At 69.0% G+C, this 54,224-nt stretch carries 57 protein-coding genes, 1 tRNA gene and 1 pseudogene (1 of these 59 running past the window's edge); 19 read left to right on the top strand and 40 right to left on the bottom strand.

Annotated features, from left to right (window positions below; genetic code table 11):
- Nucleotides 1-243 precede the first annotated feature (243 nt).
- From urtD to urtA, 4 genes are all read right to left on the bottom strand, one after another.
- Nucleotides 244-1,122, bottom strand: coding sequence for an urea ABC transporter ATP-binding protein UrtD (gene urtD, locus BM144_RS17935; protein WP_092955415.1), 879 nt, complete (start codon nt 1,120-1,122; stop codon nt 244-246).
- Complete coding sequence (gene urtC / locus BM144_RS17940; protein WP_092955418.1) at nt 1,119-2,276, bottom strand: urea ABC transporter permease subunit UrtC; 1,158 nt, start codon at nt 2,274-2,276, stop codon at nt 1,119-1,121. The genes urtD and urtC overlap by 4 nt, the downstream gene beginning before the upstream one ends.
- A gap of 153 nt (nt 2,277-2,429) precedes the next feature.
- Nucleotides 2,430-4,013 (bottom strand): urea ABC transporter permease subunit UrtB, encoded by a 1,584-nt coding sequence (gene urtB, locus BM144_RS17945; protein ID WP_092955422.1) that lies wholly within the window; start codon nt 4,011-4,013, stop codon nt 2,430-2,432.
- A 189-nt stretch (nt 4,014-4,202) separates the two neighbouring features.
- The gene (gene urtA / locus BM144_RS17950) at nt 4,203-5,465 is read right to left on the bottom strand and encodes an urea ABC transporter substrate-binding protein (RefSeq protein WP_092955425.1); all 1,263 of its coding nucleotides are present in this window, start codon (nt 5,463-5,465) and stop codon (nt 4,203-4,205) included.
- Nucleotides 5,466-5,823: 358 nt separating this feature from the next.
- Between urtA and BM144_RS17955 the strand changes: the two genes are divergently transcribed.
- Entirely contained in the window at nt 5,824-7,176 is a 1,353-nt protein-coding gene (locus BM144_RS17955; protein WP_092955428.1) for a dicarboxylate/amino acid:cation symporter, read from the top strand.
- 187 nt (nt 7,177-7,363) lie between these two features.
- Complete coding sequence (locus tag BM144_RS17960) at nt 7,364-8,497, top strand: phosphatase domain-containing putative toxin (protein WP_245783715.1); 1,134 nt, start codon at nt 7,364-7,366, stop codon at nt 8,495-8,497.
- A gap of 137 nt (nt 8,498-8,634) precedes the next feature.
- On the opposite strand, the gene BM144_RS17965 is transcribed toward BM144_RS17960, so the two are convergent.
- From BM144_RS17965 to BM144_RS18015, 11 genes are all read right to left on the bottom strand, one after another.
- Nucleotides 8,635-9,210 carry a YceI family protein gene (locus BM144_RS17965; protein WP_092955431.1) on the bottom strand — a complete coding sequence of 192 codons (576 nt, stop codon included), beginning with the start codon at nt 9,208-9,210 and terminating at the stop codon, nt 8,635-8,637.
- A gap of 85 nt (nt 9,211-9,295) precedes the next feature.
- Complete coding sequence (locus tag BM144_RS17970; protein ID WP_092955434.1) at nt 9,296-9,874, bottom strand: YceI family protein; 579 nt, start codon at nt 9,872-9,874, stop codon at nt 9,296-9,298.
- Between the two features lie 87 nt (nt 9,875-9,961).
- Entirely contained in the window at nt 9,962-10,519 is a 558-nt protein-coding gene (locus tag BM144_RS17975) for a cytochrome b (RefSeq protein WP_092955437.1), read from the bottom strand.
- A 240-nt stretch (nt 10,520-10,759) separates the two neighbouring features.
- Nucleotides 10,760-10,972 carry a hypothetical protein gene (locus tag BM144_RS17980; RefSeq protein WP_092955440.1) on the bottom strand — a complete coding sequence of 71 codons (213 nt, stop codon included), beginning with the start codon at nt 10,970-10,972 and terminating at the stop codon, nt 10,760-10,762.
- 33 nt (nt 10,973-11,005) lie between these two features.
- Nucleotides 11,006-11,455, bottom strand: coding sequence for a YajG family lipoprotein (locus BM144_RS17985; RefSeq protein WP_139225768.1), 450 nt, complete (start codon nt 11,453-11,455; stop codon nt 11,006-11,008).
- A 107-nt stretch (nt 11,456-11,562) separates the two neighbouring features.
- Complete coding sequence (locus tag BM144_RS17990) at nt 11,563-12,027, bottom strand: DUF2846 domain-containing protein (protein ID WP_092955444.1); 465 nt, start codon at nt 12,025-12,027, stop codon at nt 11,563-11,565.
- 194 nt (nt 12,028-12,221) lie between these two features.
- Complete coding sequence (locus BM144_RS17995) at nt 12,222-13,970, bottom strand: acetyl/propionyl/methylcrotonyl-CoA carboxylase subunit alpha (RefSeq protein ID WP_092955446.1); 1,749 nt, start codon at nt 13,968-13,970, stop codon at nt 12,222-12,224.
- A 172-nt stretch (nt 13,971-14,142) separates the two neighbouring features.
- Complete coding sequence (locus BM144_RS18000; protein WP_092955798.1) at nt 14,143-15,765, bottom strand: 5-oxoprolinase subunit B/C family protein; 1,623 nt, start codon at nt 15,763-15,765, stop codon at nt 14,143-14,145.
- A 48-nt stretch (nt 15,766-15,813) separates the two neighbouring features.
- Nucleotides 15,814-16,578, bottom strand: a complete 765-nt coding sequence (locus BM144_RS18005) for a LamB/YcsF family protein (RefSeq protein ID WP_092955449.1) — start codon at nt 16,576-16,578, stop codon at nt 15,814-15,816.
- 65 nt (nt 16,579-16,643) lie between these two features.
- Nucleotides 16,644-17,600: a DUF979 domain-containing protein gene (locus tag BM144_RS18010; protein WP_092955453.1), complete on the bottom strand. Its 957-nt coding sequence runs from the start codon at nt 17,598-17,600 to the stop codon at nt 16,644-16,646.
- 2 nt (nt 17,601-17,602) lie between these two features.
- The gene (locus BM144_RS18015; protein ID WP_092955456.1) at nt 17,603-18,355 is read right to left on the bottom strand and encodes a DUF969 domain-containing protein; all 753 of its coding nucleotides are present in this window, start codon (nt 18,353-18,355) and stop codon (nt 17,603-17,605) included.
- Between the two features lie 561 nt (nt 18,356-18,916).
- On the opposite strand from BM144_RS18015, the gene BM144_RS18020 reads away from it, so the two are divergent.
- The 5 genes from BM144_RS18020 (at nt 18,917) to BM144_RS18040 (ending at nt 22,623) form a co-directional block, all read left to right on the top strand.
- Nucleotides 18,917-19,606: a GntR family transcriptional regulator gene (locus tag BM144_RS18020; RefSeq protein WP_092955459.1), complete on the top strand. Its 690-nt coding sequence runs from the start codon at nt 18,917-18,919 to the stop codon at nt 19,604-19,606.
- Between the two features lie 169 nt (nt 19,607-19,775).
- Nucleotides 19,776-20,468 (top strand): DUF3334 family protein, encoded by a 693-nt coding sequence (locus BM144_RS18025; RefSeq protein WP_092955462.1) that lies wholly within the window; start codon nt 19,776-19,778, stop codon nt 20,466-20,468.
- Nucleotides 20,469-20,866: 398 nt separating this feature from the next.
- Nucleotides 20,867-21,748, top strand: a complete 882-nt coding sequence (locus BM144_RS18030) for a DUF6402 family protein (RefSeq protein WP_092955466.1) — start codon at nt 20,867-20,869, stop codon at nt 21,746-21,748.
- A complete protein-coding gene (locus BM144_RS18035; protein WP_092955469.1) occupies nt 21,748-22,161 on the top strand; it encodes a hypothetical protein in 414 nt (137 codons plus the stop codon). The genes BM144_RS18030 and BM144_RS18035 overlap by 1 nt, the downstream gene beginning before the upstream one ends.
- 54 nt (nt 22,162-22,215) lie before the next feature.
- Nucleotides 22,216-22,623 (top strand): hypothetical protein, encoded by a 408-nt coding sequence (locus BM144_RS18040; RefSeq protein ID WP_092955472.1) that lies wholly within the window; start codon nt 22,216-22,218, stop codon nt 22,621-22,623.
- Between the two features lie 249 nt (nt 22,624-22,872).
- Here the strand turns inward: BM144_RS18040 and dld are convergent, their stop codons facing one another.
- From dld to BM144_RS18065, 5 genes are all read right to left on the bottom strand, one after another.
- Nucleotides 22,873-24,654 carry a D-lactate dehydrogenase gene (gene dld / locus BM144_RS18045; RefSeq protein ID WP_092955475.1) on the bottom strand — a complete coding sequence of 594 codons (1,782 nt, stop codon included), beginning with the start codon at nt 24,652-24,654 and terminating at the stop codon, nt 22,873-22,875.
- A 92-nt stretch (nt 24,655-24,746) separates the two neighbouring features.
- Nucleotides 24,747-25,883, bottom strand: a complete 1,137-nt coding sequence (gene lldD / locus BM144_RS18050) for an FMN-dependent L-lactate dehydrogenase LldD (protein WP_092955478.1) — start codon at nt 25,881-25,883, stop codon at nt 24,747-24,749.
- Between the two features lie 14 nt (nt 25,884-25,897).
- A complete protein-coding gene (gene lldR / locus BM144_RS18055) occupies nt 25,898-26,686 on the bottom strand; it encodes a transcriptional regulator LldR (RefSeq protein WP_092955481.1) in 789 nt (262 codons plus the stop codon).
- 226 nt (nt 26,687-26,912) lie between these two features.
- Nucleotides 26,913-28,622 carry an L-lactate permease gene (gene lldP, locus BM144_RS18060; RefSeq protein WP_092955484.1) on the bottom strand — a complete coding sequence of 570 codons (1,710 nt, stop codon included), beginning with the start codon at nt 28,620-28,622 and terminating at the stop codon, nt 26,913-26,915.
- 289 nt (nt 28,623-28,911) lie between these two features.
- Nucleotides 28,912-29,382 carry a DUF2269 family protein gene (locus BM144_RS18065; RefSeq protein WP_092955487.1) on the bottom strand — a complete coding sequence of 157 codons (471 nt, stop codon included), beginning with the start codon at nt 29,380-29,382 and terminating at the stop codon, nt 28,912-28,914.
- A 150-nt stretch (nt 29,383-29,532) separates the two neighbouring features.
- Here BM144_RS18065 and BM144_RS18070 point away from each other — a divergent pair, with 150 nt between their 5' ends.
- A complete protein-coding gene (locus BM144_RS18070; RefSeq protein ID WP_092955490.1) occupies nt 29,533-30,021 on the top strand; it encodes a hypothetical protein in 489 nt (162 codons plus the stop codon).
- Nucleotides 30,022-30,209: 188 nt separating this feature from the next.
- Nucleotides 30,210-30,536 (top strand): plasmid stabilization protein, encoded by a 327-nt coding sequence (locus BM144_RS18075; RefSeq protein WP_092955493.1) that lies wholly within the window; start codon nt 30,210-30,212, stop codon nt 30,534-30,536.
- A gap of 49 nt (nt 30,537-30,585) precedes the next feature.
- On the opposite strand, the gene BM144_RS23640 is transcribed toward BM144_RS18075, so the two are convergent.
- Together BM144_RS23640 and BM144_RS18085 are read right to left on the bottom strand one after the other, a co-directional pair.
- Entirely contained in the window at nt 30,586-32,175 is a 1,590-nt protein-coding gene (locus BM144_RS23640; RefSeq protein ID WP_092955496.1) for a methyl-accepting chemotaxis protein, read from the bottom strand.
- A 305-nt stretch (nt 32,176-32,480) separates the two neighbouring features.
- Nucleotides 32,481-33,464, bottom strand: a complete 984-nt coding sequence (locus BM144_RS18085; RefSeq protein WP_092955499.1) for an NAD-dependent epimerase/dehydratase family protein — start codon at nt 33,462-33,464, stop codon at nt 32,481-32,483.
- Between the two features lie 103 nt (nt 33,465-33,567).
- On the opposite strand from BM144_RS18085, the gene BM144_RS18090 reads away from it, so the two are divergent.
- The gene (locus BM144_RS18090) at nt 33,568-34,473 is read left to right on the top strand and encodes a LysR family transcriptional regulator (protein WP_092955502.1); all 906 of its coding nucleotides are present in this window, start codon (nt 33,568-33,570) and stop codon (nt 34,471-34,473) included.
- 24 nt (nt 34,474-34,497) lie between these two features.
- Here the strand turns inward: BM144_RS18090 and BM144_RS18095 are convergent, their stop codons facing one another.
- The gene (locus BM144_RS18095; RefSeq protein WP_092955505.1) at nt 34,498-35,568 is read right to left on the bottom strand and encodes a response regulator; all 1,071 of its coding nucleotides are present in this window, start codon (nt 35,566-35,568) and stop codon (nt 34,498-34,500) included.
- The gene (locus BM144_RS18100) at nt 35,565-39,179 is read right to left on the bottom strand and encodes a hybrid sensor histidine kinase/response regulator (protein ID WP_092955508.1); all 3,615 of its coding nucleotides are present in this window, start codon (nt 39,177-39,179) and stop codon (nt 35,565-35,567) included. The genes BM144_RS18095 and BM144_RS18100 overlap by 4 nt, the downstream gene beginning before the upstream one ends.
- Nucleotides 39,180-39,344: 165 nt before the next feature.
- Here BM144_RS18100 and BM144_RS18105 point away from each other — a divergent pair, with 165 nt between their 5' ends.
- From BM144_RS18105 to BM144_RS18145, 9 genes are all read left to right on the top strand, one after another.
- Entirely contained in the window at nt 39,345-39,647 is a 303-nt protein-coding gene (locus tag BM144_RS18105; protein WP_092955511.1) for an urease subunit gamma, read from the top strand.
- 61 nt (nt 39,648-39,708) lie between these two features.
- Entirely contained in the window at nt 39,709-40,326 is a 618-nt protein-coding gene (locus BM144_RS18110; protein ID WP_092955515.1) for a HupE/UreJ family protein, read from the top strand.
- Nucleotides 40,327-40,380: 54 nt separating this feature from the next.
- Nucleotides 40,381-40,740 carry an urease subunit beta gene (locus tag BM144_RS18115; protein ID WP_092955518.1) on the top strand — a complete coding sequence of 120 codons (360 nt, stop codon included), beginning with the start codon at nt 40,381-40,383 and terminating at the stop codon, nt 40,738-40,740.
- Between the two features lie 2 nt (nt 40,741-40,742).
- A complete protein-coding gene (ureC, locus tag BM144_RS18120) occupies nt 40,743-42,461 on the top strand; it encodes an urease subunit alpha (RefSeq protein ID WP_092955521.1) in 1,719 nt (572 codons plus the stop codon).
- Between the two features lie 23 nt (nt 42,462-42,484).
- Nucleotides 42,485-43,075 (top strand): urease accessory protein UreE, encoded by a 591-nt coding sequence (ureE, locus tag BM144_RS18125; RefSeq protein ID WP_092955524.1) that lies wholly within the window; start codon nt 42,485-42,487, stop codon nt 43,073-43,075.
- Nucleotides 43,076-43,081: 6 nt separating this feature from the next.
- Nucleotides 43,082-43,807, top strand: coding sequence for an urease accessory protein UreF (locus tag BM144_RS18130; RefSeq protein WP_092955527.1), 726 nt, complete (start codon nt 43,082-43,084; stop codon nt 43,805-43,807).
- Nucleotides 43,804-44,490, top strand: coding sequence for an urease accessory protein UreG (gene ureG / locus BM144_RS18135; protein WP_092955530.1), 687 nt, complete (start codon nt 43,804-43,806; stop codon nt 44,488-44,490). Before BM144_RS18130 ends, ureG begins: the two co-directional genes overlap by 4 nt.
- Before the next feature lie 47 nt (nt 44,491-44,537).
- Nucleotides 44,538-44,625: transfer RNA gene (locus tag BM144_RS18140), tRNA-Ser, on the top strand.
- Between the two features lie 185 nt (nt 44,626-44,810).
- Nucleotides 44,811-46,016, top strand: a complete 1,206-nt coding sequence (locus BM144_RS18145) for a tyrosine-type recombinase/integrase (protein ID WP_092955533.1) — start codon at nt 44,811-44,813, stop codon at nt 46,014-46,016.
- On the opposite strand, the gene BM144_RS18150 is transcribed toward BM144_RS18145, so the two are convergent.
- The 16 genes and pseudogenes from BM144_RS18150 to BM144_RS18210 all read right to left on the bottom strand — a co-directional run.
- The gene (locus tag BM144_RS18150) at nt 45,983-46,219 is read right to left on the bottom strand and encodes a helix-turn-helix transcriptional regulator (protein ID WP_092955536.1); all 237 of its coding nucleotides are present in this window, start codon (nt 46,217-46,219) and stop codon (nt 45,983-45,985) included. The two genes, BM144_RS18145 and BM144_RS18150, sit on opposite strands and share 34 nt — an antisense overlap.
- Nucleotides 46,216-47,334, bottom strand: coding sequence for a phosphoadenosine phosphosulfate reductase domain-containing protein (locus BM144_RS18155; RefSeq protein WP_245783716.1), 1,119 nt, complete (start codon nt 47,332-47,334; stop codon nt 46,216-46,218). Before BM144_RS18155 ends, BM144_RS18150 begins: the two co-directional genes overlap by 4 nt.
- The gene (locus BM144_RS23520; RefSeq protein ID WP_245783727.1) at nt 47,331-48,008 is read right to left on the bottom strand and encodes a hypothetical protein; all 678 of its coding nucleotides are present in this window, start codon (nt 48,006-48,008) and stop codon (nt 47,331-47,333) included. The genes BM144_RS18155 and BM144_RS23520 overlap by 4 nt, the downstream gene beginning before the upstream one ends.
- 28 nt (nt 48,009-48,036) lie before the next feature.
- Nucleotides 48,037-48,642: pseudogene (locus BM144_RS23525) on the bottom strand (DNA cytosine methyltransferase); the annotation flags it as partial.
- Nucleotides 48,593-49,246: a hypothetical protein gene (locus BM144_RS18165; protein WP_092955542.1), complete on the bottom strand. Its 654-nt coding sequence runs from the start codon at nt 49,244-49,246 to the stop codon at nt 48,593-48,595. The pseudogene BM144_RS23525 and the gene BM144_RS18165, both read right to left, overlap by 50 nt.
- The gene (locus BM144_RS18170; RefSeq protein WP_092955545.1) at nt 49,243-49,959 is read right to left on the bottom strand and encodes a DUF4406 domain-containing protein; all 717 of its coding nucleotides are present in this window, start codon (nt 49,957-49,959) and stop codon (nt 49,243-49,245) included. Before BM144_RS18170 ends, BM144_RS18165 begins: the two co-directional genes overlap by 4 nt.
- A gap of 19 nt (nt 49,960-49,978) precedes the next feature.
- Nucleotides 49,979-50,206 (bottom strand): hypothetical protein, encoded by a 228-nt coding sequence (locus BM144_RS18175; RefSeq protein WP_092955548.1) that lies wholly within the window; start codon nt 50,204-50,206, stop codon nt 49,979-49,981.
- 2 nt (nt 50,207-50,208) lie between these two features.
- Nucleotides 50,209-50,487, bottom strand: coding sequence for a hypothetical protein (locus BM144_RS18180; RefSeq protein ID WP_245783717.1), 279 nt, complete (start codon nt 50,485-50,487; stop codon nt 50,209-50,211).
- Nucleotides 50,488-50,520: 33 nt separating this feature from the next.
- Nucleotides 50,521-50,742 carry a hypothetical protein gene (locus BM144_RS18185; protein ID WP_092955552.1) on the bottom strand — a complete coding sequence of 74 codons (222 nt, stop codon included), beginning with the start codon at nt 50,740-50,742 and terminating at the stop codon, nt 50,521-50,523.
- Nucleotides 50,739-51,023: a hypothetical protein gene (locus tag BM144_RS18190; protein ID WP_092955555.1), complete on the bottom strand. Its 285-nt coding sequence runs from the start codon at nt 51,021-51,023 to the stop codon at nt 50,739-50,741. Before BM144_RS18190 ends, BM144_RS18185 begins: the two co-directional genes overlap by 4 nt.
- Complete coding sequence (locus tag BM144_RS18195; protein ID WP_092955558.1) at nt 51,023-52,975, bottom strand: replication endonuclease; 1,953 nt, start codon at nt 52,973-52,975, stop codon at nt 51,023-51,025. Before BM144_RS18195 ends, BM144_RS18190 begins: the two co-directional genes overlap by 1 nt.
- Nucleotides 52,976-52,978: 3 nt before the next feature.
- Nucleotides 52,979-53,308 (bottom strand): hypothetical protein, encoded by a 330-nt coding sequence (locus tag BM144_RS18200; RefSeq protein ID WP_092955561.1) that lies wholly within the window; start codon nt 53,306-53,308, stop codon nt 52,979-52,981.
- The gene (locus BM144_RS23205; RefSeq protein ID WP_175526063.1) at nt 53,305-53,460 is read right to left on the bottom strand and encodes a hypothetical protein; all 156 of its coding nucleotides are present in this window, start codon (nt 53,458-53,460) and stop codon (nt 53,305-53,307) included. The genes BM144_RS18200 and BM144_RS23205 overlap by 4 nt, the downstream gene beginning before the upstream one ends.
- Nucleotides 53,457-53,729, bottom strand: coding sequence for a hypothetical protein (locus BM144_RS18205; protein ID WP_092955564.1), 273 nt, complete (start codon nt 53,727-53,729; stop codon nt 53,457-53,459). Before BM144_RS18205 ends, BM144_RS23205 begins: the two co-directional genes overlap by 4 nt.
- Nucleotides 53,726-53,878, bottom strand: a complete 153-nt coding sequence (locus BM144_RS23210; protein ID WP_175526064.1) for a hypothetical protein — start codon at nt 53,876-53,878, stop codon at nt 53,726-53,728. The genes BM144_RS18205 and BM144_RS23210 overlap by 4 nt, the downstream gene beginning before the upstream one ends.
- Nucleotides 53,869-54,224: the 3' portion of a DUF7673 family protein gene (locus BM144_RS18210; RefSeq protein ID WP_092955568.1), read on the bottom strand. It continues 61 nt past the right edge of the window; only the last 356 of its 417 coding nucleotides appear in the window; its start codon lies beyond the right edge, outside the window — the gene reads right to left on this strand; its stop codon occupies nt 53,869-53,871. Before BM144_RS18210 ends, BM144_RS23210 begins: the two co-directional genes overlap by 10 nt.

Consider the following 54,224-nt stretch of genomic DNA (forward strand, 5'->3'; position numbering starts at 1 on the left):
CTTCGTGAACTGACTGGCTGCGATGTCCGAGCGCAGCGCGCCAGCGCGTAGCGAGTTTCGCAGCCGCGCCCCGTGACCGAGCACCGCAGGTTGCCCCCTTCGCCCTCCGGGCGAAGGGGGACGCAGCCAGCAGGGTCGCCTTTCTTTTGGGGCCTTTTCTTTGGCGAAGCAAAGAAAAGTGCCTCGGCCGCCGGGCCGAGACCCGGCCCCGGGAAACAAACCCAGAACAAAGCCAAAAAAACATCACCGCCCCAAATAAACCTCGATCACCCGCTCATCCCCCTGCACCTCATCCAGCGTCCCCTCCGCCAGCACCGCCCCATCGCACAGCACCGTCACCTTCTCCGAAATCGTGCGGATGAACGACATGTCGTGCTCCACCACCATCAGCGAATGCTTGCCTTTCAGCGAGAGGAACAGCTCCGCCGTCCGCGCCGTCTCCTCGTCGGTCATGCCCGCCACGGGCTCGTCGAGCAGCAGCAGCCTGGGGTCCTGCATGAGCAGCATGCCGATCTCCAGCCACTGTTTCTGGCCGTGGCTCAGTTCGCCGGCGCGGCGCGCGGGCTGGTGGGCGAGGTGGATGGTGTGCAGCACCTCCGCCAGGCGGTCCTTCTGCGCCGAATCGAGGCGGAAGAACAGGGAGGAGCCCACGCCCTTGTGGGTCTTGAGCGCGAGTTCGAGGTTCTCGAACACGCTGAGCTGCTCGAACACGGTGGGCTTCTGGAACTTGCGGCCGATGCCCAGTTGCGCGATGCCCGGCTCGTTGTGGCGCAGCAGGTCGATGGTGGAGCCGAAGAACACCGTGCCGCGGTCGGGTCGGGTCTTGCCGGTGATGATGTCCATCATCGTGGTCTTGCCGGCGCCGTTGGGGCCGATGACGCAGCGCAGCTCGCCCGGGGCGATGTCGAGGTTCAGGCCGTTGATGGCCTTGAAGCCGTCGAAGGCGACGTGCACGTCCTCCAGGTAGAGGATGCGGCCGTGGGCCACGTCCACTTCGCCCGGCACGGCCACGCGCGAGAAGCCCGCGGCACGGCCGCCGGATTCGGTCAGGCCGGCGCCCGGCGGCGTGGCCTCCGTGCGCCCGATGCGGCGCGCGCCTTCTTCCATGAGATCGGGGGTCATCGCGCAGCGCCTCCTTCTTCCTTGCGCAGGGCCTTCGCGATGCGCCCGCGCCAGCCGCCCGGCGAGCGCAGCAGCCCCACCACGCCCTGCGGCAGGAACAGCGTGACGGCGATGAACAGCGCCCCGAGGAAATACAGCCAGAACTCGGGCGCCGTGACGGTGAGCCAGCTCTTGGCGCCGTTGACGAGGAAGGCGCCCACGATGGGCCCGATGAGCGTGGCGCGCCCGCCCACGGCCGCCCAGACGGCGATCTCGATGGAGTTGGCGGCGCTCATCTCGCCGGGGTTGATGATGCCCACCTGCGGCACGTAGAGCGCGCCGGCCACGCCGCACATCATGGCGCTCACGGTCCAGATGGCGAGCTTGTAGGGCAGCGGCGAGTAGCCCGAGAACATCACGCGGCTCTCGGCGTCGCGGATGGCCTGCAGCACGCGGCCGAACTTGGAGCGCACCAGCCAGCGCCCCAGGAGGAAGAAGCCGAGCAGCGCGAGCCCCGTGAGCACGAACAGCAGCATGCGCATGGTCGGAGTCGCCAGCGGCTGGCCCAGGATGCGCTTGAAATCGGTGAAGCCGTTGTTGCCGCCGAAGCCGGTCTCGTTGCGGAAGAAGAGCAGCATGGCCGCGAAGGTCATGGCCTGCGTGATGATCGAGAAATACACGCCCTTGATGCGCGAGCGGAAGGCGAAGTAGCCGAACACGAAGGCCACCAGCCCGGGCACGGCCACGACCAGCACCAGCGTGGCGATGAAGCTGTCCGAGAGCGCCCAGTGCCAGGGCAGCTCCTTCCAGTCGAGGAACACCATGAAGTCGGGCAGGTCGCTCTTGTAATTGCCGTCGCGGCCGATCTGGCGCATGAGGTACATGCCCATCACGTAGCCGCCCAGCGCGAAGAACAGGCCGTGGCCCAGGCTCAGGATGCCCGTGTAGCCCCAGATGAGGTCCATGGCCAGCGCGCAGATCGCGTAGCACATGATCTTGCCCAGCAGCGCCACGGCGTAGTCGGAGAGGTGGAAGGCGCTGCCGGCCGGCACGAGCAGGTTCAGCGCCGGCGCCACCGCGCAGACCGCGATCAGCGCGACGATGAAGGCCGACCAGCCGCCGCGCGTGAGCAGGGGTGCCGGGGCGGGCAGTTGGATAGGGGTCGGAGTGGTCATATTTTTCAACGTTTCGCATCGCCGGCGGCCGCAGCAACCGCCGCGGCCCGCACCAACGGCCGCCGCGCGAGGTCCGCACCGCCGCGCTGGCGGCGCCCTCCCTGCCGCAGAAGAAGGGGGGAGGAGCGAAGCGACGCAGGGAGGTGTTCCATATCAGTCGGCCGTCCGCCCCTTGATGGCGAAGATGCCCTGCGGCCGCTTCTGGATGAAGACGATGATGAGCACCAGCACGGCGATCTTGGCCAGCACGGCACCCGCCCAGCCTTCGAGGAACTTGTTCAGCACGCCCAGGCCCAGCGCGGCGTACACGGTGCCCGCGAGCTGGCCCACGCCGCCCAGCACCACCACCATGAACGAATCCACGATGTAGCCCTGCCCCAGGTCGGGGCCCACGTTGCCCACCTGGCTCAACGCACAGCCGGCCAGCCCGGCGATGCCCGAGCCCAGCGCGAAGGCATAGGTGTCGATGCGCGCGGTGTTCACGCCCATGCACGAGGCGATGGGCCGGTTCTGCGTCACGCCGCGCACGAACAGGCCCAGGCGCGTGCGGCCGATGAGGAAGGCCACGCCGCCCAGCACCGCGAAAGCGAAGCCCACGATCACCAGCCGGTTCCACGGCAGTTGCAGGTTCTGCAGCACCTGCACGCCGCCGCTCATCCAGGCGGGGTTCTCCACGCCCACGTTCTGCGCGCCGAACACCGTGCGCACGAGCTGCTGCAGCATCAGGCTGATGCCCCAGGTGGCCAGCAGCGTCTCCAGCGGACGGCCGTAGAGGAAGCGGATCACGCCGCGCTCCAGCAGCGCGCCCATGAGCGCCGAGGCCAGGAAGGCCACCGGCACCGCCGCGATCAGGTAGGCGTCGAACGCGCCCGGCAGGTAGCGCTGGAACAGGCCCTGCACCACGTAGGTGGCATAGGCGCCGATCATCATCAGCTCGCCGTGCGCCATGTTGATCACGCCCATGAGGCCGTAGGTGATCGCCAGGCCCAGCGCCACCAGCAGCAGGATGGATCCCAGGCTGATGCCCGAGAACAGCGCGCCCAGGCGCTCGCCCCACTGCAGCCGATCCTCCACCGACTTCAGCGCCGCCGCGATGGCGGCCTTCGCCTTCGGGTCCTGCTCTTCGCGCAGTTGCTGCAGCAGCACCGTGCGCGTGGCGGGGTCGCCGCTCGATGCCAGGGCCTGCGCGGCGAGCTGGCGCTGCGCCGCGTCGCTGCCCGAGAGCAGGATGCGCGCGCGGATGGCTTCGAGCCGTGCCTTCAGGCCCGGCTCGCGCTCGGCCGCCAGCGCCTTGTCGATCAGCGGCAGGCGCGCCTCGTCCGCCTCGTCCTTCAGCGCATCGATGGCCGCGCGGCGCTGCGCCGCATCGGCCGACAGCAACTGCAGCGACGCGAGCGCGGTATCGAACTCGCCGCGCATGCGGTTGTTGTTGACGATGTCCTCCGCATCCGATGGCACGGCCACCTCCGCGCCCGTGACCGGGTCCGTGCCCCGGCCGTCCTTCACCACGATGGCGCGGCTGCCGGCGATCTTCACCGCATCGCCGGCCATGGCCCGGATGAAAGCCACCGTGGCCTCGTCCGGCGTGGCGATGGCCTGCTGCAGCGCGGCGATGCGCTCGTCGGTCTCGCCCGCAGCCATGGCCCGCGCCGCCTCGGCCGTGAGCGCATGCGCCTGCACCGCCGCACACAGCAGCAGCAGGCAGGCGATCAGGCGGTGGAAAAAGGTGATGGACATGTGAAGAGAGAAATCAACGGACGGAATGGCGTAGCCCGGCCACCTTTGCGAAAGCGCGTGGCGCAAGCCATCGCGCGGCCCAGGCCAGCAGACGCCGCGGAACCGGCTCCGCCGGGCCGCTGGCGTCGTCCCCCCTCCTACGCGCAGCGTGAGAGAGGGGGGAAGGCCCGAAGGGCCTCAGGGGGGTGTTCACTTCTTCTCGGGTTCGTCCTTCTTCTTGTCGTTGCCTTCGATGTACGGGCTCCAGGGCTTGGCCTTCACCGGGCCCGGCGTCTTCCACACCACGTTGAACTGGCCGTCGGCGCGGATCTCGCCGATGAACACGCTCTTGTGCAGGTGGTGGTTTTTCTCGTCCATCTTGCTGACGATGCCGCTGGGCGCCTTGAAGGTCTGGCCGGCCATGGCGGCGGTCACCTTGTCCACATCCGTGCTCTTGGCCTTCTCCACGGCCTGCTTCCACATGTGGATGCCGATGTAGGTGGCCTCCATCGGGTCGTTCGTGAGCGGCTTGTCCTTGTGGCCGGGGATGTTCTTGGCCTTCGCGTAGTCGCTCCACTTCTTGATGAATGCCGTGTTCTCGGGGTTCTTGATCGACATGAAGTAGTTCCAGGCGGCCAGGTGGCCCACGAGCGGCTTGGTGTCCACGCCGCGCAGTTCCTCTTCGCCCACGCTGAAGGCCACGACCGGCACGTCCTTGGCCTTCAGGCCCGCGTTGCCCAGTTCCTTGTAGAAGGGCACGTTGGAGTCGCCGTTGATGGTGGAGACCACGGCGGTCTTGCCGCCCTGGCTGAACTTCTTGATGTCGGCCACGATGGTCTGGTAGTCGCTGTGGCCGAAGGGGGTGTACTTCTCGTCGATGTCGGAATCCTTCACGCCCTTGGACTTCAGGTAGGCGCGCAGGATCTTGTTGGTGGTGCGCGGGTACACGTAGTCGGTGCCCAGCAGCACCCAGCGCTTGGCGGCGCCGCCGTCCTTGCCCATGAGGTAGTCCACCGCGGGGATGGCCTGCTGGTTGGGCGCGGCGCCCGTGTAGAACACGTTCTTGGAAAGCTCCTCGCCCTCGTACTGCACGGGGTAGAAGAGCAGGCCGTTCATCTCCTCGACCACCGGCAGCACCGACTTTCGGCTCACCGAGGTCCAGCAGCCGAAGATCACCGAGACCTTGTCCTGGCCCAGCAGCTGCTTGGTCTTCTCGGCGAACAGCGGCCAATTGGAGGCCGGGTCCACCACCACGGGTTCGAGTTTCTTGCCGAGCACGCCGCCCGAGGCGTTGATCTCGTCGATCGCCATCAGCACCGTGTCTTTCAGCACGGTCTCGGAGATGGCCATGGTGCCCGAGAGGCTGTGCAGCACACCGACCTTGATGGTGTCGGCCGCCTGCGCGGGCAGTGCGGAGAGGCCGGCCAGGGCGGCTGCGGCGCACAGCGCCTGGAGAGTGAAGCGACGTTGCATGGTGGGCTCCGGGAAAGTGGGTAAGGGAAACGCGGGAGGAGGGGGAAATCAAGCCAGCGCAGTGGATCGATGGGCCCGATTCTGGAGAGCCGGCCCGGCGCGGGAAATACGCCAACGGGCGTATGCCGGCCGGTGCCGCCCCCGCCGCACCCGCCGCATCGCCTGCCCGTCCCTTTCTGCGCCCGGCCCGCACCCGCTCCGTTCCAGTGGCCCCGGACTCCCACGGAGTGGGATCAACGATGTGGTTTCCCACAATGGCCGGGAGAAAACCCTGCTTTACAGTGCCTCACCTTTTCGCTGCGGCGGCGCCGGGACAAGCGCGCCCTGCCCTGTTTTCCTTCTGACCCAAGAGGCCTGCATGACCGCAACCGTACGGATCCCCGCCAAACTCCCGATCTACCGATCGCTCTACGTCCAGGTGCTCTTCGCCGTGGTCGTGGGCGTGCTGCTCGGGCACTTCTACCCCGAGCTGGGCGAGAAGATGAAGCCCCTGGGCGACGGCTTCATCAAGCTGATCAAGATGATCATCGCGCCCATCATCTTCTGCACCGTGGTGGTCGGCATCGCCGGCATGGAGGACATGAAGAAGGTGGGCCGCACGGGCGGGCTGGCGCTGCTGTACTTCGAGATCGTGAGCACCATCGCCCTCATCATCGGGCTCATCGTGGTGAACGTGCTCAAGCCCGGCGCGGGCATGAACGTCGATGCCGCGGCCATCGACACCAAGTCCATCGCGGCCTACACGGCGCCCGGCAAGATGGGCACCACCACCGACTTCTTCATGAACATCATCCCCACCACCGTGGTGGATGCCTTCGCCAAGGGCGAGATCCTGCAGGTGCTGCTGATCGCCGTGATGTTCGGCTTCGCGCTGCACCGCTTCGGCGGCCGCGGCACGCTGGTGTTCGATTTCATCGAGAAGACCTCGCACGTGCTGTTCACCATCGTGGGCTACATCATGAAGGTGGCCCCGATCGGCGCGTTCGGCGCCATGGCCTTCACCATCGGCAAGTACGGCGTGGGCTCGCTGCTCTCGCTGGGCAAGCTCATGGGTTCGTTCTACCTCACCTGCCTGCTGTTCGTGTTCATCGTGCTGGGCCTGATCGCGCGCTTCCACGGCTTCTCGATCTGGAAGTTCGTGAAGTACATCAAGGAAGAACTGCTCATCGTGCTGGGCACCTCGTCCAGCGAATCGGTGCTGCCGCGCATGATGGAAAAGATGGAGAACCTGGGCGCCAAGAAGACCACCGTGGGCCTCGTGATCCCCACCGGCTATTCGTTCAACCTGGACGGCACCTCCATCTACCTCACCATGGCCGCGGTGTTCATCGCCCAGGCCACCAACACCCCGCTGGACATCACGCACCAGATCACGCTGCTGCTGGTGCTGCTGCTCACCTCCAAGGGCGCGGCCGGCATCACGGGCAGCGGCTTCATCGTGCTGGCGGCAACGCTCTCGGCCGTGGGCCACGTGCCGGTGGCGGGCCTGGCGCTGATCCTGGGCATCGACCGCTTCATGTCGGAGGCGCGCGCGCTCACCAACCTCGTGGGCAACGGCGTGGCCACCATCGTCGTGGCCAAGTGGACGGGCGACCTCGACACCGAGCAGCTCCGCAACCGCCTGGACAACCCCGACTGGGTCGCCGCGCAGGAGCCCGAGGCGATCCTGGACGGCAAGACCGAACGCATGGACACGTCGGGCAGGCACTGAGCCCCAACGCTGCAAGCGACGAGGCCGGCATCCGCCGGCCTTTTTCATGCGTGTCGCATACACGCGACCATCGCCCCCCGCACTTGCTTCGCCGCCATGCCAACCCCTTCGCTCTCTGCCTGTTTTGCTGCGGTTCATGGCCCGAGATTTCCTGCTTCGACGCCATAGAGGAAGAGGGAGAAAACCCATGCCACACATCGTGTTTCACCGCGGATTGCTCAAATCCTGCCTTCCACCGAAGGAAAAGGACATATCTCCACCCGCCGAAGAACAGCCGCGGACCAGCAGCAAATGCCTGGATGCCTCGCGCTTCATCGGCATACCGACACTTCGCCGCGGCGCCGCACCCGCAAAGCAGAGCGTCCCCGATGCGTCGCCACCGGACGCGCCGCCCGATGCATCCAACCACTCAGGTCCCATCGGCAGGCACCGGACGGTGCTGCGTTTTCGCGAACCCGAACGCGAATCCGATGCCGTGCTCGTCTACGACACCCCGCCCCTGCAGCCTCCTGAAGCGATGGCATTCTTCCGGCACACGGGGCAGACCCAGCACCTGCCGCCATCCATCAATACACAGGGACTGGACACGCTGCTGCTGGCTGGCAGCGAACGCATCTCTTCGGTCGACCAGGTGAAGGAGATCCGCAGGCACTTCGGCGATGTGCCCCTGGTGGTGGTGGATCTGCGGCAGGAGTCCCATGCGGTGGCACAGAAGCACCCCCTGACTTGGCGGGGGGCCATGGACTGGGCCAACGTGGGATTGAAGACGGACGCCGTCCTGGAACTGGAAGCGCAACAGATTGAGGCGCTACGCCTGCAGCGAAGCGCCACCGCACTGCACGCCGACCAAGTCAAAGGGAAAACCGCCGATCCCGCCGCGAAGCGACTGGACACTGCCGAAGTGCGCTCGGAACAGGAGATCGTGGAGGCGGCCGGTGCCGCCTACAGCCGCATCGCGGTGAGCGACCATGTGCGGCCTGCCCGCGAAGACGTGGACCGGTTCATCGCGCTCGTGCGATCGCTTCCCGAGGGCACGGCTTTGCATGTGCACTGCAACGGGGGCCGCGGCCGGACCACGACCTTCATGGCGCTCTACGACATGCTGCAGAACGCGCGCGTGGTAGATGCGGCGTCCATCATCGCGCGCCAATCGTCACTGGGATACGACTACAACCTGGCGGACACCGGCGCGGTCAAGGAAAGCAAACGGGCCTTCCATGCGGACCGGCTGGACTTTCTCCAAGAATTCCATGCCTATGCCCGGGAGAATCCGCGCGGCCAGCCGTTGAGCTGGTCCGAATGGCGCGGCAGCGACGCCTGAGCCTGATCATCACCTGCGGCCCGTCCATTCCGCCGGGCCGGCGGAATGGAAAAAAGCGGCCTGCACGATCGCCGTGCAAAGCCGCTTGCAAGAAAGCCCCCGCGCCGCTGCACGGCGGGTGGGAACCGGAAGCGCAGTTACTGCTTCACGGCTTCGATCTGCGCCACGATGCGCACGTTCTTGGGGAAGCCGTACTGCACGCCGTAGTCCAGGCCGAACTGGGTGCGGTCGATGGTGGTCTCGAAGTCGCCGCCGCACACTTCGCGCTTGAGCATCGGGCTCTGGTAGCAGGCGAACTGGTTGGCCTTGAAGGTCACGGGGTGCGTCTGGCCCTTCAGGGTCAGGCTGCCGGCCACGGAGGTGAGCTTGTCGCCGTCGAAGGTGAACTTGTCGCCCACGAACTTGGCGGTGGGGTACTTGGAGGCGTCGAAGATGTCGGCGCTCTGCAGGTGCTTGTCGAAGGGGGGCGTGCCGGTGTTGATCGAAGCGATCTGGAAGGTGATGTCCACCTTGCCGGTCTTGGCGGCCTTGTCCAGCTCGATCGTGCCTTCCTTCTTGTCGAAGCGGCCGCGGTTCACGCTGGCGCCGAAGTGGCTGATCTCGAACGTGGCGAAGGTGTGCGTCGGCTCCACGGCATACGTGGCGGTCTGGGCCTGGGCGGCGCCGGCGAACAGGGTGGCCGCGGCGGCCAGGGCGAAGAGGGATTTACGCATGTCGATATCTCCGGTTGAAAAAGACAGGGGGAAAAGCGGAAAAGAAAGCAGCGGACGGGAAAGGCGGGGCGCGGTCAGGCCGCGCTCACAGCTTGCCCACGCCCGTGAGCGCGAGCTTGAACTTCACCTGCACCTCGTCGGCCACCATGGAGGTGTCGGCCCACTCGTTCTCGCCGATCTTGAAGGCCAGCCGCTTGATGGCGAAGCTGCCCGTGGCAACGGTGGTGGCGCCGGTCTGCGTGAGCGTGACCGGGGCGACGACATCCTGCGTGGCGCCCTTGACGCTCAGCTTGCCGGCCACCTCGAACTTGCCGGGGCCGGTGGACTTGATCGCCGTGGACTGGAACGCAGCCTGCGGGAACTTGGGCACGTTGAACCACGTGGGCTTGGGCAGCTCGGCATCGGTCTCCTTCACGCCCAGCGTGGCGCTGCCGGTGTCCACCGTGATGGTGATCTTGCTGGTGGCCAGCTTGGCGGGATCGAACGCCACCTGGGCATCGAACTTCCTGAACTTGCCTTCGACGGGCACGCCCATCTGCTTGCTCACGAAGGTGATCTCGCTCTGCTCGGGCACGAGCTTTTGCTGTGCGAACGCGGGGGCACCCGCCAGCACGGCCGCGGAAGCCAGCGCCAGGCCGGCGAAAGTGGTCGAGGAAAACTTCATGGGGGCTCCGTTCGGGTGGATCGGTCGAAGGGGAATGAAAGAAAAGAAAAAGCGCCAGCAACAGAGACGGCCGCCGGCGCGCCGCGTTCAGCCGCGGCCCGGCAACATGCGGCCGATGAGGCCGTCGCGGTCGATGAACTGGTGCTTGAGCGCGGCGGCCACGTGCAGCACGACCAGCACGGCCAGCGCATAGGCGGTGATCTCGTGCCAGGGCTTGATCGCCTCGGCCAGCTCGGGGCTCACGGGCACGAAGCTGGGCAGCGGCAACAGGCCCAGGAACACGATCGGGAACCCCGCCGCAGAACTGTAGGCCCAGCCCACCAGCGGCACGATGAAGAAGAGCGCGTACATGAGGTGGTGCGTGCCATGGTGCGCCACGCGCTGCCAGGCCGGCATGGCCGACTCAACGGCCGCGGGCAGCGCAGGGGGCCGGTGCGTGAGGCGCCACAGAACCCGCAGGACCGACAGCGCCAGGATGGTCACGCCCGCCCACTTGTGCCAGTTGTAGAACTTGAGCCGCTGGGGCGAGAACGGAAGCCCCGTCATGTAGATCCCGAACCCGAAAATGGCCACGAGCGCCACCCCGAGGATCCAGTGCAGGGCGATGGCGGTGCCGCTGTAGCGGGCGGTACGGGGCGTGGTCATTGGAGGCGAAAGCGTGGTGTGTATCGATGGGTTGCTGCAACGCAGCAGTGGGTTGCGCCGCAGTCTAGAGTGGTGAACCTGCGCGAAGTTTCAATGAAATTGATGCAGTGATTCAATTTTTGTGAATTGACTGCACGCAGGGGACGCCTGCGCACGGATACGGCGTGAGTGCGCCGAACATGGCGAAAGGTTTCCTGCCCGGGGCCGACTCCGCCAGCCGGCGCGTGGATTCCCGAGCCTTCAGTCGCCTCGGAACGCCAGGGTTTTCCGCGACACCTTCGCCTCGTCCAGCAACGCCTGGAACCGGTCGATGGCGCGCAGGATCTCCGCACGCTTCACCGTCGCGTATCTGCCGGTCGTCCGCTGAACTCGGGTAAACCACGGGTGAAGAAACCAGTAGCACCCGTCGCCGTCGCCGTCGCCGTCGATGCGGCGCGCGCCGTGCCACAGCACCGCGACACCGGCCTGTACCGCCGGGCGCGTGAATTACGGGGTGCCTGCCGCCTTGCCCAGATCGACGGCCTTGCTCTTCGGCAAGAGCGCCCGGGCTTCGGCTTCATCGGCGCTCATCACCGCAGCGCAGCCCATGCTCGGGCGCACGATGAAATAGTTGGATGACAACGGCTTTGCGGTGAACCGGAGCGCATCCTCCTTCCACGTGGGAGAAAAGCCGCCAAAGCACTTCACGCCGAGGTAATGCTCGCCCGGCGCCACGGGAAACTCGGCATGCTCGCCGGAGCCGATGCCCAAGATGTCCTTGCCGTCCAATGCGATGGTGTATCCGTTGGCGGCACCGACCATGCTGCTCACCCTGACGACGGTCACGGTGGCGGAGGCCGAAGCGTCGGAGATGTCAGGAAGTGGGCCGAGCCGCCCGGAAGTGGTGCCGCAGCCCGCCAGCAGTGCGGCGGCGACCATGGGCAGAAGCGCTTTCATCTGGGTCCTCGTTCTTTCCGTCTTGCCGGTCCATTCATCGCGGATCGCCCGCAGCGGCAGCGGGCATGGGGGCGGCGCACCCTGCGGCCGCCCTCCGCCGATGGCCGTTACTTGCTGCAGGTGCCTGGCTGGGCCATGGCGAGCTTGGCGACATCGGCCTTGCCTTGCTCTTCCGCGATCGGCTCCACGTCCGCTCCGCCCATCAACGCACCGAACTTGATGTATTGCCGGATGAAGTAGTTCTTGCCGGCTTCCATGAACACTTCCAGGACGTTCGGCGAGAACTCCGATTCCGTTTCGATGGTGTGCTTCTTGCCGCCTTCGACCTGCGTGTAGAAGAACACGTCGGGCGCGCTTTCGCCCAGGCACTTGCCATCGACCTTGATGTCTTTCTTGACGGCCTTGCCGATGACACTGTTGCGGTAGACGTACAGGCCGGCATTTCCGGGGGCCGGCTCGCTGAATTGCTTGGCCTTGTCGGAATCCGCCTGGCTGGCCATGTTGACGGAAGCGCAGCCGGTCAGCACCAGGGCGGAAATCGCCACCACGGCGATGTTGTAGTTGGTTTTCATTGTGGGGTAGAGCTTGGAACAGGGAGAACGGAAGGCGCTGGGCAGAGCGCCGCATGCCTTCCGACCGCAACGCGACACAACGCGGCAGTGGGCCAGGATTATGCCGCCCTGTTTCAACACGTAACGGATGCCGGCGGGCATTTTTGCCCGCTCCACCCCATGCCCCGCGGCGCCGGCCGCCACCGCCCTGCCCGTCAGCCCGCCTTGTCGATGCGCGCCAGCACGGCCCCCACGGCCTGGTAGCTGCCCACCGCCACCAGCCCGGCGATGCGCCCGGCACGCGGCGCGGTGACCTGCATTTCCATCTTCATGGCTTCCATCACGGCGATCAGGTCGCCTTCGGCGACGGTGTCGCCCTCGGCCACCTTCCAGGCCTGCACGGTGCCCGCCACGGGGGCGGGCACGGCGCCCTCTTGCGCAGCGGCGGCGGCCTGCGGGGCTGCGCCCGCGGCCGGCGCATTGCCCGCGCCGGCGGCCTGCAGGCCCTGCAGCAGCACGGCCGGCAACCCCAGGGCCACGCGGCGGCCGTCGATCTCGATGGCGGTGCGCACGAGGGCGGTATCGGGCAGCGGCTCGGCCCGCGCGGCGGCGGCCAGGGTGTCGGCGAAGTCGGTTTCGATCCAGCGGGTGTGCACGCGCAGGGTCTCGCCGTTGATGAAGTCCTCGTGCTCCATCACCGCGCGGTGGAAGGGCAGCACCGAGGCCACGCCGCCGATGCGGAATTCGCGCAGCGCGCGGCGCGCGCGGGCGATCGCCTGGGCGCGCGTGGCACCGCTGACGATGAGCTTGGCCATCAGCGAGTCGAAGGTGCCCGGTACGATGGAGCCGGCCTGCACGCCGGTGTCGAGCCGAACGCCCGGGCCCGAGGGCGGCTCGAACGCGGTCACGCCGCCCGGCGTGGGCAGGAAGCCGCGGCCCACGTCTTCTGCGTTGATGCGGAATTCGATGGAATGGCCCAGCGGCTCGGGGGTCTGCGTGGTGCGCAGCGGCAGCCCTTCGGCCACGCGGAACTGCTCCACGACGAGGTCGATGCCCGTGGTCTGCTCGGTCACCGGGTGCTCGACCTGCAGGCGCGTGTTCACCTCCAGGAACGAGATCGCGCCCGAGCCCGAAAGCAGGAATTCCACCGTGCCCGCGTTGGTGTAGCCGGCCGCCGCGCAGATGTCGCGCGCGGAGGTGTGGATGCGCTCGCGCTGCTCCGGCGTGAGGAAGGGCGCGGGGGCTTCCTCGACCAGCTTCTGGTTGCGCCGCTGCAGCGAGCAGTCGCGCGTGCCCAGCACCACGACGTTGCCGTGCGTGTCGGCCAGCACCTGCGCCTCGATGTGGCGCGGCCGGTCGAGGAACTGCTCCACGAAGCACTCCCCGCGGCCGAAGGCGGCCGTGGCCTCGCGCACGGCGGAGGCGTAGAGGTCTTCCACCTCGTCCAGGCGCCACGCGATCTTCATGCCCCGGCCGCCGCCGCCGAAGGCGGCCTTGATGATGATCGGCAGGCCGTGCTGCTCGGCGAAGGCTAGCACCTCGGACACGTCCTTCACGGGGTCGGCCGTGCCCTGCACCAGCGGCGCGCCCACCTGCAGGGCGATCTTGCGCGCCTGCACCTTGTCGCCCAGCCGCTCGATGGCGTCGGGCGGGGGGCCGATCCAGGTGAGGCCCGCGCCGATCACGGCGCGCGCGAAGCCCGCGTTCTCCGACAGGAAGCCGTAGCCGGGGTGCACGGCGTCTGCGCCGCTCTTGCGGGCGACATCGAGCAGCTTGTCGATGTGCAGGTAGGTGTCGGCCGGGCGGTCGCCGCCCAGGCCGTACGCCTCGTCGGCCATGCGCACGTGCAGCGCATCGATGTCGGCATCGGCATAGACGGCGACGGAACCGAGGCCGTAGTCGGCGCAGGCGCGCGCCACGCGGACGGCGATCTCGCCTCGATTGGCAATCAGGACTTTTTTCATGGTGCTCAGGACCTCATGCTGGAAACGGTTGCCCGGGGCGCGGCGAGATCGCCGCCGCCTGCTGCGCAGGCCCGGCGATGTGGTGAAACGCCTGCTCCGCAGCCGTTTTCTCCGCGGTTGGCAATCAGGACTTTTTTCATGGGTGAAGCTTTCTGAAATTCAGTGCATGGATTCACACGGCGCTGGGCGGCTGCAGCGGTGCGAAGGCGCCCACCGGCCGCAAGCGCACCCAGGCGTTCACGGGAATCTGGCCCGCGCGGTCCAGGTGGTAGGGGGCGATGGCGCCGATCACGGGGTAGCCACCGGTGAGCGGGTGGTCGGCCAGGAACAGCACGGGCTGGCCGCTCGGGGGCACCTGGAGGGCGCCGGCCACGGTGCCTTCGCTCGGCAATTCGCCCTGCACGGCGCGCGCGAGCGGTACTTCGCCGGCCAGGCGCAGGCCCACGCGGTTGGATTGCGGCGTGACCTGCCAGCGCTGGGCGGCCAGGCGCTCCACGGCCTCGGGCGTGAACCAGTCGGTGCGCGGGCCGGGCACGACGTCGAGCACCACGTCCTCGCCCGGCACGGGCAGGCCACCGGGCGGCAGCTCCGGGGTGCCCACGGCGGGCAGGCCGCGGGACGGGGAAGGCGCGCGCACCGCCAGCACATCGCCGGCGGCCACGGCGGGCGGGCCGACGCGCGCCAGCGTGTCGGTGGAGCAGCTGCCCAGCACGGGCGCCACGCCGAAGCCCCCGCGCACGGCGACGTAGCAGCGCGTGCCGGCCACGGGCTCGCCGATGGCGATCTCGTCGCCGTCGGCCAGGGCCAGGGGCGCGTAGCGCGGCGCTGTCCAGCGGCGGCCGTCCGCCGACGTGACCTCCAGCGGCGCGTCGGCGCCGGTCACGGCGACCACCGTGTCGCCCTGGCTGCGCAGCCGCAGGCCGCCGTTGACGGTCTCCAGGCAGGCGGCGCCGGAGGGGTTGCCCACGAGGCGGTTGGCCGCGCGGCAGGCGCCCTGGTCCATGGCGCCGGAGGCCGAGACGCCCTGCCCCGCGTGGCCGTGGCGGCCCAGGTCCTGGAAGAGCGTCTGCAGCCCCGCGGCGCGCACGCGCAGCGCCGGGCCGTCCACGGAGGCCGCAGGCGTGGATTCGGGGTGTTTTTGCGCCGATGCCGCCGATTCCATTGGATTGTTTGCTACAGAAACAGTAGCAACATCGACGAACTTCACGCGGAAGCCGGGCTGCAGCAGGGCCGGCACCTCGCGCGCCAGGTCCCACATCGCGAGCGGCGTGGTGCCCAGGATCTGCCAGCCGCCGGGGCTGGCCTGCGGGTAGATGCCGCTGAAGGTGCCCGCCAGCCCCACGGCGCCCGCGGGGATGCGGGTGCGCGGCGTGGCGCGGCGCGGCACGTCGAAGCTCGGGTGCCCGCCGGTCAGGTAGGCGAAGCCCGGCGCGAAGCCGGTGAAGGCCACGGTGTATTCGCTGCCCGTGTGGCGGCGCACCACTTCCTCGGGCGTGGTGCCCAGGATCTGCGCCACCTCGGCCAGGTCCTCGCCGTCGTAGCGCACGGGGATCTCGATCAGGGTGTTGCCCCGCGCGGCGCGGCCGCTCACGTCGCGCCGCGCGATGGCGGCCACCAGCGCCGCCATGCTGCACGCGGCGGGGCGGAAGCGGATCAGCAGCGTGCGCGCGGCCGGCACCATTTCCTCGATGCCGGCGATGGGCTCGCGCCGCAGCGATTCGAGCAGCGCCAGGGTGGGCTCCAGGCCGTCCTGTTCGACGATCAGCGCGTCGAGGTTGGCGGGAAGAAAACGCATGGTCATGGCGGTGGGGTCTCCGGCAGCCTCAGGCAGTGCTGCGCATCATCACTGCGCACCGGCGAACGGCGCAATGGCCACGCCGGACTTTTCGAGGTGCGCGCGCACCCCGCGCGCGATGGCCACCGCGCCGGGGCTGTCGCCGTGCACGCAGATGGAGTCGGCGCCGATGCGCACGGTGCTGCCGTCGATGGCCTCCAGCGTGCCCTCCGAGACGAGCCGCAGCATGCGCTCGGCGATCAGCGCCGGGTCGTGCAGCACGGCGCCCTGCTCGCGGCGCGAGACCAGCGCGCCGGCCGGCGTGTAGGCGCGGTCGGCGAAGGCCTCGGCCACCACGCGCAGGCCGGCGTCCCGCGCCCAGCCGATCAGCGGCGAGCCGGCCAGCGCCACCAGCACTAGGGACGGATCGGCGGCGCGCACGGCGGCGATCACGTCGTCCGCCTGGCGGCGGTCGTGGGCGATGGTGTTGTAGAGCGCGCCGTGCGGCTTCACGTAGCGCACCGTGGTGCCGGCCACGCGCGCCAGGGCTTGCAGCGCGCCGATCTGGTAGATCACGTCGGCCTGCAGGTCGGCGCTCTCCACATCCATGTTGCGGCGGCCGAAGCCGGCGAGGTCGGGGTAGGCCACGTGGGCCCCCACCGCCACGCCGCGCCCGGCGGCGGCGCGCAGCGTGCGCAGGATGCCGGCGGCATCGCCCGCATGGAAGCCGCAGGCCACGTTGGCGCTGCTCACGATGTCCAGCATGGCGGCGTCGTCGCCCATGCGCCAGGCGCCCAGGCTTTCGCCGAGGTCGCTGTTGAGGTCCATTTGCATGGCGTGTCCTTTGCGGGGCCGGGGCCCCGGGTCGAGGGTCGTGGGGAGGAGGCGGGAGCCCGCGGTCAGCGGAACATGAGGAAGTTGAGCAGCACCACGTTGGCCGCCAGCAGCAGCAGCGCGGTGGGCACCTGCGCGCGGATCACGGCGTTCTTGTCCGGCAGCTCCAGCAGCGCGGCGGGCACGATGTTGAAGTTGGCCGCCATGGGCGTGAGCAGCGTGCCGCAGTAGCCCGAGAGCATGCCGATGGCCGCCATCACGGCCGGATCGCCGTGGTACACGCCCACCAGGATTGGCACGCCCACGCCGCCGGTCATCACCGGGAAGGCCGCGAAGCCGTTGCCCATGATGATGGTGAAGAGCGCCATGCCGACCACGTACACCGCCACGGCGACGAAGCGCAGGTCCATGTTGATATAGGTGGTGGTCACGTGCGCCACGGCCTTGCCGACGCCGGCGTCGGAGAACACCAGGCCCAGCATGCCCAGCATCTGCGGCAGCACCAGGGCCCAGCCCAGCGCGTCGGTGAGGCGGCGCGATTCGCGGATGCCCTGCGCGGGGGTTTCGCGCGTCAGCCAGCAGGCCAGCGCCAGCGACAGCACGCAGCCCACGCCCAGGCTCACCAGCGTGGTGTTCTTGGGGTCGAGCAGCGGCACGCCGCCCAGGGACAGGTGCTTGGCCGAGAGCGTGCCGATCATCGTGACCAGCGGAATGGCCAGCGCCGGGATGAAGAGCTTGTGGCCCAGGCGGCGCGCGCTCGCCACGTAGTCGGCCGCGCTGCGCGGCTCGTGCCGGCCCGCGCCCACGCCGCCGAAGCCGGCGATCAGCGCCATGGCCACGGCGCCCACGCCCACCCAGAGGGGCGGCAGCAGGTCGCCGATCAGGAAGACCGCCGCATAGAGCGCCCAGAACAGCGCGCTGGAATAGCGCTTGGGGTGAGTGCGGTCGGCGAGCGTCATCGCCGCGGTGACCGCCAGGATGGCGCCCACCAGGAGGTAGAGGTGCTGGATCGTGAGCGTCATGGTCAGGCTCCGTGGGCGGTGTGGGAGGAAGCGGGGGCGGCGGTTACAGCGGCGGCGGCACGGTTCTCGGCGGCCAGCTCGCGCTCCAGGGTGCGGTCCAGGCGGCGCAGGCGCCAGGCGTGGATGCAGAAGGCGCAGACGGCGGTCGGGATGCCCCACAGCGCGACGTGCAGCGGCTCGACCTCGATGCCGGCCTCGCGCAGGAAGGTGGTCATCAGCACGATGGCGCCGAAGGCCACGAAGATGTCTTCGCCGAAGAACAGGCCCACGTTGTCGGTGGCGGCCGAGAAGGCGCGCAGCTTGTGGCGGATGCGCTCGGGCAGCGGGCCGTGGCGCGCCTCGGTGGCGCCTTCGGCCATGGGGGCGATCAGCGGACGCACCATCTGCGGGTGGCCGCCCAGGCTGGTGAGTCCGATGGCCGCCGTGAGCTGGCGCGCGGCCAGGTACACGATCAGCAGGCGGCCGGCCGTGGCGGAGCGGATGCTGCCGATCCAGTTCTGCGCGTGCTGGCGCAGGCCGTGGCGCTCCAGCAGCCCGATCACCGCGAGCGGCAGCAGGATGATGAGCGGCAGGTTGCGCGTCTTGATGAAGCCCGTGCCGATGGTCGCCAGGATCTTGTCGATCGGGAACCCGGCCGCGAAGGCCGTGGCGATGGCCGTGGCGATCACGACCAGCATGGGGTTAAAGCGCAGGATGAATCCCGCAATGATGATGGCCACTCCGATGAGCGGCCACAGGTTGACGGTGTTGGGCATGTTGATCCTTGGGGGGCTGACGACCACGGCCCCGCCGCCTCCGGCGGGACTTTTCTCCTTGCCGCCGTGCCTGCCTGCGCGGGCCGTCGGCGACGCGAGACGACACGCAATTCGCATGCCAATCGATGAACACTACAGTTCATATTGATCGCCATGTTTTATTGTTTTGTTGAACAATCAATGCACCAACAAAGCACAAAGACAATCAACTTGTCTCACGATTCATAAATTTTGCCCAACGAAAGTGCAGGCAAATCCCCACGTAAACCCTTAGTGCGGCGGATATCCATGGCGCTTTCCGTCCGGCGGAAGGAGGGCGGCAGGCGCCGGCGGGGGCGGACGGACGCGCCCCGTGGGCGAAGGGGAGCAGCGTTTCCGGCTGCCGGCGGGCCGGGGCGGCGCGGCACCCGCCGGGCTGCGGTGCGACGGCAGCCCGGCGGGAGCGCGGCGGGAATCTGCTACAAAGCGGTCGTCTTTCCCCGGCCGGCGCGCCCGGGCCGCCCTGCTCCGCTCCGCCGCCCTCGCCCCTTCCGCTCCCCCTCTTCTTCCCCCGCTCCCGGCATGACCAACGTCCTTCCCGCCAACGCACAGACGCTCAACGAACGCATTGCCGAGCTGATCCGCCAGAAGATCGTGAAGGGGGAATACTCCCCGGGGCAGCGCCTCTCCGAGGCCGCCCTGAGCGAAAGCCTGGAGATCTCGCGCAACACGCTGCGCGAGGTGTTCCGCATGCTCACGCAGGAAGGGCTGGTCAAGCACGAGCCCAACCGCGGCGTGTCGGTGGCCGTGCCCAGCATCGCGTCGATCATCGACATCTACCGCGTGCGCCGGCTCATCGAATGCCAGGCGCTCGCCCAGGCCTACCCGCGCCACCCGGCCAAGCGGCACCTGCGCGACGCCGTGGACGAGGCGCTGCGCTGCCGCGACGCGGGCGACTGGCAGGGCGTGGGCACGGCCAACATGGAGTTCCACATGGCCGTGGTCGAGCTGGCCGACAGCGAACGGCTCAACACCATGTTCTCCCATGTGCTGGCCGAGCTGCGGCTCGCCTTCGGGCTGCTGAACGACCCGGAGTTCCTGCACGCGCCCTACGTGGACATGAACGCGCGCATCCTGGCGCTGTTCGAGGCCGGCAAGCCGCAGGACGCGGCCCAGGCGCTGAACGAATACCTGGTGAATTCCGAGCGCATCGTGCTGGCCGTGTATGCGCGCCGCATCTCGGACGCGGGCCTGGAGCGCGGCATCCGCTAGCCGCCCGGGACCGGCCGGGAGTCTCCATCGCGGGCCCGTGGGATCTGCGCGCCGGCGCGGCGGGCGCGGGCTTGTCCGGGGGTCTGGAGACGGCACCTCGCGCGCTACACTGCGGCCGGGGCATACGGCCCCGCTCCCCGCCCACCTTCCGCCCTCACCGCCGCCCCCCATGAGCATGCACGACAAGACCGCCACCTACGGCACCGAAGACCTGCTGATCAGCCTGTGCAACTCCGTGACCCGCGTGCTGAGCGTGGCCACGCAGACGCAGCTGCACTACTCCGGCATGGTCCAGCGCATCAGCAAGACCTGCCTGCGCCCCGACATCGGCTGCTTCGTGCTGTTCGACGGCGGCTTCTCGGGCCTGGTCATCATCAACCTCTCGAAAGAGGCGGCGATGGAGATCTACCAGACCTACCTGCTCAGCATGGGCATGTCGCAGGAAGACCTCGCCACCTCCTACACCTCCGACGAGGTGGCCAACGTGATGGGCGAGCTGATGAACCAGGTGGTGGGCGACTTCACCGGCAAGGTGCGCCGCGAGCTGCAGACCCACATCACGCAGAACCAGCCCAAGATGCTGGTGCTGAACAAGCAGGTGATGCTGAGCGTGGATGCCAACCTCGACCAGCCCGAGGCGCGCCGCGTGACCTTCTACACGGCCAAGAACCACATCTTCTACCTGGAACTCGCCATCGACCGCACCGAGTTCGTGAAGCTCTACGACTTCGAACCCCAGGAAGCCCCGGACCCCGACGCGCTGCTGGCCCAGGCCGGCAAGGACGGCGCCGACGCCCCGGCCCCCGCCGCCAGCAGCACCGACAGCGACACGGACGACCTGCTCAAATCGCTGGGCATGTGACCGCCCCACCGCGGGGCAATCGCATCCGCCCCGGGTGTGCCGGGTGTGCCGGGTGTGCCGGGTGTGCCGGCGCATGGCCAGGCAGGCGGCTCCGGGATTGACCGACCTCCCGACCGGCCTGGGGGCATGCTTCGCAAGTCCTCCAGCAAGGCCATGGGGCAACGCGGGCCCCTGGCTGGGGCCACACCTCTCATCGCTCGCGGGCCGGGGATGCAGTGCGATCGCCCGGCATTCCCTCCACCCCGGCGCAGCGCAGGGCTGCTCGCAGGCGCCCGCTCCATCGGCCCCAACGTTACCCGTAGTCACCAAAAATCCGTGACTTTTCTCTCCCCTGGCCGCCTTTCCCCTGAGAATCCGGTCCCGTAAAAACGAGAAAACCCAAGCGGGGGGAGAGGCCAGTGAACGATATTGTCCATGTGGACAGGGAGCGCACGCGCGCGGAACTCGAAAAGAAACTACCGCCCAAGACCCGGCGCTTCCAGCTCGATGACATTCCGGGCGTGATGCGCTCGCGCCTGGGATGGCCGGTGGCGGCGGCGTTGATGGATCGGTGGTTCAGGGGGGCGGGGTTTGCGATCACTCTGCCGATCAAGCACAGCCTACCGCCCAAGCAGCTACATCGATTGCCTGCCTCGCAACTGGATGAAAACACGGTCACGATGCAATGGGCATTGGGCTTTGCACGTGTGCAGGCTGCGGTTTCGAGATTGCAGGCGCAATGGAATAGCCCGGCCGGAATAGCGCAGCTACAAGAGCGGGTCAAACAACAGGGACTAGGTCAGATTCGATCCTGGCGCTTTGGAAATTTGAACCAGCCGGCCAAAGTCTTAAACGCCACCTGCCAGGTAAATTTCCTGGACGTGGGCCGATTCGGCGACCCCATGGACGATTTCTACGGCGCCATGGGCGAGGCCACGCTCAAGATCGCGGTGTCGGGCATCGTGACGTCCAAGGGGCGCGGCAACGTCGCCATCGCAATCGACGAGCTGGCCTTCTACCTGCGCGACGCCTATGACTTCAACGACGATTCCTTCCTGTCGCAGCCGCTGGGCTTCTGGGGACCGCGTGGCGTGAGGCGCACACCCCGGTCCGCCCTGGACATCCCCATCGATGCGCAGTGGATGTATGCCGATGCCATCGAGGCAAGCCACCAGAGCTATCTCGTGCAGAACCAGCATTTCAGGCAATGGCGCGCACTGCATGGCAGAGGCGGGGATTTCATGGTTGTCTCCGACGTGCATCGCATACGCCTCCCTTTTCCGATCCAACTGGAGTGGTAATGAAATTTTCCAACCTCAAGAACGTGCCTTGCATCGTATGGTGCTTGGCATTGAATGCCTGTGTGGTGCTGGGCTGGTATGCGACCACGCCGACGCTCTTCAACAGTTACAACAGCCCCCACTATGTCTATCGGCTGGAGATTTATCACGCTTCTCTGTGGCAGCGCATCGTGCACTACGACCAGAAAGCCCCATCCATAGTCCGTCTGCACCGGGTTGATCCCAGAGAACTACTGCGAGAAAGCAAGGTGGTCGATCTTTGGTCTGGAAGCGAAATTGGCTGGTATTTGGATCCCCCGATGGACATGGGCCGGGTCCGTGTTGGTCGTGACGCGCTTTTCGAGAACATCCCACCGGAATGCATAGAGGCTGAACAGATACCGGGCTGCCCAAATACCAAGCCTCCAGCGTGATCGCCTCGGATTGCGCTACGCGCGCCATCCGGCCCCGATCCCACTGGAGTGGTGATGAAGCTTTCCGACCTCAAGAACGTGCCCTGCATCGTCTGGTGCCTCGGCCTGAACGCGCTATTCCTGGCGGGATGGGCTCTGGCGACGCCGACCTTCGTCGATGCCGAAAACAGCCCGCACCGGGTGTACCGCCTGGAGTTCCACAAAGCATCCTTTCTGCAGCGCGTCACCCACCCGCGCTTCAAGATGCCCTACGTGGTGCGGCTCTACCGCATCGAGCCCAAGACCTTGCTGGGCCAGAGTGCAGTGGTCGATCTCTGGCTGAACGGTGAAATCCACTGGTATTTGGACCCGCCCGTTGACATGAACCGCGTACGCGTAGGCCGTGATGTGCTCTTCGAGAACATCCCGCCGGAATGCACGGAAGCGGCGCAGATACCGGGCTGCCCCAATACCAAGCCGTGAAGATGGCCGAAGATTTGGATGCGATCGCCCTGCGCCCACCGCAGTCTGCTATTTAATCAATAGCAAACTATTCAATGGATCCGGCGGCATGGAGCCTGAAACACCTGAACTGCTTGCTCCACGCCCGCCATGGCATCCCCGCCGGGCGGGCCCCCTGAACTGCGCGCACTCCGTACCGCTCGGCCCACCGCTGCCCTCCTGGACCCACCCGCGCTCCTGCAGCGCCCTTGCGGGCCGCGCCGCCGCGGCTCACTGCGGCGGCACCGGCTCCGAATACCCCGCCGGCCACGCGGGCGGCGCGTCGCAGCAGGCCGGCTCCCAGCCGCGCAGGCGGGGCGTGTGGCCGATGCCGGGGTTGAAGGTGTTCGTGGGGTCCAGCCGGCGGTAGAAATCGGCCAGCGCGGGCTTGGCCACGTAGAGGTGGCCCACGTTGTGCTCCGCCGGGTACTCGGCACGGCGCGCGTCCAGCAGCGCCCACATGCGGTGCTCCATGGCGAGCGGGTCCACGCCCTTCCTCACGATGTAGTCCTGGTGGAAGACGTGGCAGAAGAAGTGGCCGTAGTAGAGCTTGTGGACCACGTCGGCCTCCACGTCCGCCGGCAACCGCTCGACCCATTCACGGTCGTTGCGGCGCAGCGCCACGTCGAGCGCGACGATGTCCTCCACGCCGGCGCGGTGCGACTCGCGGTAGCGGATCGCGGCGCCCGCGATGGCGAAGCGGTGCAGGAAGGCTTTGCGCCCCTCTTCGGCATCGCACTCGAAGAAGCCCCCGGTGGCGCTGCCGCCGAAATGCTTCGCCAGGAATTCCCGCGTGGCCTGCGCCGTGTCGTCCGAGACGCGCACGAGCAGGTGGTGCTCGTAGCGCTCCCGCATCTGCCGCATGCGCGGCGGCAGGTGGCTGGGCAGCAGGTCCGTGATCGCCTGGATCGCGCGGTCGGCCACGCCCCGCCATCCGAAGCGCTCGAAGAAGCCGTCGATGCGGCTCTTGAGCGCGAAGGCGGCCGGCACGCGGGACGTGCCGAAGCGGTCGATCAGCAGGAAGGTGTCCTTGCCGTAGCGCTCGCCGATGTCGTAGGCCGTGCGGTGGATGTACTCGCCCGCGATGGGCAGGCGCGGCAGGCGCGTGAGCAGGTGGCGGCGCACTTCGGTGAGGTCGTCCGGCGCGTTGCTGCCCACGTAGAACACCGTGCTGGCCTCCTTGGGGAAGGTGTCCAGCCGCACGGCGAACAGGCACAGCTTGCCGGCCGAGCCCGAGGCCTCGAAGAGGCGCGACGGGTCGGCATTGAAGCGCGCGGGCGTGTCGGCGTCCACGGCGCGCACATGGTCGGCGTAGCGCGGGTCGGAGGCGGCGCGTTCAGGGTCGTGCGCCACGTCGGCGGCGGCGTAGTCGCCGTTTTGCAGCCGCGTGAGGATCTCCTGCGGCGTGCGGCCCAGCGCGATGCCCAGGTGGTTGACCAGTTGCAGCGAACCGTCCTCGCGCACCTGGGCATAGAGCGCCAATTCGGTGTAGGCCGGCCCGCGCCGCACGAGCGCCCCGCCCGAGTTGTTGCAGATGCCGCCCAGCACCGAGGCGCCGATGCACGACGAACCGATCACCGAATGCGGCTCGCGCCCGAGCGGTGCCAGCACCTGCTCCAGCCGGTCCAGCGTGGCGCCGGGCAGGCAGACCACCTGCTCGCCGCCGCCCAGCACCTGCACGCCGGTGATGCGCAACGTGTTCACGAGCACGATCTCGCGGTCGTACCGGTCGCCGTCCGGCGTGGAGCCGCCCGTCAGGCCCGTGTTGGCGGCCTGCAGGATGACGATGCGGCCCGCCGCCACGGCGGCCTCGAGCACCTGCCACTGCTCCAGCAGCGTGCCGGGCCGCACCACGGCCAGCACCGGGCCCTCACCGGTGCGGTGCCCGCGGCGGAAGCGGCGCGTGGCCTGGGCACCGGTGAGCACGTGGGCCGCGCCCACGGCGGCGCGCAGTTGCGCGAGCAGCGCCTCGCGCGGCACGGCAGCAGGAGGGAATGGAGGGGGAGCGTTCATGCGAGAAATCCTTCGTGCAGCGCAACGCCCCGCCGCCGGCCCGGCCAGGACGGCAGCGGTGGCAGTGGCGGTGAGCGGGCCCGTGCGGGCCGTCAGGCCTTGACCAGCAGGTCGCCCGTGATGTCCGAGACCTTCGAGACGCTGGTGAGCGTCATCGCCACGCGCATCTCTTTTTCGAGCAGCTCCAGCAGGTGCTTCACGCCCGCCTCGCCGGCCGCGGCCAGCGCGTAGATGAAGGCGCGGCCGATCATCGCGGCGTCGGCGCCGAGCGCGATGGTGCGCACCACGTCCAGGCCGTTGCGGATGCCCGAGTCGGCCAGGATCTTGATCTGACCCTTCACCGCGTCGGCGATGGCCGGCAGCGCGTGCGCCGACGAGAGCACGCCGTCGAGCTGGCGCCCGCCGTGGTTGGAGACGATGATGCCGTCCGCGCCGAAGCGCACGGCGTCCTTGGCGTCTTCGGGGTCCAGGATGCCCTTGATGAGCATCGGGCCCTTCCAGAAGGCGCGGATCCACTCCAGGTCCTTCCACGAGATCGATGCATCGAAGTTCGCGCCCAGGTAGCCCATGTAGTCGGCCAGGCCCGTGGGCTTGCCGAGGTAGGCCGAGATGTTGCCCAGGTCGTGCGGGCGGCCCAGCGCGCCCACGTCCCAGGCCCAGCGCGGGTGCGTGAAGGCCTGCCAGTAGCGGCGCAGCTCGGCGTTGGGGCCGCTCATGCCGGAGTGCGCGTCGCGGTAGCGCGCGCCGGGCACGGGCATGTCCACGGTGAAGACCAGCGCCGTGCAGCCGGCGGCCTGGGCGCGCTCCAGCGCGTTCTTCATGAAGCCGCGGTCCTTGAGCACGTAGAGCTGGAACCACATGGGCCGCTTCAGCTTCGGGGCCACCTCTTCGATGGGGCACACCGACACGCTCGACATGGTGAACGGAATGCCGTGCGCATCGGCCGCGCGCGCGGCCTGCACCTCGCCGCGCCGCGCGAACATGCCGGTGAGCCCCACGGGCGCCAGTGCCACGGGGATCGAGAGCTGCTCGCCGAACAGCTCGATGCGGGTGTCGAGCCGGCTCATGTCCTTGAGCACGCGCTGGCGCAGGGCCACCGCGGACAGGTCCTCGACGTTGCGCCGCAGGGTCTGCTCGCCGTAGGCGCCGCCGTCGATGTAGTGGAAGAGGAAGGGGGGGAGGCGCTTGCGCGCGGCTTCGCGGTAGTCGGCCGTGGAGGAAATGATCATGGTGTTGTGTCTCGTCAATGGGGGGGCAGCAGCGGTGCGGGCGCCCCGCCCTGGGGCATCCGCGTGGAGCGCTCGCGGCGGGCGCGGTCTTCGTCCAGCCGCTGGATGGTGGTGCGGACGTGCTCCAGGTGGTCGCCGATGCATTGGCGCGCACGCTGCGGGTCGCCGTCCAGGATGGCCTGCATGAGGCCCTGGTGCTGCTCGGTCAGCTCCTGCAGGGTCTGCGGCGCGCTGAGGCGGAACATGTCGTGCCGGTTGCGCTCCACGGTGGACAGCACCATCGTGAAGAGGCTGTGCATCACCTGCACCAGCACCAGGTTGTGCGAGGCCTCGGCGATCGCCAGGTGGAACTGCGCATCGGCACGCGCGGCCAGCTCGGCGTTGCCGCTTTGCTGGTGCTGCATCATCACGTCGAAGCACCGCCGCAGGCGCTCCTTGTCCTGGGCCGTGGCGCGCTGCGCGGCCAGCCACGCGGTGCTGCTCTCCAGCGCGTGGCGCGTCTCCAGCACGTCGTAGCGGTAATGCGGGTCGGAATCGATGAGCCGGGCCAGCGGCGCCACGGCCGGCCGCAGCCACTCGGCGCTGGCGTCGGCACCAGCCGCCTGCAGGTACGTACCGTCGCCGCGCCGGCTGGCCAGCACGCCCTGGCTCACGAGCTTCTGGATCGCCTCGCGGACCGAGGTGCGCGACACGCCCAATTCCTCCGCGAGCTGCCGTTCAGCCGGCAGACGCTGCCCGGCCTGCAGCCCGCGCGACTGCACGAGTGCCAGCAGTTTTTCGACGACATGATCGGCCAGGCGCATCGCAGGGGTCCTCAATAAATCAGGGGGTCGTTGCCGTGGCGCCAGGCACCACGCACAGCGCATGCAACCCGCACGGCCCCACCGGACCGATGGCCGCGGAGCAGGCCAGGCCAGCGGACGCCGTGGAACCGGCTTCGCCGGGCCACCGGCGTCGTCCCCCTGCCCGCCGTGCGCAGCGCGGCGAGAGCGGGGGGGAAGCGGCGCAGCCGCTCAGGGGGGTGTTCCATCACTGCCCCGGGATCATCCACGGAAACACATAGGCCTGCAGCGTCGTCATCACCCCGATGATCGCCGCGAAGACCAGGCTGTGCTTCACCGTGAAGCGGAACAGGTCGGATTCGCGCCCGGCCAGCCCCACGGCCGCGCAGGCAATGGCGATGGACTGCGGCGAGATCATCTTGCCGGTGACGCCGCCCGTGGTGTTGGCCGCCACCGTCAGCACCTGCGGCAGGCCCAGCTGCTGCGCCGTGGTGGCCTGCAGCGCGGCGAACAGCGCGTTGGCCGACGTGTCGGAGCCCGTCAGGAACACGCCGATCCAGCCGAGGAACGGCGAGAAGAAGGTGAATGCCTGGCCGGTGTGCGCCAGGGCCAGCGCCAGCGTGGCGGAGAGGCCGGAATAGTTGGCGACGAACGCGAACGCCAGCACCATGCCGATGGAGTAGATCGGCACGGCCAGTTCCTTGAACGTCTCGCCCAGCGTGGCCACGGCCTTCGCGGAGGACAGGCGCGTGGAGGCGATGGTGACGAGGGCGGCGATCAGGATGGCCGTGCCCGTGGCGGACAGCCAGTTGAACGAATACACCGCGCCGTAGGGCACGGCGGAGGCCACGACCGGCGGCGTCTTCTCGATCAGGTTGTGCAGGAAGGGCACGGGCAGGTTGACGACCGTGGAGGCCAGCGCGCCCTGCGCCGCGAACAGCGCCTTGAAGGGCTTGAGGCTCCACAGCGTCACCACGGCGGTGAGGATGATGAAGGGCGACCATGCCTTGAACACCGCACCGGCCGTGAGCGGCACGCCGCCGGACACGCGCGCGGCGCCATCGCCGGCGGGCGCGCGGGCCGCGCCCCGGGTGGCGGCACCGGAGGCCTCGGCCTCCGGCTCGAAGCGGAAGATGCGCCGGGGCTGCCAGACTCTCAGGAACAGTGTCAGCACCACCAGCGACACGATGGCCGAGGTGATGTCGGGCAGCTCGGGGCCGATGTAGTTGGCCGTGAGGAACTGCATCACCGCGAACGATCCGCCGCCCACCAGCACGGCGGGCCAAGTCTCCTTCACGCCGCGCCAGCCGTCCATGATCGCCATGAGCCAGAACAGCACGATCACCGTCATGAACGGCAGTTGCCGGCCGGCCATCTGGCCGATGGCGAACGCATCCACGCCCGACACCTGACCCGCCACGATGATCGGAATGCCCATGGCGCCGAACGCCACCGGCGCCGTGTTGGCGATCAGGCAGAGCCCGGCCGCGTACAGCGGCTTGAAGCCCAGCCCCACCAGCAGCGCGGCGGTGATGGCCACCGGCGCGCCGAAGCCCGCCGCGCCCTCCAGGAACGCGCCGAAGCAGAAGCCCACCAGGATGAGCTGCAGCCGCTGGTCGGGCGTGACCGACAGGATCGACGAGCGGATGACGTCGAACTGCCCCGTCGCCACCGAAATCTTGTAGAGGAACACGGCGGCCACGATGATCCAGGCGATCGGCCACAGGCCGTAGAAGAAGCCGTACACGGCCGAAGCCAGCGCGGCGCTCACGGGCATGCGGTAGAAGAGCAGCGCCACGCCCAGGGACAGCAGCACGGTGATGGTGCCGGCCTGGTAGCCCTTGAGCCGCAGCCGCGTCAGAGCCAGAAAGAAAAAGACGATGGGAATGAGCGCCACCAGCGCGGAAATCCAGATGTTTCCGGCGGGGTCGTAGTTCTGCTGCCAAAGGGGTTGCATGGCGAAGGTCGGACTGTGGTGAAGGGCGGCAGGCGCCCGGGCAGCGCCCCCGGAAGCGGGCGACGGCCCGAACCTGGGGGAAACAACTCCGTTGCCGCTGGGTGCGTGAATGCACCAAATTGGTATTACCAATTTCAACCAATCAACGAAGCAGCGCGCATTCTGCGAGAGCATCATCCCACCAACTCTCCGGGAAAACCCCATATTCCCCGTCAATTTTCAAAGCCGTCACTCAATTGGTATTACCAATAAAGACGTTGCTACATGCCTATCACGATGCGCCGGCCCCTCACCCTCCCACGGATTTGCGCACCATCAGCCAGAAGACCATGAGGAACGCCACCAGTGCCGGAATACCCAGCACCACCCAGGCGATGAAGAAGCGCCACAGCTGCGCCCAGGCTCCGGGGTGGCCGGCCTCCGCGCGCACCGCGTGGTCGCGCATGCGCATCTGGATCCATACCACGGGCAGCCAGCAAGCCATCGCCAGCGCATAGAGGCCGAGCGATCGCGCGAGCCACGGCGTGCTCCACGGCAGGCCCATCAGGTGCACCAGCCACCAGCCGCTGAGCGGCTGCAGCACGGCGGTGGTGCCCGTGAACAGCCAGTCCGCGCGCACCACCCAGCGGGTCATGGGCACGATGAAGCGCAGGTCCCGGCCCAGCATCGCGACCAGCAGGTAGAAAGCGGTCCCGATGCCGGTGCCGAACAACACCGTGGAAGACAGGATGTGCAGCCACTTCGCGACGAAATACTCCATGGACGAACCCTTTCGTTGTTGACCGTTCCTGCGCGCGTTCGCAGCGCCCTCCGACACGCCCGCCCCGCACGCGCGCCGATGATGGATCGCGCCGGGCCCGGCGGTCCGACTCGACCCTCACTCCCCACCTGCACGCACCGGAGTCCGCCCATGCCCATCGACTGGAAACGCACCCTGCGCGAAGGCGCCGTAGCCGGCAGCTGGGCCAGTGCGCTGTCCACGCTGGCCCTGATATGGGCGGGCCGCCGCCAGGCGCGCACCGCCCTCACGCCGGTCAATGCGGTGAGCCACTGGCTCTGGGGCGACCCGGCGCTGCGCGAGCACCGCCCCCGCCTCATCAGCCATACCCTGCCCGGCTATGCCATCCACCATAGCGCTTCCATGTTCTGGGCAGCCGCCAGCGCTGTAGCGCGCGATGCGTCGGGCCGGCCGCCGGAAGCCACGTGGCCTGCGGTCTGCCGGCGCTCCGCCGTCACCTCCGCCATCGCCTGCACCGTGGATTTCCGGCTCACGCCACACCGCTTTACGCCGGGCTTCGAGCACCACCTGGACCGCAGCGCCATCGCCGCGGTATACGTGGCCTTCGGCGCGGGCCTGGCCATCGGCACGGCGATCGCGCTGCGTCGGCCGCCGCGCTGAACACAGCCCGTGCGCCCTGGCGGTACGCGGCAAACGGCATGCCCACGCCGCGTGCGCTGTCCTACGGAATCCGGCCCGCGCCACCGACAGGCGCCGCGCGTCCATGCCTTTCAGATGTCGGCTGGCCGGCGCCTCCGTCTCATGGGCGCCTGCCCATCTTCCCCACCCACCGAGACAAGGAGACCGCCATGCCCCGAGCCGCCTGGAGCGACAAACGCGAGCGCCAGTACGAACACATCAAGGACAGCCTGCAGGAACGCGGCCGCGGAGAAAAAACGGCCGAGCAGATCGCCGCGCGCACCGTGAACAAGGAACGCGCGCAGCACGGCGAGGCGAAGAAAGCCAACCCGAAGACGGTGCACGACACGCCCGCGCCCGTGCGCGGCGGCCGGCGCTCGCACACCGGCGCCCAGGGCCGCACGCGCGAGCAGCTCTACGAGGAGGCCCGCAGGAAAGGCATCGCGGGGCGCTCGAAGATGAACAAGGCGGAGCTGGAGAAGGCCGTCGGCCGCTGACCGAAGGCCCCGAATCGCCAGGGTAGTCCGCAGGTCGCTGCGGACCGGGTCAGGCGGGCGCGGAGAGGGCCGCGTATTCCGGGCCCGTCGCCGCGACGCCGGGGATCTTGAAAACGGACACCGCCTGCACCAGTTGGTGGGCCTGCCCGCGCAGGCTGGCCGCCGCAGCGGCGCTTTCTTCGACCAGGGCCGCGTTCTGCTGCGTCACCTGGTCCATCTGCCCCACCGCATCGCCCACCTGCGAGATACCGGAAGTCTGCTCGACGCTGGCGGTGGTGATCTCGGCCACGATGTCGCTCACGCGGCGGATGGAGCCCACGATCTCCCCCATGGTCTGCCCGGCCTGATCGACCAGCGATGTCCCCTGCTGGACCTGCTCGACGCTCCGTCCTATCAGGGCCTTGATTTCCTTGGCGGCCTCGGCGCTGCGCTGGGCCAGGCTGCGCACTTCGCCCGCGACCACCGCGAATCCCCGGCCCTGCTCGCCCGCTCGGGCGGACTCGACCGCAGCGTTCAGCGCGAGGATGTTGGTCTGGAAGGCGATGGCGTCGATCACCCCGATGATGTCGCCGATCTTGCTGCTGCTCTCGCTGATGCCCTGCATGGTGCTGACCACCTGGCCGACCACCTTGCCGCCCTGCGCCGCCACCGCCGAGGCCCCCTGCGCCAACTGATTGGCCTGCTTGGCGCTCTCGGTGTTGTTGCCCACCGTCGTGCTCAACTGCGCCATCGTGGCGGCGGTTTGCTGCAGCGCGCTGGCCTGCTCTTCCGTGCGCTGGCTGAGGTCATGGTTCCCCTGGGCGATCTGCGCGCTGGCGGTGGCCACGCTCTCGGAGTTGCTGCGCACGTTCGACACCAGCTCGATTAGGCTCCCCTGCATCTTCGCCATGGAACGCAGCAGTGCGCCCAGTTCGTCGCCGGCACCCGCAGGAATGGCGGTGGTGAGGTCGCCGCGCTGGATGGAATCCGCCACCTGGACCGCCTGCCCCAGCGGCTGCGTGATCGAGCGCGACACCAGCCACCCCACGGCCATGCCCAGGGCCGCCATCAGCAGGGCCAGTCCGGACATCAGCACCATGCCGAACGACGCCGCTTGCGCCCCTTCGGCCGCCAGGCGGTTCGCGATCTCCTGTTGCAGCGCGACACTGTCGTCGGTGGCTTTGAAGACGATGTTCTGCTGCTGGCGTACCTCACCGATCAGATAGGCCCCCGCGGCGGCCTGGTCCCCCTGCTCGGCCAGGGCGATGGCGCGGTCGAGGGCCGCGTTGTACGGGGCGCGGTTGTCCGCAATGACCTTGAACAGCTCCCGGGCCTTCGGCAGTGTGAGTCCCTTGTCGAGCTCGGCAAGAATCTCCGTGTTGCGGGCCCGGAGGGCCGCGATCTTCTGCTTTTCTCCGCCGACGAACGCCGGATCGTTGTTGATGGCCACGTTGCGGGCATACCGCCCGATGGTCTGGAAATTGTCCTTCAACTGGGTCAAGAGCCCGACCTTCACCATGCGGTCCGTGGACAGTTCCTGGACGCTGCTGCTGAGACCTCGCATCTGCGTGGACCCATAGACGGCAATGCCGATACCGATGGCGACGACGGTGCCGAAGCCCAGGCCCAGACGCCTGGAGATGGACAGATTCTTGAACATTCGGAAGAGTGATTGCAGTTCTTACGCGGCAATGAAAAGACACGTCCTCCCGCGTGACGAGGCGTACTGTCCGGAGCCCGCACCCGGTCGCCCTTGCGGACCCTGGCGCCCCGCCGGGGCGGCCCCTCGACCTCTACGGCGACGAGCGCGGAACTCAACCATATCGCCTTGATTGTGACAATCTGCAACGCAATCGAGTTGACTTTCCGGGGTCCATTTTTTGGTAACCCGTGGGACGGAACGGGCGGTTGCCCAACGCCGTCGGAAGGGCATCTCGGGCCGCTCGAACAATGAACAAGGCCGCGCTAGCGAGCCACCGGGCCCAGGCAGCCCAGGCCGTCGAGTGACGCCTCCACCGCCTCGCCGAGCGGCGTGTGGGGCTCGTGGCCCAGCACCTCCCGCAGGCGGCGGTTGCCCATGCGCACGGGCTGCTCCCACAGGTAGCGCATCTCCATCATCTCGCGCAGCGTCGGCACGAACGGCGCGGCCAGGCGCAGCAGACCCCAGGGCGTGCGGGCGATGCGCGGCACGGCGCCCCCACGCCGCGCCACCGCCTGCTGGATCGCCTCGGCCATCTGCAGGCCGGTGGCGTCCCAGTGGCCCGCCATGTGGAACCGCTCGAACGCGCCCAGCGCACCGCGCCGCTCCAGCAGCGCCACCATGGTGCGGGCCACGTCGGGCAGGTACGCCCACTGGTGTCCCACGCCCGCCCGCGCCGGGTTCGAGACCGACACGATGGGCCGCCCCGGCCGGACCATGCCTTGCGAGAACCAGCTGTTGCCCGGCTTCGGCCCGAAGAAATCGCCGGCCCGCACGACGATGGCGCGGGCCCCCTGCCGGCTGGCCGCTTCGAGGCGCTCCTCCAGCCGCACGCGGATGGCGCCCTTGCGGGTGGCCGGGCGCTGCGGCGATGCTTCGTCCAGGTCCGGCAAGGCGTCGGGCCCGAAGTTGTAGACCGTGCCGGGCAGCACGATGGTCGCGCCCAGCGCGGTGGCCGCGGCCACCGTGTTGTCGATCATCGGCATCACCAACGTGTCCCAGCCGCGGTAGCCCGGAGGATTGACCGCGTGCACGATCACCGAACACCCCTGCGCCGCCCGTGCCACGTCGTCCCGCTGCAGGGCATCTCCACGGAACCAGGCGATGCCCCCGGTGCCCGCACCCTCCGGGGCCGGGCCCCGTGCCAGCGCATGCACCGCCCACCCGGCGGCGTGCAGCTGCCGCGCCACCTCCCCGCCGATGCCGCCCGTGGCGCCGAGCACCAGGGCTGTCCTGCAACCATCCGCCATGCCATCTCCCGTTCGAGGCCACCAGGGCCGATGGGATCGATTGTGCGAACGGGCAAGCACCGCGTGAATTGCCGAGCACAGGGTAGCGGCTATACATTTCTGCATGACCAAGATGAACATCGGCTGGGAGCTGTACCGCACCTTTCTGGGTGTGCTGACCGAAGGGTCGCTCTCCGGCGCCGCGCGGGCGCTGGGCATCACCCAGCCCACGGCGGGGCGCCACGTGGAGGCGCTGGAGAAGGCGCTGGGCACGCTGCTCTTCACCCGGTCCCCCGCGGGCCTGATGCCCACGGAGGCCGCGCAGGCGCTGCGCCCCCAGGCCCTGGCGATGGCGAGCCTGGCCGCGTCCATCGAACGCACGGCGGCCAGCCAGGGCGGCCCGGACGGCGGCGTCAAGGGGGTCGTGCGCGTCGGCTGCAGCGAAGTGATCGGCATCGAGGTGCTGCCGCCCGTGATCGCCGGGCTGCAGCGTTCGCATCCGGCACTGAAAGTCGAACTGGTGCTGACCGACCGCGTGCAGGACCTGCTGCACCGCGAAGCCGACATCGCCGTGCGCATGGCCACGCCCCGGCAGGAGCAACTGGTGGCGCGGCGGCTGGGGCACATCGACATCGGCCTGCATGCGCGGCGGGACTATCTGGAACGGCACGGCACGCCGCGCAACCTGGAGCAGCTGGCCACGCACACGCTCATCGGCTACGACCAGGCCACGGCATTCATCCGGCAGATGGAGGGCTCGCTGCAAGGGCTGCGGCGCGACATGTTCTCGCTGCGCAGCGACAGCCACCTGGCCCAGTGGGCGCTGATCCGCGCGGGCGCCGGCATCGGCCTGTGCCAGGTTCCGCTGGCGCGCCGCTCACCCGACCTGGTGCGCCTGCTGCCCCGCAGCTTCTCGGTGCCCATGGAAACCTGGGTCACCATGCACGAGGACCTGCGCGGCAGCCCGCGCTGCCGCGCCACCTTCGACGCGCTGGTCGAGGGCATGCTGACCCACATGGCAACGCGCTGAGAAGCCCGGGCCGGCGCCGCAGGCTCAGCCCTCAAACTGCGGGTGCGTCTGCCGGATGCGCGCCATCGCGATGGCCGCAGCGGCGGTGCGCGTCTCGGCCCCCAGCTTCACGTACACGCGCTCCAGGTGCTTCTTCACGGTGGCGGGGCTCGACCCGAGGATGTCGCCGATGTCGCGGTTGGTCTTGCCCTTCACGAGCCAGTACAGCACCTCGGCCTCGCGCGCGGTGAGGCGGAAGCCCGCGGCCAGCGCGTCGAGCACCGCCGCGTCCGAGGTCTCGCGCATCACGATGAGCCAGTCGCCGCCGCCCTCGCCGTCGCCCGTCTGCTGGTGCAGCGCGAACGACAGCCGCCGCGCGCCCTGCTCCACCACGAGGCGTGGCGGCTCCACGCGCTGCGCGGCCCAGAGCGCGACCTGCGGCAATTGCGCGCGCAGCCACTGCACGACGGCCGGCGGCGCCACGGCGGGCGCCGGCGCCCCCTCGCCCCCGCCGCCGAAATACTGCCGCAGCAGTTCGCGCGCGAGGGCCGTCTGCCACATCAGGCGCCCGTCGCTCGCGCGCACGGTGATGCTGGCGTAGCCGAACGCGTCGAGCGCATTGCGGGCCTGGCCCGCCTGGCGCTGGGCCTGCCGCGCGCGGCGCGCACCCTGCAGGTGCACGTTCATGCGCGCGAGCACCTCGCGCGGCTTGATCGGCTTGGTCACGTAGTCCACCGCGCCCGCGGCCAGCGCCGCTTCCAGGTGCTCGGTCTCGGTGAGGCCGGTCATGAAGACGATGGGGATGTGCGCCGTCGCGGGCAGGCCCTTGAGGCGGCGCGCGACCTCGAAGCCGTCCATGCCGGGCATCACGGCGTCCAGCAGCACCACGTCGGGCAGCGCCTGCGCGGCCCGCGCGAGCGCGGCCTCGCCGCTCGCGGCCACGAGCACGGTGTAGCCGGCCTCGTCGAGCGCATCGTGCAGCACGGCGAGGTTGTCGGGCACGTCGTCCACGATGAGCACGACATCGGCGAGCGACCGGTCGAGCGGCGCGGCAAGGCCCGGGGCGGCGGGCGCGGGGATCGGCGCGGTCACGCCGGGAGCGGGGTGGGCGGTCATGGGGTCGGGGGCTCCGGTGCCTGCAGCCTGCGCGCGAGCGCCTCGAACTGGAACTGCCGCGCCAGCGCGCGGGCGTCCTCCACCCAGGCGGTGCAGCCGGGCTGCGCGGCTTCGATGGCGGCGAGCTGCTGCATCACGCCGCGGTAATAGCCCAGCTCCACGGCCTGCGCGAGCGGGGCCAGGGACGCGGGATCGGGTGCCGCGAACGCAGCGGCGGGCAAGGCAGGGCCGCGCGCGGCCGGGGGCAGCGCCAGGGGCGCGGCGGCCCGTGGCGGCGGCAGCGGCAGCGGGGCATCCTCGCCCGTCCATTCGAGCCGCAGGCGCCGCTCCAGCCAGTCGAGCAGTTCGCTGTGGCGCACGGGCTTGACGAAGAAATCCTCGGGGCGGATGCCGGCATCGTTCTCCAGCCCCTTGTCGAACGCGTTGGCGGAGACCACGGCCATGGGCGTGTCGGCATGGCCGGCCGCGCGCAGGCGGCGCAGCGTCTCCCAGCCGTCGATGCCGGGCATGGCGAGGTCCATGAACACGGCATCGGGCCGCAGCCCCGCGGCGATGAGATCGAGCGCGTCGTGCCCGCTGGCGGCCGTGCGCAGGGCGAAGCCCATCGGCTCCAGCACCTGCACGAGCAGCTCGCGGTCGGCCTCCTCGTTGTCCACCACCAGCAGCGTGCGGCGCGCGCCCGCATAGCCGCGCCGTGCGGGCCGCAGCGCGGCGGCGGCGGCCGGGCCGCCGGTGCCGGCCGCGCCAGGGTGCAGCGCGGGCAGGAAAAGCCGCACGCGGAAGAGCGCGCCCGCGCCCGGCGTGCTCTGCACCTCCAGGTCGCCGCCCATGAGGCCCGTGAGCATTTTTGCGATGGTGAGGCCCAGCCCCGCGCCGGGCGTGCCGCCCGCATGGCTGGCCGCACCGCGCGCGAAGGGCTCGAAGATGCTGGCGCGCTCGGCCTCGGTGAGGCCGGGGCCGCTGTCCTCCACCTCGATCAGCGCCAGTTCGCGCGCATGGCGCACGCCCAGGCGCACGTGGCCCGTGGCGGTGAACTTGATCGCATTGCCCAGCAGGTTGATGAGGATCTGCCGCACGCGCTGCTCGTCGGCACGCACCCACTCGGGCAGCGTGCCGCGCACGTCGGCCTCGAAGCCCAGGCCCTTGGCGCGCGCCTGCGGCTCGAACATGTCGCACAGCTCGCGCACGAAGTCGGCGAAACGCATCGGCCGCGCCTGGAGCGTGAGCTTGCCGCTTTCGATGCGCGCGATGTCCAGCGTGCCCTCGATCAGCGAGAGCAGGTGCTCGCCGCCGCGCCGGATCACGCGCACGGCCTGCTGGCGGTGCGGCGGCACGGAGGCGTCCTCGCCCATGAGCTGCGCATAGCCCAGGATGCTGTTGAGCGGCGTGCGCAGCTCGTGGCTGATGGCGCTGATGTAGCGGCTCTTGGCCTGGTTGGCCTGCTCGGCCAGGGCCCGCGCGTCCTCGGCCTGGGCGCGCGCATGCTCGGCCTGCGCGCGGGCGTCCTCGGCCACCTGCCGGGCCTCCTGCAGCGCCTCGTCGGTCTGGCGGTGCAGGTGGATCTCGCGCTGCAGCAGGTGCGTCTGGCGGTTCGACTCTTCCTGCGCCACCTTGCGGCTGGTGTGGGCCAGCACCAGCCACCACGCGACGATGCCCGAGATGACCAGCAGCGCCAGATAGGCCTTGAGCAGCCCCGAGCGCAGCGCCACCGCCCCCGCGCCCGAAGGCGCGAGCGCCTGCAGCTCCTGCCGGTAGAAGAGCCCGAACACCGCCGCCAGCAGCGGCGCGATCACCAGCATCAGCAGCAGGAAATGCCCCAGCCCCGAATCCAGCAGCCGCCACGCGCCGCGCGGCAGCAGCCAGCGCAGCGCGGCGGCCCACTGCACGGCCAGGTGCGCGTGCGGCTTGCACATGTCGCCGCAGCGCGCATCCAGCGTGCAGCACAGCGAGCAGATCGCGCCGCGGTAGGCCGGGCAATGCGCCATGTCGGGCGCCTCGTATTCGCGCTCGCAGACCACGCAGCGCAGCATGGCAGGCAGCGTCGCCGTGGCCCCGCCCTCACCGGCGCCGCAACCCGCGCAGCCGGCCGTGCCGCAGGCCAGGGGGGCCGTCTCCCCGCGGGCCAGGTAGTAGCGCCCGCGCGTGGCCCAGGCGATCAGCGGCGCGGCCACGAAGGCCGTGACCATCGCGATCACGGCCGAGAACGCCTGCGCGAGCGGACCGAACAGCCCCAGGTGCGCGCCGATGGACAGCAGCGACGCCAGCGCCATCGCGCCCACGCCCACGGGGTTGATGTCGTAGAGGTGCGCGCGCTTGAACTCGATGCCGGGTGGCGAGAGGCCCAGCGGCTTGTTGACCACGAGGTCGGCCACCACGGCCATCATCCAGGCGATGGCCACGTTGGAGTAGAGCCCGAGCACCTGCCCCAGCGCGGTGAACACGTTCATCTCCATCAGCATGAAGGCGATGAGCGTGTTGAACACCACCCACACCACGCGGCCCGGGTGGCTGTGCGTGAGGCGCGAGAAGAAGTTGCTCCACGCGAGCGAGCCCGCGTAGGCGTTGGTCACGTTGATCTTGATCTGCGAGACCACCACGAACAGCGCCGTGGCCGCCACCGCCCAGCCGTAGTGCGGGAACACGTATTCATAGGCCGCCAGGTACATCTGGTTGGGGTCCACCGCGCGGTCGGGCGGCACCATGTGGGTGATGGCCAGGTAGGCCAGCAGCGCGCCGCCCAGCATCTTGAGCACGCCCAGCACCACCCAGCCCGGGCCGCCCGCCAGCACGCCCAGGCGCCAGCCCCAGCGGCGCCCCGGGGCGGAAGGCGGCATGAAGCGCAGGTAGTCGGCCTGCTCTCCCATCTGCGTGATGAGCGCAATGCCGACGGTGAGCGCCGCACCAAAGAGGGGCAGGCTGAATCCGGCGCCCGCGCCCGATTCCCCGCCGTAGTGCACCACCCCTGCGAATGCACCAGGATCGCGCACCCACACGAAGGCGAACGGCACCACCAGCATCACCAGCCAGAGCGGCTGCGTCCACACCTGCAGCCGCCCGATGGCCGAGACGCCGTGCGTGACCAGCGGGATCACCACGAGCGCGCAGACGAGGTAGCCCCAGCGCGGCGGAATGTCCAGCGCCAGCTCCAGCGCGTAGGCCATGACGGCCGCCTCCAGCGCGAAGAAGATGAAGGTGAAAGTGGCGTAAATGAGCGAGGTGACGGTGGAGCCGATGTAGCCGAAGCCCGCACCGCGCGTGAGCAGGTCCATGTCCACGCCGTGGCGCGCCGCATAGACGCTGATCGGCCAGCCCGCCAGGAAGATGATGAGCCCCGTCGCCACGATGGCCCAGAACGCGTTCGCCCAGCCGTACTGCACCAGCAGCGTGGCGCCCACCGCCTCCAGCACCAGGAACGAGGCCGCGCCGAACGCCGTGTTGGCCACGCGGAACGGCGACCAGCGCCGGAAGCGCTGCGGCGTGTAGCGCAGCGCGTAGTCCTCCATCGTCTCGGTGGCCACCCAGCCGTTGTAGTCGCGGCGCACCTTCACCACCTGCTGGGGGACGGCGCCCAGGGGGTCGGCGGTGGAGGTCGGTGCGGTGGCGGGCGGCATGGGGCACGCGCCGGGCTGCAGGTTCCATGCCACGCGGGCCGGTGCCGTTCGCCGTACGGCGTATGGACGGGCACAGCCCTTGCTGACTACCATGCGGCTTTCACGGGTCCGGGCGTGCGCCCGCTCCCTCCGCCTTCCTCCCGTTTTCCCAGCCCCGCCTGCGCCATGGAACTCACCCCCCGCGAAAAAGACAAGCTCCTGCTGTTCACCGCCGCCCTGCTCGCCGAGCGGCGCCGCGCGCGCGGGCTCAAGCTCAACTACCCGGAGGCCGTCGCCCTCATCAGCGCCGCTGTGCTGGAGGGCGCGCGCGACGGCAAGACCGTGGCCCAGCTCATGAGCGAAGGCCGCACCGTGCTCACGCGGGACGACGTCATGGAAGGCGTGCCCGAAATGATCGCGGACATCCAGGTCGAAGCCACCTTCCCCGACGGCAGCAAGCTCGTCACCGTGCACCAGCCCATCGTCTGACCCGATCCGCAGGTTTTGAGCAAAACCCCTCCATGCCGCCGGATCCATTGAAAAGATTGCTATGAAAAAAGAAGCAAACCACTCCCCTCGCTCCCGCTCCGCCACCGCGGCCCTGCTGCTGCTCGCCGCCCTGGCGCCCGCACTGGCCCTCGCCCATGGCGGCGACGGCATCGCCGCCCACGCGCACGGCGGGTTCCTGCAGGGCTTCGTGCACCCGTTCACGGGGCTGGACCACCTGGCCGCCATGCTGGCCGTGGGCGTCTGGAGCGCGCTCGCCGTGCGGCCCGTGTGGCTCGCTCCCGCGAGCTTCGTTGCGCTGTTGGCGGTGGGCGCCGCCGCCGGGTTCGCCGGGCTGGCGGTGCCGGGCGTGGAGCCCATGATCGCCGCCTCGCTGCTCGTGGTGGGCCTGCTGGTGGCCTGGCGGCGCGCGCTTCCGCTGGCACTGGCCGCCGGCACCGCGGGTGCGTTCGCGTTCTTCCACGGCGCGGCGCACGGCCAGGAGCTGGCCGGCAGCGGCCAGTGGCTGGCGCTGGCCGGCATGGTGGCCGCCACGGCCCTGCTGCATGGTGCGGGCATCGCGCTCGGCCGGGCGGTGCTGCAGCGCCACCGGGCGCTGTCGCTGATCGCGGGCGGCGGCACGGCCCTGCTGGGCGCCGCGTTGCTCGTGCGCCTGGCCTGAACGGCGCCCCCCACACGGCCTTTCCACCGATTTCCCAGGATCCCAGGACGCTGCATGACCCTCATCCCCGGCGAACTCCTCATCGACGACGGCGAGCACTCCCTGAACGTGGGCCGCCGCACGCTCACCCTGGTGGTGCGCAACACGGCCGACCGGCCCATCCAGGTAGGGTCGCACTACCACTTCGCGGAGACAAACGGCGCGCTCGACTTCGACCGCGCGGCCGCGCGCGGCATGCGCCTGCACATCGCGAGCGGCACGGCCGTGCGCTTCGAGCCGGGCCAGCAGCGCACGGTGCAACTGGTCGACCTGGCGGGCGAGCGCATCGTGCACGGCTTCCGCGCCCTGGTGCAAGGACCGCTGGGCGCCCCCGCCCCCGCACAGGACACCCCTGCCCCCGCCGGAGACCGCTGACCATGGCCACTGTCAACAAACGCGCCTATGCCGAGATGTTCGGCCCCACCGTGGGCGACCGCGTCCGCCTGGCCGACACGGGCCTCGTCGCCGAGGTCGAGGAGGACTACACCCTGCGTGCCGGCGCCTACGGCGAAGAGGTGAAGTTCGGCGGCGGCAAGACCATCCGCGACGGCATGGCGCAGAGCCAGCGCACGCGCCTCGAAGGCGCCATGGACACGGTGCTGACCAACGCGCTCATCATCGACCACTGGGGCATCGTGAAGGCCGACATCGGCCTGAAGGACGGCCGCATCGCCGCCATCGGCAAGGCCGGCAACCCCGACACGCAGCCGGGCGTGGAGATCGTCATCGGCCCGGGCACCGAGATCATCAGCTGCGAAGGGCAGATCGTGACCGCGGGCGGCATCGACAGCCACATCCACTTCATCTGCCCGCAGCAGATCGAGGAGGCGCTGGCCTCGGGCATCACCACCATGCTCGGGGGCGGCACCGGTCCGGCCACCGGCACGCTGGCCACCACCTGCACGCCCGGGCCCTGGCACATCGAACGCATGCTGCAGGCGGCCGATGCGTTCCCGATGAACATCGGCTTCCTCGGCAAGGGCAACGCCAGCCTGCCGGCCGCGCTGCACGAGCAGATCGAGGCCGGCGTGATCGGCCTGAAGCTGCACGAGGACTGGGGCACCACGCCCTCGGCCATCAGCAACTGCCTGGACGTGGCCGACGCCACCGACACGCAGGTGGCCATCCACTCCGACACGCTCAACGAGAGCGGCTTCGTCGAGAACACCATCGCCGCCGTGGCCGGCCGCGGCATCTGCGCCTTCCACACCGAAGGCGCGGGCGGCGGCCACGCGCCGGACATCCTGCGCGTGGTGGGCGAGGACAACTTCCTGCCCTCGTCCACCAACCCCACCATGCCCTACACGCGCAACACGCTCGACGAGCACGTGGACATGCTCATGGTGTGCCACCACCTCGACGCGGGCATCGCCGAAGACCTGGCTTTCGCGGAAAGCCGCATCCGCAAGGAGACCATCGCGGCCGAGGACATCCTGCACGACCTGGGCGCCATCAGCATGATGAGCAGCGACAGCCAGGCCATGGGCCGCGTGGGCGAGGTGATCCTGCGCACCTGGCAGACGGCCGACAAGATGAAGCAGCAGCGCGGCCCCCTGCCCGAGGACAGCGCGCGCAACGACAACCGGCGCATCCTGCGCTATGTGGCCAAGTACACGATCAACCCGGCCATCGCCCACGGGATCAGCCACGACGTGGGCAGCCTCGAGGTGGGCAAGTGGGCCGACATCGTCATCTGGAAGCCGGCGTTCTTCGGCGTCAAGCCCGCGCTGGTGCTCAAGGGTGGCTGCATCGCGCTCGCGGCGATGGGCGACCCCAACGCCTCCATCCCCACGCCGCAGCCCGTGCACTACCGGCCCATGTTCGGCGCGTTCGGCGGCGCGGCGGCGCGCTCGTCGCTCACCTTCGTCTCGCAGGCGGGGCTGGCCGCGGGCGTGGGCGAGCGCTTCGGTCTGGCCAAGCCGCTCAGCGCCGTGCGCGGCATCCGCGGCGTGCGCAAGCAGCACATGGTGCACAACGCCTACACCCCGCGCATGGAGATCGACGCGCAGACCTACACCGTGCGCGCGGACGGACAATTGCTGACCTGCGAGCCGGCCACGCGGCTGCCGCTCGCGCAGCGCTACTTCCTCTTCTGACCCCTCTTCCCTGCCGCCTTCCGATGCTCCAGGTCTCCAAACTGCTTCCCCAGGGCCAGGGCCTCGCGCCCGTCCTGGCCCGCCGTGCCGCCACCGTCGAACTCGACTGGGACGTGCGCCAGAAAAGCCGCTTCGCCGCCACCGACTCCACCGGGCGCGCGCTCGGCGTGTTCCTGCCGCGCGGCACCGTCGTGCGCGGCGGCGACGTGCTGGTGGCCGAGGACGGCACCCTGCTGCGCGTGGTCGCCGCACCGCAGCCCGTGCTGCGCATCACGCCCTGCAGCCAGCACGGCAGCGCCTTCGACCTGACGCGCGCCGCCTACCACCTGGGCAACCGCCATGTCCCCATCGAACTGCGCCCCGACCACCTGCAGATCGAGCCCGACCACGTGCTGGCCGACATGCTGCGCGCCATGCACCTCACCGTGACCGCGCAGCAGGCCGCGTTCGAGCCCGAGGGCGGCGCCTATGCGGCGGGCCACGGCCACGGCCATGCGCACGATCACGATCACGATCACGATCACGATCACGATCACGATCACGATCACGATCACGGCCATGGTCATGCGCATGCCCACGGACACAACCATGCGCATGGCGCCCACGGCCACTGAGCGCCCATGGGGCACGACGCACCCGCTCCCCTGCCCCCGCTGCCGGCCGCCAGCCTGCTGCAGCTGATCTGGCTCGCCTCGCCCGCGCTGCCCGTGGGCGGCTTCTCGTACTCCGAAGGCCTGGAGATCGCCGTCGAACGCGCGGGCGTCACCACCGAGGCGGCCGCCGCCGAATGGCTGCAGGAGCAGTTGCACCTCACCCAGGCACGCGGCGACATGGCCGCCGTGCACCAGGCCCTGGCCGCGTGGCGGGCCGGCGACGCGCAGCGCGTGCGCGCACTCAACGACTGGGTGCGGCACACCCGCGAAACCAGCGAACTGCGCCTGCAGACCGAACAGATGGGCCGCTCCCTGGCCGACTGGCTGCGCAACCAGTACCAGCACGCAGGGGATGCGGAGGCGCTGGCGGACGTCGCCCGGCTCGCCGCCCTGCCCCCCACCTATCCCGTGGCCTTCGCGCTGGCTGCGGCGCGCACCGAAGCCCGGTCCGAAGACGTGCTGCTGGCCTATGCCTTCGGCTGGGCCGAGAACATGGTGCAGGCCGCCCTCAAGGCCGTGCCCCTCGGCCAGAGCGCGGGCCAGCGCATCCTTGCGCAGCTCGCCAGCGCCCTGCCCCGGGCCGTGGCCCACGCCATCCAGTTGCCGGACGCCGACCGCCAGGCGTTCTCCCCCATGCTGGCCGTGCTCTCGGCGCAGCACGAAACCCAATACTCCCGCCTCTTCCGCTCATGAACACGCCCCACGCACCCCAGGCCGGCACCGGCCACCCCTCCGCGCTGCACCACGTTCCCCGCCGCACCAAGCGCCTGCCCCCGCTGCGCGTGGGCATCGGCGGCCCGGTCGGCTCCGGCAAGACCACCATCCTGGAAATGCTCTGCAAGGCGATGCGCGACCAATACGACCTCGTCGCCATCACCAACGACATCTACACCAAGGAAGACCAGCGCCTGCTCACCGTCAGCGGCGCCCTGCCCCCCGAACGCATCATGGGCGTGGAAACCGGCGGTTGCCCCCACACCGCCATCCGCGAAGACTGCTCCATCAACCTCGAAGCCATCGACCGCATGCTGGACCAGTACCCGGATGCGGACATCGTCTTCGTCGAAAGCGGCGGCGACAACCTGGCCGCCACCTTCAGCCCCGAACTGAGCGACCTCACGCTCTACGTGATCGACGTCGCCGCCGGCGAGAAAATCCCCCGCAAGGGCGGCCCCGGCATCACCAAGAGCGACCTCTTCGTCATCAACAAGACCGACCTCGCGCCGTACGTGGGCGCCGACCTTGGCGTAATGGAAGCCGACACCCGCCGCATGCGCGGCGCGAAACCCTTCGTGATGACCAACCTCAAGACCCTGCAGGGCCTCGACGAGGTCGTGGCCTTCATCGAACGCCAGGGCCTGCTGCAGGCGGGCTGACCGGCCGGGAGGCCTTGGCGGGCCGCTAGAATGCGGGTCGGTTTTGCGGAGACTTGGGTGAGTGGTTTAAACCAGCAGTCTTGAAAACTGCCGACGGGCAACCGTCCGTGAGTTCGAATCTCACAGTCTCCGCCACTCCACAAAAATCAAGCGCCCATCAGGCGCTTTTTTTACGTCTTTCCCTTGGATAGGCCCCTTACAAAACAACGTGTTGCACCCTATTATCTGTTGTTATTCACAGTATTATCTCAGCCAGCGTTCAACCGTCTTTCACGCGCAATCCAAAACTTTTTGGCCGATAGGTGGGCCCATAGATTCCGATGCCAAAACGAATTCTGGAAAAGACAGCCCTGGAAGTTTCGAGGCTACGTGATGACGGGGTGTACGCGGTAGGCGGCGCATCGGGCTTGCACCTGCAGATCATCGGAGGCTCGCGGGTGTGGGTCTTCCGTTACCGATTTATGGCCCAGCGCCGCCGGATGGGCCTTGGCAGCTACCCGGGTGTCAGCTTGGCAGCAGCCCGTGAGGCGGCACGGCAGGCCATTGCTTTGCGCGATGCGGGGACCGACCCCCTACAGGCCCGCGCCGCAGAACGCGAGGCAGCGCGGCTTGCTGTCGCCCAGCGGCTGGAATTTGACGTGGCTGCGGAGTCGTTCATCCGCGAGCACGAAAGCACGTGGCGCAACCTCAAGCACGTGCAGCAGTGGCGCAACACGCTCGCGCAGTACGCTTCACCTCATTTCGGCGCTGTTCCGGTATCCGACATTGACCAGGCGTTGGTGTTGCGCGCGTTGTCGCCGATCTGGAAGACCAAGACAGAGACGGCTTCGCGCTTGCGCGGCCGCATCGAACAGGTGCTGGACTGGGCAACGGCTCACGGACACCGCAGCGGTCCCAACCCAGCACGGTGGCGCGGGCAACTGGAACACATCCTCGCAGACCCGGACAAGGTCGCGCCGGTGAAGCACCATCCCGCCGTGGCGGTCGCTTCCCTTCCCCGCGCATACAGGCTGATCTCCGCTGTCGATGGGCAGAGCGCCCGCGCGCTGTGCTTCTTGATCTTGACCGCCGCACGCTCTGGCGAGGTACGCGGGTGCAGTTGGTCCGAAGTGGATCTGGAAGCCGGGCTGTGGATCGTTCCGGCCGAGCGTATGAAGGGGAAAAAAGAGCACCGCGTCCCGCTGTCGCGGCAGACCGTGGCGCTGCTCAAGGCCCAGCCGCGGCTACCTGATGTGGACTACGTTTTTCCGTCCAACAGGCGCGGGCCGCTGTCGGATATGGCTCTCACACAACTCATGCGCCGGCACGACTTCGAGGCCGTGCCGCATGGCTTCCGTTCCACGTTCCGCGACTGGGCAGGCGAGAAGACCCACCACCCGCGCGATGCAGTGGAGCTGTGCCTGGCGCACAGCATCGACACGAAGACAGAGGCAGCCTACCGCCGCGGCGACATGATGGAAAAGCGAGCAGCCATCATGCAGGATTGGGCCGATTACGCGCTGTCCGCGCCGGCCTCTTCGGCTTGATCTGTCGCGAGGTTGGTCCAGGCCTTCGGCTGGGCCTGCAGCCATTCCACCACCTCGGCTACCAGCCAGCGGATTTTCGTCGGGCCGATCTTTCGAGGGTGGGGGAACGCGCGCTTGTCGATGAGCGCGCGCAGCGTGTTTTCTACGATGTCCAGCTCTTCCAGGAGCTGTTCTTTCGAAAGCGTGAGCGCCATGATGGTCATTCGCACAGGCCGTAGGCCGAGCTGCAGGAGGTGGGCTCATCCAGCGTGGCCAGCAGGTCGAACTGCCGGCCGCCGCGGGTGGTTTTCGCCCACTCGATCCGGGCCCACACGTTGAGATCGGCGAACACCTGCCGGCGATCCTGCGCCGCGTGGGCATCGGTCATGAAGGTGGAATAGCCGCGCTTCGAGCACATGCCCACGATGCGCTCCCATTCGCTGATGCGCTCAGGATGCTCGGGGAAGCGCACCGCGATCTGCCGCAGTTCCGCCTTGTTGACGTTGATGCAGGGCATGCAGCCGACGCGGGACATTCCTTGCAGATAGAGCGGGTTCGGCTCGATGCCGGCGACCTTGGCGAGGGCGAACACCTGGGCTGCGGTCCACTCCACGATGGGGCGGAACTGCCAGTACCGTGACGCGACGCGCTCGGCCTTCTTCGCGTGCCGGCGGTTCTCGGATTCGTCGCGTCGGACGCCCTGCCAGCTGATGACCTTGTGGCCGGCCTCCAGCAGATCGAGGTGGAAGCCCACGGCCATGTTTCGTTTCAGTTCTTGCGTGCAGAACTGGGCGAGGCGCGAGGGGAATCTGCCCTTCCACATGCAAAGGTCCAGAAACGGATTGCCGCTCGGGTACATCACGGACAGCGCGCGGCGCTTAGCCTTGTTCGTCCAGCGGACCTTTCGGCCGCCGTCCCACCCCCAGGCCTGGCGCGGCTGCACTTCGCCTGTGGGCTCGCCCGCCTCATCCAGCACCGGGAACAGGCGCACAGCGCCGCTTCGGTCGCGCAGGTAGACGGGATTTCCGTGGCGGTCGGTCTTCGGCACCTTGCGGTATTCGCGGCCCGTGCGCACGTCGCGCGCGATGAACACGCGCTTCGCGGCGAGCTGCTCTGTGAAGTCCGCGCGCAGGACGTGGATGGTGATGCCCAGCGTTCCTTCGAGATACCGGAGGTAGGCGTATGTGGCGTCGTGCTCGTTTCCGGTGTCGCAGAAGATGGGCAGCACGCTCCCGGCCGGGCACTTCGCCAGCGCCAGCAGCAGGGTGGCGAGGGAGTCTTTGCCACCGGATACCGACACGACGTGCAGCACGCCCGGCAGGGATTGGGGAGCAGTCACAGCGGGTTTCCTTCAAACTGCGGCACGCCGCACAAGTTCGACAAGTGCCACTGCAGCCTGCAGCGGTACGACGCCATTTCCGCCCTGGCGCAACTGGTGAGCGCGGGATTCGTCCACCAGATAGGCCATCCCATCAGCCAGCAGACAAACGCCGGGTTCAACCGCCGGGGCAAGGTCCGGCCGGTGGGCGACAACGGCCGGCCATCGAGGGTCGATAGGACCGGGTGCGAAAAGTGGTGTTCCACGTAGTTCGGCAACTGCTCGCCGCCCGAGTGGTTGCGGCTGGCCTGGCTGGCTTCGCTGTTCGGCGTGCGGTAGTCCCGGCTGGCCGGGGTGGGCCACTGCTCGCTCGCATCCTTGAGCCCGGGGCGCTCCGCTCGGTCGCTGTCGTTGCCGCAGCTCGCCATACTCGCGCGAGGCGTCGGCCACTTCTGCGCTTGGCCCGTCAGCGTCAGCCGCTCCTGGCCCTGGATACCTCGATCGCGCGTGTATTCGTTGCCCTGGCTGTTGGACACGCTCGGCGTCATCCAGAAGCTGGGACGGTCGGTGTTCTCCGCGAACTCCACCGCCGCAACCGTCAGGGGCATTCCCGCCCCATTGCCGTTCCCGTGCTTGGCTTTCAGCTTCGCCGCTCTCGCGTGCCACGTTTCCGGGGTTTCCCCGTCGTTCGCCACGGATGCGGCAGGTGTCGGCCATGCGCCACGCGAGGCAGAACCAACGTGCGCGCCCGTGGCTGGCGCCCACGTCGGACGCGGAAAGAGTGATCCATTCCGCGTTCCACCCGCGGTCGGCCAGTTCTCCCACGACGCGGGCGGCGGCGCGCTCTTCGAGCGTTCCTTCGGCTTCGTCCACAGCGGTGGCGGTGGCAGTAGCGATGGCGCTGACGTTCTCCAGAAAGAGGCCTGACGCGTCGCAAGAGTCGGCGATGTCGAGGATGTCGAAGAAGAGCCCGGAGCGCTTGCCATCCAGGCCGGCGCGGCGGCCGGCGATGCTGATGTCCTGGCACGGGAAGCCCGCAACGAGGAAATCCACGCATCCGCGCCACGCTGCGCCGTCGAAGGTGAGCAGGTCAGACCAGATAGGCGCCGAATCAAGGGCTCCCGCCTCCATAAGGCGGGCAAGCTGCGCGGCTGCAGGAGCTTCCCGCTCCACGTAGCAAACGGTGCGGTGCTCGATGCCGAGTAGCTCGAATCCGGCGCGGACGCCTTCTCCGAGCATGCCGACGCCGGCACAGAGTTCGATGGAATGTAGAGCCACATCACGCCACCTTTCCCGAGGCGGCGAGCAGTGCGCGCAGTTGGTCCGCACGGATGACCACCGGCAGGCTGTTCACCATCGACTCCAGATGGTCTTCGCCGTCGTCCTGCCCGTACCAGACATCACCGTCCTGGTGCTCTTGCATGGTCTGCATGCGCTGGCGGTAGAAGTACCGCTCGCGCTCCATCGCCTCGGCATGCGACTTCCACCCAGGGCCGTCATCGGGCATCAGTTGCATGCGACCATGGCCAGCGGAGGCGAGCGCGGCTCGCAGCAGCTCCAAATCGCGCGGGCCGCCGACCCATCGCGCGGTGTGGCCGCACGGGTGCGACTCTGCCCAGCCGCATGGGCTTACGCCTTCCGGAATTTCCTCGAACCGGCCATCGGGGTTGAAGACACCGAACCGCGCTTTCTCGAAAGCGCTCAGATCCACCGCCAGGATGTTCTGGGCCCAGTGCTGCGGATCTGCCGGCACCGCAACGATGGCCTGCACGCGGTCCACGAACGAGTGGAATGGCGCGAACACTTCCGGCGGCGCTGTCTCGATGGGAGGCGGCGTCATTCCCGTCAGCGTGCCGATGAAGTCGATTGCGACTTGCAGCAGGGCGTCGCGCTGTGCGGCCAGGGCCGGGGTGGTGGTTCCTGGCGTAGTCATGCCGCACCGCCTTTCAGCAGCTCGCGGGCGGCGGCGTGTTGCCGGTCCGGGATGAGCGCGACCACGGGTGGGCGTTTGCGCTTCGGCTCCCGCCTGTTCGCCGGCCGCTGGGCCTTCGCCTTGTCTTCGATGAATTTTTTCCGGCGGTCCGACAAGACCTGATTCCACGCATCGCCGTACGACTGCACGCGCGTGCGATATGCGTGCATGGCTTGGGCCATGCTGCTGCCGGATGCCATCCTCGCACCGCATACAGCGTCGGTGACGGTCCAATCGTCGTCGCAGAACCGACGGAACTTCTTCCCGGGAAGCACCGAGCGATGGAGCACGGCGCCGCATGCCAGCGTCCACCCTGGCACAGGCACTTCGCCGTGAATCCGGCAATCGCACCGGACCACCGTGCGACGGCGGGCCCGGTCCTGCGGTTGCCGGGCGTGCATCACTTGCAGACCCAGGCCGGTGGCCAGCGTGTGTTCCACAAGGGCCCCGCGCGAGCTCTGCCAGCCGGGCAGCATGTAGACGGCATCGCACGTGACCAAGCGGGCGATGTCCATGCGCATGCAGTCCAACCACTGCGCCGCAGGGTCTGCGTTGATTTCGGCGGGGTTCTCGACGTGGTGGCCTTCGGCGCGCAGGGTGGCGGCGGCCGCGTGGAAGGCGGGGAAGTTCAGCTGCGGGATGCCCGTCATCGGGCCGGCGACGTAGATACGCATGGCGTGTTCCTCCTGTTGGTCAGCGGTACACCCGGCGGCCCGAAATCAGGCTGGGGTGGTTGTCGTCCCGGCTGCGGTGGCGCAGCTCCGGGCACGTGTAGATGCCGTCCGTTTTCCATGACATTTGCGGCGGCTGCGCGACGCCGTAGGGGCCGCTGTAGCTCACGCGCTCCGCGGCGCGGATCTGTGCCCATTTCTCGGCGCCCACTGGATGGCCCAGGGCGGCGGGCTTGCTCTTGATGGCCATGCTCAGGCCTCCACGCGGTCGGCGCGCAGCACGGCTTTGCCGCTGACAAGGTGCGCCCGGTGCTGTGCCTGCTCGGCGTTGGCGGCCTTCACGCGGATCGTCGGCAGCAGGCCTTCGTCCGCGAGGTCTTCCACGTCATCGGGATGCACGGACCCGGGCACGAGGTGCACGCGGTAGCTGTGCAGGGCCTGGACGTGCGGGACGGGTTGCGGTGCCGGCGGCACCGGCATGGGCTTGGCGTGGTACTTCTCCACGTAGCGGCTGGTCGGGTTCTGGTTCACGGTTTCTCTCTCGGGTGGTGGGAGGGTGGTAGGTCAGGCGACCAGCTGCAGCTGGGCCTGTTGAGGGTTGGCGGCCGGTGCCGGGTCGGCCCGGCGGCGGCGGCGCGCGGGCTTCGCGGCTTCGGCCAGGCGTTGGCGTTCGGCTTCGAAGACGGCGCGGAGGTGGTTGGGCGTGGTGCCGCTCGCCGGCACGTAGTCGCCGGCTGCGCGGCGCTGGAAGCAATGCACGCGCGGGTCGGTGCGGGTGGCGTTCATGGGGTGGCGCTCCTTTCGGTGGTGGTGGTCGGGAAGAGGTCTGCGCGCGTGTAGCGCAAGGTGGTGAGGGCGGTGAGCAGGTCGGCGAGCAGGTCGGGCGGTGTGGCCATCACGTCGGCCTTCATGGCGGCGCGGGCTTCGGGCCCGTCGCCCATGTCGTCGCAGCGGCGGCGGGCGGCCTGGAGCACCATCGAGCGCAGCGACGTGAGCTTTTGGCCCTCCGCGCCCATGCCGCGGCGCGCCTGGCTGGCGGTGGTGCGTGTGAATGCCTGTTTTTTCATCAGTCCCACCTTCCGAAGGCGGGCGCGGCGCGCATGGCCCGGAACTGCTGGACGACTTCGGGGGTCGCCCAATCGCTCATTTCGTGGTCGCCGCGGCCGAAAGCGGCCCGGGGAAGCTCGTGCGTGATGCGGGCCGTACAGTTATTGAAACCAGTCCAAGCGCGCGGCAGAGCCGCGCGGGCGGGGGCCTCCACGCGCGCCGGCTGGGCTGCATCGGCCGCGTGCTCGGACGTGTCCTCGCCGAGAACCGGGGACCACACGATGCGGCGGGACATCAGCCACCGGCCGCACATGCGGCCCTGCTGGGCCTTGAGGCCGACGATGCGGCCCACGGTGACGGGCTCGGCGTATTTGTTGACCTGGCCATCCTCTGCGGTGCGGTGCGCGGTGCGCAGGTGCCAGCGGTCGCGGCGCAGTGCGTGGCCACCCATCGATTCCATGAAGATGCGCCAGTCCGCCCGAATGTTTCCGCGGCGGTGGCATGCGTGGAAGGCGCGGACGGTGGCCCGGTCGCCTTCGCGCGCGAACAGTTCCAGTTGGTCGGGGGTGACGCGGCGCAGCTCGCGCCACACCGTTATGCTGGGCATGCCGATGGTCTGGAACTGGCGGATGCCCCAGGTGGCCGCCCATGCGTCCACGCGGCGGAAGCCCACGCCGGTTTCCTTCACGTCGGGCTTTCCGGGCTTGCTGTCCGCGCCGAAGTCCAGGCTGATCTGCTGACCGTCCACCACGTCGCGGTGCTCGGCGAGGGCGAGGTGGCCGACGCTCTTGGCGATGTACTTGGCGACGTAGCCGGCCGCGCCGCCGGCCGTCATGCGCTTGATGTTGACGCGGTTGGCCACCGCGCCGCGTTCGCCGCCGTCGTCGCTCAGCCAGTAGTGGCGAATGCGTTCCTCGATCGCCTGCGCGCCGGCCTCGTCTTCGGCCCAAATGAGGGCATGCCAGTGGGGCGTGGCGTCGTGGTGCGGCTCTGCGACGCGCAGGCCGTACATGCGCACGCCGCGGCGGGCCAGGGCAGCGCGGGTCTTGCCCCACATGTCGCGCAGCCACAGCTGGCCGTCGCGCGGCGTGCTGCCGTCGTGGTTGCGGTTGGGGAACGGCCGACCGCCGCTGCCCAGCTTCATGGCGTGGTACCGGCTGGGCAATGTGAGCGTGACGAACAGGCCGACATGGCCGCGCGAGTCCGCATATTCCTCGGCGCCGCGGATGCGCGTCATCAGCTCGCCGCCGCGGATGATCGGGTTTGCGGTTCCCAGCTCTGCGAGGTCGCGCAGCGTGTAGACCTGGCCGGCCTCATTGCGATAGAGCGTGCGGCCGAGGGCTTCGGCGTTGCGCTTGATCTGCGCTTCCCGGCGCAGCAGGCCGTCGCCGCTGATGTAGCCGCCTGCGGCCTTGTGCACGAGGCCCAGGCCCACGGCGCCAGCTTCCACGACGCGCGCGACGTGCACGCGCAGCCGGCGGCGCCACCACGCGGCATCCTGCGCGCGCAGGATGGCGGGCAGTCCCTGAATGGGCTTGTCTTCGGTGATGCCGGCGCAGCGCACCAGCATGCGGATGGAGTCAACGCGGGCCGCGAGATCGTCGCCGCGGCCGATGGCCAGGGCGTCGAGTTCTTCGGCTTCGGCGGCCAGCTTCTTGGCCATGGCGCATATGTCGGCGTCCGGCAGATTCCAGAGCGAGGCGGCGCCGTAGGCGTCTTCGAAATCGGCGATGGACTGCATCAAGTCCCACGCCACCGCCCAATCCGGCGGGCTGGCCAGATACTCTTCCGGCGACTGCGGCGCGGTGGGTGTCGACTGCGGCGCGAAGCGGGAGCGGACCGCCGCCTGCCAGCTGGCGGGCGCGCACTTGATGACCCGTTCCATGTGGCACCCCGCGGCGTACAGGGTGGGCTTGTTTTTCTCCCAATCCGCCAGGCTGGCATTGGGTAGCTTGCGCAGGATGCGGGCCATGGCCTAGACCTTCGCCGCCAGGGCGACGAGGGCGCCCAAATGCTTCTTCGCGGAGCGCACGACGCCGCGCAGCTCGTCGCGCTCGGGCGGCGGCATTTCGAGCCAATCGCGTTCGGCGAGGTCGCCAAGGTTGTCGTGGTCCTGTCCGATGCCGGCAATCAGCAGCAGCGCCATGCGCCAGTTCATCGGCAGGCGACGCCATTCGCGGGAAGCCGAATCGTTGAACCGGCCTCGGGTGGCGAGCGAAACGAACTCGTCGCGCAGCGACATGAGGCGGTCCAATTCGTCATCCTTCACGGTGCTGCTCGGCTCGGGCTGGGGCTGGTCGCTCATGCACCACCCAGGCGACGAAGGCCGAAGCCGCGCACGTCGAGCTGCTGGCACAGGTCAAATGCCCGCTCCCATGCGGCGGCCATGTCCTGCGCCTGCACTGGCTGCATGCGCAGGCCCGCAGGCGTGCGGTAGGTCATTGCGTACACGCTCATGCGGGCAGCCTCCAGCCGCTCGATTCGATGAACTCCAGCAGCCTGGGCCACACGCCCGCGAGTTCGGCCATTTCGCTGGCGGTGGCGTGCCCGGCCCATTCGCGCGCCACGGCGGCGGCGATGCAGTCCAGGCGCTCGGAGATTTCAGGGTCTTCGGCTGCGAGGCACAGCGCGCGCAGGGCGAAGGCTTCGCCGTTGGTGAGCCGCAGCGGCTGGCCGTTGGCGGCCGGCAGTGCGTGGCGGATGGGGCGACATGCGGCGGTGCTCACGCGACACCCCACATCGAGGTGACAAGGGCCCCAAGAGCAATGAGGCCCAGCGCTGCGGCCAGCCACATCAACGGCTCGGCGTTGGCCGCCATGCCAGCGTTGCCCAGCACGAAGGAAACGAGGAAGACGCGGTAGGCGATCAGGCGCACGGCGTCGCCTCCACCAGATAGCCGCCGAACCGCACGGTCGGCACCTTGTCCAGGGCCGCCCGGCGGCACTTGCCCTTCAGGTCCCATTTGTGCGCCATATGCTCGAAGCGCATCCCGAAGTCCGAACGGCTGTAGATGTGGTTCAGCCACGCATGCACCTCCATCTGTGCCCGCGCGTCGAACTCCAGCAAGGCCAGGGCACGCCGCAGGTTCGACGCGTCCAACAGGCGCAGGTCGGTGAGGTCGAATTCGAATCGGTCGCCGTTGTAGAGGCCGAGCAGCAGGCGTGCTGCCACGCGTGCCCCGCTGTGGCTTTCCGTCGTGGCCAGGATGAAGAAATGCACCA

This window comes from Paracidovorax konjaci (assembly GCF_900112675.1).
Lineage (GTDB): Bacteria > Pseudomonadota > Gammaproteobacteria > Burkholderiales > Burkholderiaceae_C > Paracidovorax > Paracidovorax konjaci.

Excerpts from the sequence above, each read along its gene's own strand:
- lldP (WP_092955484.1), bottom strand. The coding sequence starts at position 28,622 with ATGCAACCCCTTTGGCAGCAGAACTACGACCCCGCCGGAAACATCTGG.
- BM144_RS18170 (WP_092955545.1), bottom strand. The coding sequence starts at position 49,959 with ATGCGTATCTACGTCGCCGGCCCGATGACGGGCATCCCGCAGCTGAAC.
- BM144_RS18190 (WP_092955555.1), bottom strand. The coding sequence starts at position 51,023 with ATGAAAAAACAGGCATTCACACGCACCACCGCCAGCCAGGCGCGCCGC.
- BM144_RS17970 (WP_092955434.1), bottom strand. The coding sequence starts at position 9,874 with ATGAAGTTTTCCTCGACCACTTTCGCCGGCCTGGCGCTGGCTTCCGCG.
- BM144_RS18105 (WP_092955511.1), top strand. The coding sequence starts at position 39,345 with ATGGAACTCACCCCCCGCGAAAAAGACAAGCTCCTGCTGTTCACCGCC.
- lldR (WP_092955481.1), bottom strand. The coding sequence starts at position 26,686 with ATGCGCCTGGCCGATCATGTCGTCGAAAAACTGCTGGCACTCGTGCAG.
- BM144_RS18025 (WP_092955462.1), top strand. The coding sequence starts at position 19,776 with ATGAGCATGCACGACAAGACCGCCACCTACGGCACCGAAGACCTGCTG.
- ureE (WP_092955524.1), top strand. The coding sequence starts at position 42,485 with ATGCTCCAGGTCTCCAAACTGCTTCCCCAGGGCCAGGGCCTCGCGCCC.
- BM144_RS18100 (WP_092955508.1), bottom strand. The coding sequence starts at position 39,179 with ATGCCGCCCGCCACCGCACCGACCTCCACCGCCGACCCCCTGGGCGCC.
- BM144_RS18200 (WP_092955561.1), bottom strand. The coding sequence starts at position 53,308 with ATGAGCGACCAGCCCCAGCCCGAGCCGAGCAGCACCGTGAAGGATGAC.
- BM144_RS18145 (WP_092955533.1), top strand. The coding sequence starts at position 44,811 with ATGCCAAAACGAATTCTGGAAAAGACAGCCCTGGAAGTTTCGAGGCTA.
- BM144_RS18095 (WP_092955505.1), bottom strand. The coding sequence starts at position 35,568 with ATGACCGCCCACCCCGCTCCCGGCGTGACCGCGCCGATCCCCGCGCCC.
- BM144_RS18185 (WP_092955552.1), bottom strand. The coding sequence starts at position 50,742 with ATGAACGCCACCCGCACCGACCCGCGCGTGCATTGCTTCCAGCGCCGC.
- BM144_RS17995 (WP_092955446.1), bottom strand. The coding sequence starts at position 13,970 with ATGAAAAAAGTCCTGATTGCCAATCGAGGCGAGATCGCCGTCCGCGTG.
- BM144_RS18065 (WP_092955487.1), bottom strand. The coding sequence starts at position 29,382 with ATGGAGTATTTCGTCGCGAAGTGGCTGCACATCCTGTCTTCCACGGTG.
- ureG (WP_092955530.1), top strand. The coding sequence starts at position 43,804 with ATGAACACGCCCCACGCACCCCAGGCCGGCACCGGCCACCCCTCCGCG.
- urtB (WP_092955422.1), bottom strand. The coding sequence starts at position 4,013 with ATGTCCATCACCTTTTTCCACCGCCTGATCGCCTGCCTGCTGCTGCTG.
- BM144_RS17960 (WP_245783715.1), top strand. The coding sequence starts at position 7,364 with ATGCCACACATCGTGTTTCACCGCGGATTGCTCAAATCCTGCCTTCCA.
- BM144_RS18075 (WP_092955493.1), top strand. The coding sequence starts at position 30,210 with ATGCCCCGAGCCGCCTGGAGCGACAAACGCGAGCGCCAGTACGAACAC.
- BM144_RS18010 (WP_092955453.1), bottom strand. The coding sequence starts at position 17,600 with ATGACGCTCACGATCCAGCACCTCTACCTCCTGGTGGGCGCCATCCTG.
- BM144_RS17975 (WP_092955437.1), bottom strand. The coding sequence starts at position 10,519 with ATGACCACGCCCCGTACCGCCCGCTACAGCGGCACCGCCATCGCCCTG.
- BM144_RS17955 (WP_092955428.1), top strand. The coding sequence starts at position 5,824 with ATGACCGCAACCGTACGGATCCCCGCCAAACTCCCGATCTACCGATCG.
- urtA (WP_092955425.1), bottom strand. The coding sequence starts at position 5,465 with ATGCAACGTCGCTTCACTCTCCAGGCGCTGTGCGCCGCAGCCGCCCTG.
- BM144_RS18150 (WP_092955536.1), bottom strand. The coding sequence starts at position 46,219 with ATGACCATCATGGCGCTCACGCTTTCGAAAGAACAGCTCCTGGAAGAG.
- BM144_RS18090 (WP_092955502.1), top strand. The coding sequence starts at position 33,568 with ATGACCAAGATGAACATCGGCTGGGAGCTGTACCGCACCTTTCTGGGT.
- BM144_RS18165 (WP_092955542.1), bottom strand. The coding sequence starts at position 49,246 with ATGACTACGCCAGGAACCACCACCCCGGCCCTGGCCGCACAGCGCGAC.
- BM144_RS18195 (WP_092955558.1), bottom strand. The coding sequence starts at position 52,975 with ATGGCCCGCATCCTGCGCAAGCTACCCAATGCCAGCCTGGCGGATTGG.
- dld (WP_092955475.1), bottom strand. The coding sequence starts at position 24,654 with ATGAACGCTCCCCCTCCATTCCCTCCTGCTGCCGTGCCGCGCGAGGCG.
- BM144_RS18000 (WP_092955798.1), bottom strand. The coding sequence starts at position 15,765 with ATGCGTTTTCTTCCCGCCAACCTCGACGCGCTGATCGTCGAACAGGAC.
- BM144_RS18130 (WP_092955527.1), top strand. The coding sequence starts at position 43,082 with ATGGGGCACGACGCACCCGCTCCCCTGCCCCCGCTGCCGGCCGCCAGC.
- BM144_RS17990 (WP_092955444.1), bottom strand. The coding sequence starts at position 12,027 with ATGAAAACCAACTACAACATCGCCGTGGTGGCGATTTCCGCCCTGGTG.
- BM144_RS18035 (WP_092955469.1), top strand. The coding sequence starts at position 21,748 with ATGAAATTTTCCAACCTCAAGAACGTGCCTTGCATCGTATGGTGCTTG.
- urtD (WP_092955415.1), bottom strand. The coding sequence starts at position 1,122 with ATGACCCCCGATCTCATGGAAGAAGGCGCGCGCCGCATCGGGCGCACG.
- BM144_RS17965 (WP_092955431.1), bottom strand. The coding sequence starts at position 9,210 with ATGCGTAAATCCCTCTTCGCCCTGGCCGCCGCGGCCACCCTGTTCGCC.
- BM144_RS17985 (WP_139225768.1), bottom strand. The coding sequence starts at position 11,455 with ATGAAAGCGCTTCTGCCCATGGTCGCCGCCGCACTGCTGGCGGGCTGC.
- BM144_RS18070 (WP_092955490.1), top strand. The coding sequence starts at position 29,533 with ATGCCCATCGACTGGAAACGCACCCTGCGCGAAGGCGCCGTAGCCGGC.
- BM144_RS18115 (WP_092955518.1), top strand. The coding sequence starts at position 40,381 with ATGACCCTCATCCCCGGCGAACTCCTCATCGACGACGGCGAGCACTCC.
- ureC (WP_092955521.1), top strand. The coding sequence starts at position 40,743 with ATGGCCACTGTCAACAAACGCGCCTATGCCGAGATGTTCGGCCCCACC.
- BM144_RS23205 (WP_175526063.1), bottom strand. The coding sequence starts at position 53,460 with ATGAGCGTGTACGCAATGACCTACCGCACGCCTGCGGGCCTGCGCATG.
- BM144_RS18015 (WP_092955456.1), bottom strand. The coding sequence starts at position 18,355 with ATGCCCAACACCGTCAACCTGTGGCCGCTCATCGGAGTGGCCATCATC.
- lldD (WP_092955478.1), bottom strand. The coding sequence starts at position 25,883 with ATGATCATTTCCTCCACGGCCGACTACCGCGAAGCCGCGCGCAAGCGC.
- BM144_RS18110 (WP_092955515.1), top strand. The coding sequence starts at position 39,709 with ATGAAAAAAGAAGCAAACCACTCCCCTCGCTCCCGCTCCGCCACCGCG.
- BM144_RS23640 (WP_092955496.1), bottom strand. The coding sequence starts at position 32,175 with ATGTTCAAGAATCTGTCCATCTCCAGGCGTCTGGGCCTGGGCTTCGGC.
- urtC (WP_092955418.1), bottom strand. The coding sequence starts at position 2,276 with ATGACCACTCCGACCCCTATCCAACTGCCCGCCCCGGCACCCCTGCTC.
- BM144_RS18175 (WP_092955548.1), bottom strand. The coding sequence starts at position 50,206 with ATGGCCATCAAGAGCAAGCCCGCCGCCCTGGGCCATCCAGTGGGCGCC.
- BM144_RS18005 (WP_092955449.1), bottom strand. The coding sequence starts at position 16,578 with ATGCAAATGGACCTCAACAGCGACCTCGGCGAAAGCCTGGGCGCCTGG.
- BM144_RS18040 (WP_092955472.1), top strand. The coding sequence starts at position 22,216 with ATGAAGCTTTCCGACCTCAAGAACGTGCCCTGCATCGTCTGGTGCCTC.
- BM144_RS18020 (WP_092955459.1), top strand. The coding sequence starts at position 18,917 with ATGACCAACGTCCTTCCCGCCAACGCACAGACGCTCAACGAACGCATT.
- BM144_RS18085 (WP_092955499.1), bottom strand. The coding sequence starts at position 33,464 with ATGGCGGATGGTTGCAGGACAGCCCTGGTGCTCGGCGCCACGGGCGGC.